Source organism: Massilia norwichensis, assembly GCF_024753245.1.
GTDB lineage: Bacteria > Pseudomonadota > Gammaproteobacteria > Burkholderiales > Burkholderiaceae_D > Telluria > Telluria norwichensis.
Map to the genome: position 1 here is coordinate 57,672 of NZ_JANUGX010000023.1, position 55,281 is coordinate 112,952.

Below are 55,281 nucleotides of genomic sequence, written 5' to 3' on the forward strand. Positions count from 1 at the left end.
ACGAGGCGGTGGCGATGTACGCCGAGCAGAAGCCCGACGTGGCGGTGCTGGACATCCGCTTCGGCACCGAACTGACCGGCATGGACGCCGCCCAGAACATCCTGAAAGCCGATCCGCAGGCGAAGATCGTGTTCCTCAGCCAGTTCGACCAGGACAGCCTGATCAAGGAAACCTACCGCCTCGGTGCGCATGCCTTCGTGACCAAGGATTGCGACCCGGCCGACCTGGCCGAAGCCGTGCGCCAGGCGCATGCGGGCAAGCTGTACTTCCTGCCGCAGATCGCCGAACGCCTGGCCAGCCTGGCGGTGCGCGGCGACGTCTCGCCGCAGTCGATGCTGGACGAGCGCAGCCTGGAGATCTTCAAGCTGATGGCCGAGGGCCTGACCAACAACGAGATCGCCGAGCGCCTGAACCTGTCGACCAAGACGATCAGCAACATCAGCCAGTCGGTGAAGGAAAAGCTGGGCGTGCACCGGCAGGCCTACATCACCAAGCTGGCGGTGAAGCATGGTCTGATCGAGCCTTGATGGACATAGGGCGGAACTTGGATTCCCGCCTCCGCGGGAATGACGTGCGAAATATGCGCGGGAATGACGTGCGAAATATGCGCGGGAATGACGTGCGAAACATGCGCGGGAATGACGTGCAAACGCCGTCGTCCCCGCGAAGGCGGGGACCCAAGTTGACTCTCCTGATCAGTATTCTGGCGGCCCTGGTTCTGCCCGCCCAGGCCGCCCGGCCCGCCAAGGACCCCATCCAGGGCTTCCGCTTCCAGATCGTCACCGCCGCCAGCGACGACAGCGCCGTTACCCGGCGCATCGCCGAAGACCTGTACAAACGCCTGGTCCCGATCTTTTCCGCCTTCCGCACCGAGCTGGCCCAGCGCCGCCGCATGGTCTACGTGGTGGTCGGCCCGGCTGCCCTGCGTGAAGTGACAAGCAAGCGCTGCGACTGCGTCGTGATCTCCGCCTTCACCTCGAGCCAGGTCTACCGCGCCCTCATGGACAAGGCCGCGCATGGCGGCACGCAGCCGGCGGCCAGCACCGCCGTCTATGCCGAGCCGGCGCCCGGCGACCAGCTGCGCCTGGCCGCGCTGCTGTACCGGCGTCCGGTGCGGGTGGCCGCCATCCTCGGCGTCGACACCGCTTTCCTGCGGCCGGCGCTCGAAGCGGACAAGGTGGCGGTGCTGGATGCCGGCGGCGAGGACATCAACCGCCTGCTGAACCAGGTCGCCCAGACCGACGTGCTGCTGGCCCTGCCCGACAGCACCGTCTACAGCACCGAGAGCATCCGCAACATCCTGCTCTCGACCTACCGCCACAAGCAGGGCGTGATCGGCTTCTCCGGCGACATGGTGAAGGCCGGCGCGCTGGCCACCACCTATTCGGAGATCGAGGACATCGACGCCCAGGTCGCCGAGATCGCCGCTGCCTACGTGGCCGGCGGCGAGCTGGCGCCGCCGCAGTTCCCGCGCTATTTCCGCACCATCGTCAACGAGGGCGTGGCGCGCTCGCTCGACCTGACGGTGAGCGACGCGGTGCGCGGCTTCTCGCGCCTGCCGGCGGCGGCGCGCGGGCCATGAAACCGACGCTGTCCTTCTGGCGCGGCTGGAGCATCGGCCTGCGCATGGCCTTCATCACCATGCTGCCGGTGGTGCTGCTGTTCTCGTCCTTCGTCTGGTATTCCTGGTATTCGCACCGCGCCCAGGTCGACGAGGAGCTGGCCGAGCGCGGACGCATCCTGGCGCGCGCGCTGGCCGAAACCAGCGAGTACAACGTCATCTCCGGCAACCTGTCCGACCTGCGCCTGACCATCAATGGCCTGGTGCAGTCGGACCGCAGCGTGTACCGCATCGATGTGATCGACACCAGCGGCAGGAACAAGGTCAGCGCGGTTTCCGCGCACCCGATCTCGGCCCCGGCCGACGGGCGCTACTACGAGGCGCCGATCCGCAAGCAGGTGATATGGATTAACCTGTTCTCGGACAATGGCACGCCACACGTCTCCGCTTCCAGCGACACGCGTCCGCCCACGTTCGCGCCCGAGGTGGTGGGCAAGGTGCGGGTGACGATGTCGCCGACCAGCATGATGGCCAAGCAGCTGCGGCGCTTCCGCGTCGAGCTGGCGCTGGCGGCGCTGGCCCTGGCCGCGAGCGGTGTCCTGGGCTGGTTCCTGGCGCGCAGCCTGACGGTGCCGCTGCAGGAGGCGATTGGTGTTCTGCGCGAGATCCGCGGCGGCAATTACCGCGTCGCGCTGCCGGTCACCACCGGCGGCGAGGTCGGCGAGCTGCAGGCCTCGATCGGCGAGATGTCGGTGGCGCTCGACCGCTCCAAGCAGGACCTCGAAAACAAGGTGGCCGAGCGCACCCGCGACCTGCTGGCCTCGCGCAACGAGGCGCTGCGCGCCGACGCCGACAAGCGCAAGCTGATCCAGAAGGTCAACAACATCATCGAGGATGAGCGCAAGAGCATCGCGGTCGAGATCCACGACGAGCTGAACGCGTCCCTGATCGCGGTGCGGCTGGAATCGCAGACCATCCAGCAGCTGGCCGCCAAGGCGCCGCCGAGTCCGGAAACCGGGCAGATCGCGGCCAAGGCGCAGGCGATCACCAAGCTCGCGCTCGACCTGTACGCGAACGGCCGGCGCCTGGTGCGCCGCCTGCGCCCGGAGGTGCTGGACATGCTGGGCCTGCACGGCGCGGTCGAGGAGATGGTCAGCCATTACCGCTCCAGTTCCGGCATCGCTTTCGAATTCCAGACCGAGGGCGATTTTTCGCGCCTGAACAACGAGCTGGCGATTTCCGCCTACCGCATCGTGCAGGAAGCGCTGTCGAACATCATGAAGCACGCGCACGCCGGCGCCGCCCACGTCAGCCTGATTCTCTCGGACGAGGATGACGCCCTGCACATCGAGGTCGGCGACGATGGCGAAGGCTTCGATCCGGCCCTGGCCTCCGAAGGCATCGGCATCATCGGCATGCGCGAGCGCGTGTTCGCCGTCGGCGGCACGATCCAGGTGCGTTCCCAGCCGGGGCGCGGCACGACGGTGGCGATCAAGCTGCCACTCAAGGGCGAACCTGCGGTATCGTAGCGGTCTTCGCCTCACCATCACCATCCATAGACGGCTACCATGTCCAATGAATTGATCACGCCTTTCGAAAAGGGCAACCAGAACCAGACCACCACCTGGGCCGATTGCATCGCCTGGTACGAGGAACTCGCCAAGCGCTACCCGCGCGTGCTGCGCTTCAGCCAGATCGGCACCTCGGATGCGGGCGTGCCCATCCACGCCGGCGTGATCAGCGCGGACGGCGTGTTCGACCGCTTCGAGATCAAGCGCGAGAACCGTCCGGTGTTCTTCAACAATAACGGCATCCACCCGGGCGAGCCGGAAGGCGTGGACGCCTGCATGGCGCTGGTACGCGACTTCTGCCAGCAGCCGGAGCGCCTGGCGGCACTGGGCCGCACCGTGTTCATCTTCATCCCGCTGTACAACGTCGACGGCGCCTTCAACCGCCAGAACACCTCGCGCGTGAACCAGGACGGCCCGGAATCCTTCGGCTTCCGCGGCAACAGCCGCCACCTGGACCTGAACCGCGACTTCGTCAAGTGCGACACCTTCACCGCGCGCGTGTTCAACGAATTCTTCAGCGCCTGGCAGCCGGACGTGATGGTCGACACCCACACCTCGAACGGCGCCGACTACAGCTACACGATGACCCTGATCCAGACCCAGGCCGACAAGCTGGGCGGCGAGCTGGGCACCTTCCTGCGCGAGACCATGCTGCCGGCCATGTACGCCGAGATGGAAAAGCGCGGCTGGCCGACCTGCCCCTATGTGAACCCGGTCAAGGACACGCCGGATGACGGCATCGCCGACTTCCTCGAAACGCCGCGCTTCTCGACCGGCTACGCGGCGCTGCACCACACAATCGGCTTCATGCCCGAGACCCACATGCTGAAACCCTTCGCCGACCGCTACCACTCGATGCGCGCGCTGGTCGAGACGGCGCTGGACTTCACGGTCGCCCATGGCGAGAAAATCGTCCAGCTGCGCCGCGCCGCCAAGGAGCAGGGCCGCAGCCGCCGCGAATGGCCGATCCACTGGGCGATGGATGCGTCGAATCACTCGACCTTCCGCTTCAAGGGCTACGAGGCCAGATACAAGCCGAGCGTGCTGGGCGACTACCAGCGCCTGTGGTACGACCGCAGCGCGCCCTTCGAAAAAGACATCCCCTACTATGACCGCTTCCCGGCCGACGTGGTGGTGTGGGCGCCGAAGGCCTATGTGGTGCCGCAGCAGTGGCGCGAAGTGATCGAGCGCCTGCAGTGGAACGGCGTGCGCATGGAGCGCGTGACGGCGGACCGCGAGCAGGAACTGGCCTGCTACCACATCAAGTCCGTGGGTTCGCGCCCGCATGCCTACGAAGGCCACATGTTCCACGACGAGGTGCAGCTGGAGCGCCGCTGCGCCAGCGTGACGCTGCGTGCCGGCGACTACATCGTGCCGCTGGACCAGGACAATGCGCGCTACGCGGTCGAGATGCTGGAGCCGCTGGGCCACGACAGCTTCTTCCGCTGGGGCTTCTTCAACAGCGTGCTGGAAAAGAAGGAAGCGTATTCGGACTACGTGTTCGAAGACGAAGCCGAGAAGCTGCTGCGCGACGAGCCCGCGCTGGCCGCCAAGTTCGCGGACTGGAAGCAGGCGAACCCGGATCTGCTGAAGGACCAGGGCGCGGTGCTCGACTTCATCTTCGCCAACTGCACGCGCTACGTCGAGCCGGAATGGCGCCGCTATCCGGTCTTCATGATCGACTGAAGCGCAGCGGTTCCACGCAGTTCCAATCACAAGGAGAACGATATGCATCGCACCATCCTGGCGGCTCAAGTCGCCGCGCTGGCTTTGATCGGCACCGGGCCGGCGCAGGCCGCGCCTTCGGCCGGCCAGACCTACTTCGAGCGCAACTGCGCCAGCTGCCACACGGTCGACGCCAGGCTGGGTTCGCGCGCCGGCCCGGGCCTGTACAACGTGGTGGGCCGCAAGGCCGCGGCGGTGGCCGGCTACAACTACACGGATGCGCTGAGCAAAGCCGGCGCCGCCGGCAAGACCTGGACCCGCGAAGAGCTGGACGTCTTCCTGCGCGACCCGAGCAAGGACGTGCCGGGCACCACGATGCCGATCGGGATCGCCGACGGCAAGGCGCGTGCCGCCGTGATCGATTACCTGGCGGCGCAGAGCGGCAAGGCGGCACCGGCCGCATCGGCCACGGCAGCGGCAGCCAAGCCAGCCGGCAGCGACAAGGGTGGCGCCTGGACCGAGGATAAACCGGGCGACCTGCACCACCTCACCGTCGACAAACTCGTCGCGCCGTATGCCAGCGAGAGCGCCGGCAATGGTCCGAAGGTGGCCGCGAGGCCAAGCGGCGCCCTGCCGGCCGTGCCGAAAGGCTTCAAGGTCACGACCTTCGCCGGCGACACCGGCAAGGCGCGCCTGGCGCTGCGCGCGCCGAACGGCGACATCATCGTCTCCGAAGCCAGCAAGGGCCAGGTCAGCATCCTGCGCCCGGGCGCCGGCGGCGACAAGGCGGAGAACGTGAGCGTGTTCGCCAGCGGCCTGTCGCGCCCCTACGGCCTGGCACTGTGGCCGTCCGGCGCGAACCCGAAATACCTGTACGTCGCCAACGTCAATTCGGTGGTGCGCTACCCGTATGCGAACGGCGACCTGAAGGCCAAGGGCGAACCGGAAACCATCGTCGAGAAGCTGAGCGACACGACCGGCGGCCACACCACGCGCATGCTGGCGTTCTCGAAGGACGACAAGACCCTGTTCGTCTCCATCGGCTCCGCCACCAACGTCGCCAGCGACATCGGCAAGGCGCCGCCGCAGCCCCTGGCGCAGTGGGAAAAGGAACACGGCCTGGGCGGCGCCTGGGCCGAGGAAACCGACCGCGCCACGGTGCTGGCCTTCGACCCCGACGGCAAGAACCGCCGCAACTTCGCCAACGGCCTGCGCAACTGCGTCGGCATGCTGGTGCACCCGCAGACCGGCGACCTGTTCTGCAGCGTGAACGAGCGCGACGAGCTGGGCGACAACCTGCCGCCGGACTATGTGACGCGCGTGAAGCAGGGCGGCTTTTATGGCTGGCCGTGGTACTACCTGGGCGACCACGAAGACCCACGCCTGAAAGGCATCCGCCCCGACCTGAAGGGCAGGGCGATCGTGCCGGACACCCTGATCCAGGCCCATTCGGCGCCGCTCGGCATGACGGTCTACCAGGCCCCGGCCGGCGCCAAGCACGCCTTCCCGAAGGAGTACGAGGGCGACATCTTCGTGGCGCTGCACGGCTCATGGAACCGCGGCATCCGCACCGGCTACAAGGTGATCCGCGTGATGATGAAGAACGGCGTGCCGACCGGCCAGTACCAGGACTTCATGACCGGCATGGTGCTGTCCGACCGCGACGTCTGGGGCCGCCCGGCAGCGGTGACGGTGGCGCAGGATGGGGCGCTGCTGGTGGTGGACGATGCCGGTGGGGTGGTGTGGCGCGTGGCGCCGGAAAAATGAACCTCGTTCCCGGCCTCGGCGGCCCCCTTGGCGGGAACCCATGCTGAGTAACCGTGGCCGGTACGTCGATAACACCGACATGTTTCCGACGTAGCGGTTTCTGTTGCTCAGTATGGATCCCCGCCTGCGCGGGGATGACGCCGGGCGTTACTTAGACTCGGCAATCCACCGATCCACCTTCTTCTCAAGCAGCGCCAGCGGCAGCGTGCCTTCGTCCAGCACGATCTCGTGGAACTTCGGCAGGCTGAACTTCGCGCCCAATGCCGACTCCGCACGGCGGCGCAGTTCCTGGATCTTCAACGAACCGATCTTGTAGCCCAGCGCCTGGCCCGGCCACACCATGTAGCGTTCGATCTGGGCGCGCGAATCGGCTTCGCTGTAGCCCAGCGTATCGCTGAAGTACTTGATCGCCTGTTCGCGCGACCAGCCCTTCTCGTGCATGCCGGTGTCGACCACCAGGCGCGCCGCGCGCAGCATCTCGTCGTTCAGGTGGCCGAAATAATCTTCCGGCTTGTCGAACAGACCCATCTCCTTGCCCAGGGTTTCGGCGTACAGCGCCCAGCCCTCGGTGAAGGCATTGTTGCCGCCGAACTTGCGGAAGTTCGGCAGATTCAGCTCCTGCATCAGGGCGATGTGGAAGTGGTGGCCCGGCTGGCCCTCATGCAGGAACAGCGTGACCATGCCGGTGCTGCCGTACTGCTTCGGATCGTTCACCACGGCCCAGAACACGCCCGGACGCGAACCGTCCACCGCCGGCGGCGTGTAGTGGTCGGAGGCGGTGGCGCGCGACAGCTCGGGCTCGAGGCGGATGTCGAGCGGGGTCTTGGGACGCAGCGAGAACAGCGCCGGCAGCGTGGTCTTCAGCTGGGCGTCCAGCTTGCGGTAGACGGCCAGCACTTCCTGCTCGGTCGTGAACGGCTTGTACTTGGCCTGCTGCGCGACCCAGGCCGGCAGGCCGGCGGCGGGGCCGTTATAGCCCATCTGCGGGCCGATGCGGCCGTATTCGCCCTGGATGCGCGCCACTTCCTTCAGGCCGATCTGGTGGATCTGCTCCGGCTGCAAATCGGTCGTGGTCTGGCTGGCCACGCGTGCCTTGTACCACTCGGCGCCTTGCGGCAGCGCGTTCCAGCCGGTGCTGTCGCGGCAGGCCGGAATGTATTCCTTCTCCAGGAAATCCACCAGGCGCTGCAGCGCCGGATTCAGCTTGCGCTCGATGACCGCACGGTAGGCGCTGGCCAGCTTCTTGCCGTCCGGCTGGGCGAACGAGGCCGGCATCTTCTTCACCGGGGTGAAATAGATGCTGTCGTCCGGCTTGGCCGCGACCAGCTGTTTGAACTGGGGCAGGCTGGAGCGCATGATGGACTTCGGCTGCACCACGCCGCGCTTGATCCCTTCGCGCATGTTGGCGATGGCCTGGTCGATCCAGGGGCCGAGCTGGTCCAGGCGGCTCAGGTAGGCCTGGTAATCCTTCACCGTCGACAGCGGCTGGGCGCCTTCGCCGCCGGCGTAGTTCGCCAGCATCACCGGCAGGCTGTCCATCTGGCTGAGCGGCAGCAGGTGCTCGGGGAAGGCCTCGAAGCGCAGCGCGGTGCGCAGTTCGTAGTCGAGGATGTCGTAGCTGGTCTGGTCGCGCGCGGGCAGGGCGTCGCGACGGATCGCGTGCAGGCGCTTCAAATAATCCTTGTAGCGCGCGAACTGGGCGGCGCGGTTCTTCGGCGCGATCGACATGCCGATCTGGTCGTTGAAACGGCTGTCGCCGCTCTCGCTGGCCGAGACCGGGTCGAAGCGCGCCATCGCATCGTAGTACGCGTCGGCCAGCTTGTTCAGGCGCTGCGATTCGGCGCTGTCGGCTGCTTTGGTCGCGGCCGGCTTGGCGGCTTGGTTGGCGGCTTGGTTATCGGCTTGGTTATCGGCGGCGCCGGCGGGTGCGCAGGCAAGCATCGCGGCGCAGGCGAGCGCGCCGAGCTTCAGGGTGTGTTTCATGTTCGGTAGAGTCTTTACGGCTGTCGTTTAATAGCTGGCCAGAGGCGCCAGCGCGCCACCCTTGAAGGTGTAGACCGTCACCGCGGTCTTTTTCAGGTTGCCGTTCGCGTCATAGCCGTAGGTGCCGGCCACGCCCTGGTAGCTCATGGCGTGGAGATGCTTGCTGACGGCTGCCGCATCGACCGCGTTCGCGCTCTTGATGGCCTGGGCGATGAACATGGTCTGGTCATAGAAGGCCGGTGCGTACACGTCCGGCTCGCGCTGGAAGCGCTGCTTATAGCGCGCCTTGAAGGCCGGGCCGCCGGGCTGCTTGTCGAGCATGGCGCCGGCCTGGGCGCACAGCACGTTGGCGCCGACGGCATCGCCGCCCAGCTTGGCCATCTCCGGGCTGCACAGGGTGTCGCCGCCGAGCAGGCGCACGTTCGCCATGCCGAGCTGCTTCATCTGGCGCGCCATCGGTGCACCCTGCGGCGCATAGCCGCCGAAGAAGATCGCATCGACCTTCCTGGCGCGGAAGGCGGTCAGGATGGCGGAAAAGTCGCTGGCCTTGTCGTTGGTGAATTCGCGGCCGGCCACGTTCAGGCCGGAGGCGCGCGCCTGCTTGGCGAACTCCTCGGCGATGCCCTGGCCGAAGGCGGTGCGGTCGTCGATCACGCCGACGGTCTTGATCTTCATTTCCTTCGCCGCGTAGGCCGCCATCGAGCCGCCGACCTGGTTGTCGCTGGCGACGATGCGGAACACGTGCGGGTAGCGCGACTGCGTGATCTTCGGGTTGGTGCCGACCGTCGACATCAGGATGCCGGCATCGTTGTACACGCGCGAGGCGGGAATCGCGACGCCCGAGTTGTACGGGCCGAGCACGAACTTGACGCCGGCGTCGGCGAATTTCTGGGCCACGTTCACGCCGGCCTTGGGGTCGCCCTGGTCGTCTTCGGACATGAGTTCGAAACGCAGGGTCTTGCCGCCGGCCTTGAGCTTTTGCGCGTTGAGTTCTTCGACCGCCAGGCGCACGCCGTTTTCGTTGTCCTTGCCGGCAAAGGCGTTCGCGCCCGACAGCGGGCCGCTCACGCCGATGCGCACGACCTGTTCCTGGGCCTGGGCGGCTGCGCCGGACATGAGCAAAGCGGCGGCCAGCGCCAGCGGCGCAATCTTGAATTTCGATGGCATTCTTGTGTGTCTCCGTGATGTTCCAACGGGCGCCATCATCGCATGATTTATTTCAGGCAGCGAGTCCGTGCGAAATCAGTTCCAGCGGCAGCGCGGTGGTGCACTTGATCTGCTCCATCGAGAAGGCCGAGGAAACGCCGGCCAGCTGGGCCGTCTTGATCAGCTTCTTGTAGAAGCGGTCGTAGCCTTCGATGTCGGTGGTGACCACTTTCAGCAGGTAGTCGATGTCGCCGCTCATGCGGTGGAATTCGAGCACTTCGGGCAGGGAGACCACGGCCGAGGCGAAGCGCTCCAGCCATTTTTCATCGTGCTCCTTGGCGCGCACGCTGACGAAGACCGTGACCGGCAGGCCCACCTTGTTGCGGTTGACGATGCTGACCCGGCTTTCGATATAGCCCTCTTCCTCCAGGCGCTTGACGCGTTTCCAGCATGGCGTGCTGGACAAGCCGACTTTTTCGCTCAGCCCGGAAATCGACAGGGTGGCGTCCGCCTGCAGGGCGGCAAGAATCGCACAATCGTATTTGTCGAGTGAGTTCATTTTTCTTATGCAGTAAGAATGAGAATGCCAGTTCTGCTTTGAGACGAAAACAAAGGAATTTTAGTACATCTTATTCTGCGTCAGTCCGTAACATATTACTCAAGTATGGAACCTTGTGCGCATATTATTTTTTGTTTTTAGCAATTTTTTCGGTTGTTATTCATGAGTCACGACATCTACCTCGACGCCAACGCCACCTCACCCGTGCTGCCCGCCGCCGCCAGCGCCGCGCTGGAAACGATGCAGGCCTGCTTCGGTAACCCGAGCAGCAGCCATGCGACCGGCCTGCGCGCCAAAGCGACCCTCGACAGCGTGCGCGCGCGTGCCCGGCGCGTGCTGGGCGCACCGGGTGGCCGGGTGCTGTTCACCAGCGGCGCCACCGAAGGCATCCAGACCGCGGTGCTGTCGGCACTGTGCGCAGTGCGCGAGCGCCGCGCCGCAGGCGAGAAGGTGGGTGAGCTGCTGGTCTACGGCGCCACCGAGCACAAGGCGGTGTCGGAAAGCCTGGCGCACTGGAACCGCCTGCTCGGCACCGGCCTCACGCTGTGCGCGCTGCCGGTCGACGGCGCCGGGCGTCATCGCCTGGATCTGCTGCGCGAGCTGGCGCCGCGCGCGGCAATGGTCTGCACCATGGCCGCCAACAACGAGACCGGCGTGATCTCGGACCTCGAGGGCATCGCCGCCGTGCTGGCGGCGTGCGCGCCGCAGGCCTGCTGGATGGTCGATTGCGTGCAGGCGCTCGGCAAGCTGCCCCTGAACCTGGCCTCTACCCGCATCGACTACGCGCCCTTCTCGGGCCACAAGCTGTATGCGCCGAAGGGCATCGGCATGCTGTATGTGCGCGAGGGCGCGCCCTACACCCCCTTGATGATCGGCGGCGGCCAGGAAGCGGGCCAGCGCTCCGGCACCGAGAACATGGTCGGCATCGCGGCGCTCGGCGCGGTGCTGGCCGCGCTGGAAGAGGGCGGCACCTTCCGCAGCCACGCCGAGATGGCGGCGATGCGCGAGCGCATGGCGGCGGCGCTGCGCGAGGCCTTTCCCGGCATCGTGTTCAACGCGCCTTTCGACATGGCGCTGCCGACCACGCTGAATTTCGCGGTGCCGGACATGGCCAGCAAGGAACTGCTCGACCTGTTCGATGCCGCAGGCGTACGCGTCAGCGCGGGCTCGGCCTGCTCGGCAGCCAAGGCCGCGCCCAGCTACGTGCTCGAAGCGATGGGGCTGCCGGCATGGCGCACCGCTGGCGCCGTCCGTCTCTCGTTCGGGCCGCTGGCGACCGACGATTTCATCGACGAGGCGTGCGCGCGCATCCGCCGTTGCGGCCAGGTGGCGCGCCATCCGGCGCTGGCACCGTCCACGCTCAGCGGAGAGCAGCGCGGCCTGCTGCAACTGAGCGGCGAGGGCCGCCACGGCTGGATCCTGTTCGACATGGATGCCGGCAGCTGCGTGGCGATCGATCCGCCGGCCGGCATGGCGGCGCGGCTGGCGGCCCAGATTCAAAACAGCGGCCTGCGCATGCTGGCCGTGCTGGGCACCCATGCCGAGCCGGCCGCTGCCGATGCCTGCGCCGGATTGCGTACCGCCCTCGACTTGAAGCCGGCCGATGCGGAAACGCTCGGCTGGCCCGGGGACCGGCGCGATGCGGGCATGGTGACGCTGGCCGACGGCAGCACGGCGCCGGCGCTGACAATCGGCGACGAAGTCCTGGTGCGGCTGACGCATGAAGACGGCGCCATCTACCTGCTGGGACGCGCACAGGAAGGCCGGTTGGATGCCGCGGCGGTGCGCCTGGCTTTCATTGGCGGGATCGCGATGGCGGATGGCGGCGGGCAGATGCTTGCGCGCCTGATCGATGGCGCGACGGTGCTGTGCCATGGTGTCGACGTCGACGGTGCGCCGTGCAGCACGGCGGAAGGCATGCGCAGGGTGGCGCAGAAGATGGCGCAAGTGACGGAGCAAGTGCGGCAACTGCAGCCGGCGCGCCTGGACGACTTCCTGCGCACGCACGCGGATGCGCTGCTGGTCGACGTGCGCGAAGCCGGCGAACTGGCGGCGGGCGTGGCGCGGCTGCACGGACGCGAAGCGCAGGCGTTGCCGCTGTCGCGCCTGGCCGAGCATCTCGGCCAGCTGCTGGCGGCGCCCCAGCGCCCACTGGTGTTCGTTTGCCGCAGCGGCAACCGCAGCGCGCGCGCCGCCCTGTGCCTGCAGCGGCTGGGCCATCCCCAGGCCTGGAGCCTGGTTGGCGGCCTGGCGCTTTGCTGATAGCGAAATCACCGTCTGGCGCAGCAGACGTCGGCGGGTCTTTGGCGTGGGCGCCACAAGACTCACCGGCTGTGGCGGCTTCCCGCTACACTAGCGCTATCCCAGCATGAACAATCACCTTCCGATAGAGAACCTCATGAGTGAACGTACGAACGCCGCGGCCCTGGCCGCGCTCGGGTTCCTGGTCTTTGCCGCCAGTGCCGCACCCGCCGGCGCCGCCGACTGGAGCGACACGGCCATCAGCTGGCGCTACGGGCAGCGCTTCCGCGAGCCCTACAACCCGGCCGACATCAAGAAGCACATCTTCGCGCTGACCCATGCCAGCGGCTACAAGTACGGCTCGAACTATTTCAATGTCGACCTGCTGCAGTCGGACAGCAACGACCCGGGTTCGCTGAACCAGAGCGAGGGCGCCCAGGAAGCCTATATCGTCTACCGCCACACGCTCGATATCGGCGCATTGCGCGGCGCCCCCATCGCCTACGGCCCCGTCAAGGGCCTGGGCCTGGTGCTGGGCTTCGACTGGAATACCAAGAACGACATCGGCTACAACTCGCGCAAGCGCATGCTGGTGGTGGGCCCGACCCTGATGTGGAATGTGCCGGGCTTCCTCAGCACCGGCGTCATGCTGCTCCGCGAGAGCAATGCGCCGAGCGGCGCCTTCCCGCCGATCTCCGAGGTGCGCAGCCGCTACACCTACGAGACCCACCCGATGTTCTCGGCCACCTGGGGCATTCCGGTGCCGGACAGCTGGCTCGGTGGCTGGGGAGCGGGCTGGTCCTTCGAAGGCTACCTGAACTACATCGCCGCCAAGGGCCGCGACGAGGTCGGTAACCCGACCGGCGCCGAGACCAACCTCGACATGCAGCTGATGGTCGACATCGGCAGCCGCTTCGGCCAGCCGAAGAACCGCTTCCGCCTCGGCGTCGAGTACCAGTTCTGGAACAACAAATTCGGCAACACGGCGGCCACGACCGGCAACCGCGGGCAGCGCGCCAGCACGCCGATGGTACGCGCCGAATACCATTTCTGATACCGCTTCATTTTTATCAAATAATTAATAACAATTTCATATTGTTATGATCCAGGGGTCAAGATGAGGGAATGATGCAATTGCAAAAATTGCATCATGAAAACCTCATCCACACTCCCGCCCCTGGTCTGGCCCTGCTGCGTCGCCGTCGCAGCCGCCAGTTTCTTCCACTTCAGCGTTGCCGCAGCGGCTGCAGTCACCGCGCTACCAGCTGCACCGGCGCAGCACGAGCATCAGGAATTCGAGGCCACCCTGAGCGCGCCCTACCATGGCGAGCAGCGCGGCCTCGATGCGCGTACCTTCACCCTGTCCTTCGATTACCCGGGCCTGCGGGCGCGTCGCGGCGTGCACTGGCGCCTCGAGCTGGTGGCGCCGAACGGCCGGCTGGTCGCGCGCTGGCAGGGCCGGGCGACCCTGAACGGCCGGCCGCTCGACGTCCCGGTGCGCTGGCAGGGCAAGCTGGGGAGCCGGCCGCCGGTGCCCGGCGTGTACAAGGTGCGCCTGCGCGCGGCAAGCGGCAGCGAAGAAGTCGAGCAGTCTTGGGACATCGCGGTCGGCAATCCGGCGGCGCCCGCATTGCCGGCTTTTGCGCCGCTGCCCGGCCGGCGCGGCGTGCTGCAGGCGGCGCCGGCACCGGGTGCGCTGCCCTACACGGTCTATTACGGCAACCTGCACAGCCAGACCAGCCACAGCGACGGTGGCGCCGCGCTCGATGCCTGCAAAGGCGCCCAGGATCCGCAGACCGCGCCCTTCGGCCCGGATGCCGCCTTTCCCTACGCCCGTGAACACGGCCTCGACATGCTGATGGTCTCTGAGCACAACCACATGTTCGACGGCTCGGACGGCACCAACGCCGGCGCCGATCCCGACGCCGCCAAAGCGCTGTACCGCTCCGGCCTGGAGACGGCGCGCGCCTTCAGCGAGCAGCACCGCGATTTCCTGGCGCTGTACGGCATGGAGTGGGGCGTGATCAGCAACGGCGGCCACCTGAACATCTTCAACAGCGACGAGCTGCTGGGCTGGGAAAAGAACGGCAAGGGCGAGCTGCTGGCCGATACGCTGAGTCCGCGCAACGACTACGGCGCGCTGTACACGCTGATGCGAAAGCAGGGCTGGATCGGCCAGTTCAACCATCCTTCGGCCAAGGACCAGTTCAAGGTGAACGGCGTGCCGCTGGCGTACACCGCGGACGGCGACGAGGCGATGGCCTTGTGCGAAGTGATGAACACCTCGGCCTTCTCGACCAACGACAGGGAAGGCGAGACCCGGCGCAGCAACTTCGAGGCAGCCTGCAACAAGCTGCTGGAAGCCGGCTACCACGTCGCCTTCAGCAGCAACCAGGACAACCACTGCGCCAACTGGGGCGCGTCCTACACCAACCGCACCGCGGTGCTGATCCCGAACGGCGAGCCGCTGAACCGCGACAGCTTCGTCGCCGCACTCAAGGCACGCCGCGTGTTCGCGACCATGGACAAGGATGCGCAGATCGTGTTGTCGGCGAACGGCCACCTGATGGGCGAGCGCTTCGAGAACCGTGGGCCGCTCCAGCTCAGCGTGCAGTTCGCGAACGGCGCCGGCCGGCAGGCGGCCACGGTGGCGATCATGGAAGGGGTGCCGGGGCGGAACGGCACGGTGACCCAGCTGACCGATGCGGCGACGGCAACCATCGTGCCGAAGCCGGGACCGCACTTCTATTACGCGAAGCTGACCCAGGACGACGGCAGGGTACTGTGGTCGGCGCCGGTGTGGGTCGAGCAGGCGGCGGATGAAAGCTAGGGCGGGCACCCCGTGCCCGCGCGGCGATCGGAAACCCGGCGCCTCAAAAGCCCAGGTTTTGGCCGGCCCCGAGCAGCGTCGCCACGCCCAGCACCAGGAAGATCAGCGCCGCCAGCCCGTGCACCAGCTTCAGCGGCACGCGGCCGGCGATGCGGTCGCCGAAGTACACGGCCGGCACGTTCGCCAGCATCATGCCCAGCGTGGTGCCGGCCACCACCGCCACCGCGCTGGTATAGCGCGCGGCCAGCGCCACCGTCGCCACCTGGGTCTTGTCGCCCATCTCGGCCAGGAAGAAGGCGATCACGGTGGTCATGAAGACGCCGAAGCGTGCGCCGGTCGATTCGTTGCCGTCGATATCGTCCGGGACCATGATCCAGGCCGCCATGCCGATGAAGGCCAGGCCCAGCACCCAGCGCATCACCTCGGGCCCCAGCAGCTTGCTGACCAGCGCGCCGACCGCGGCGGCAAACGCGTGGTTGGCGATGGTGGCGACGAAGATGCCGAAAACGATGGGCAGCGGACGGCGGAAACGGGCGGCCAGCAGGAAGGCCAGCAACTGGGTCTTGTCGCCGATTTCTGCGAGCGCGACGATGCCGGTGGAAACGAGGAAGGCGTCCATGTGAAGCGACAGGAGGGAGGAGCAAAGGCGCGATCATAGCAGAGGCGGCTCGCCGGCACCGTATTGCATCTTTCGGCCACAGGACCGAAGTGCTATCCTGCTCGCGCCTGTTTATCCAGCCAGTCTCCAGCCAAGGACCTCACCCGTGCACTCCATGAACCGCATCGCAGCAGCCCTCCTGATCGCCTTCTCCGGCGCCGCCCTGGCGCAAACCCCGGCGGCCGCACCGGCCGTCAACGCCGTCAGCGCCGTCAGCCCGGCCGCCAGCCAGCTTGCCTGGCTGTCCACCGACGTCGAGCGCGTCATGAAGCAGTTCGACGTACCGGGCATCGCCATCGCCATCGTCAAGGATGGCCAGGTGCTGGCCGCGCAGGGCTTCGGCGTGCGCAAGCTCGGCGCGCCCGACAAGGTCGACGCCAAGACCCTGTTCGAAGTCGCCTCGAACTCGAAAGCCTTTACCGCCGCCGCGCTGGCGATGCTGGTCGACGAGGGCAAGCTGGCCTGGGACGATCCGGTCACCAAGCACCTGCCGGACTTCCAGATGTACGATGCCTACGTCACCCACGAGATGACGGTGCGCGACCTGCTGACCCACCGCAGCGGCCTGGGCCTGGGCGCCGGCGACCTGCTGTGGTGGCCGACCACCAGCTTCAGCACCGACGAGATCATCCACAAGCTGCGCTACATTCCGCCGGCGACCAGCTTCCGCAGCAGCTACGCCTACGACAACCTGCTGTACATCGTGGCCGGCAAGATCATCGCCGCGAAGTCCGGCAAGACCTGGGGCGAGGCCATCCGCGAGCGCATCCTGACCCCGGTCGGCATGACCACGACGACCACCAGCCTGGCCGAGAATGCGGGCAATCCGAACGTCGCCAACGCCCACAGCAAGATCAACGACAGGATCGCCGCCGTGAAGGCGATGCCGGTGCCGAACGCGGTCGGCGCGGTCGGCATCAACACCAACGCCGAGGACATCGCGCGCTGGATGAACGTGCTGCTGGCGCAGGGCAAACTGCCGGCCGCTGCCAACGCGGCGGCGGACGGCAAGGAAGCACGCCTGTTCAGCGCCAAGCAGGCGCGCGAACTGTGGACCGCGCAGACGCCGATGCGCACCGGCGAACCGAACGCGAAGCTGGCCGGCACCCGTGCCAACTTCGCCGCCTACGGCCTGGGCTTCCAGCTGCGCGACTACCACGGCAGGCTGCTGGCGCTGCACAGCGGCGCGCTGCAGGGCTTCTATTCGAAAGTGGTGCTGGTGCCGGAAGAGAAGCTGGGCATCGCCATCCTCACCAACGCCGAGAGCGGCGGCTCCTTGAACGCGCTGCAGTGGCAGTTGCTGGGCCGCCTGGTGGATAAGGACGACAAGACCGACTGGATCGGCGCCGTCGCCGCGGTCGAGGACGAGATGCACGCCAAGGAAAAGGCGCGCCTGGCCAAGACCTCCGCTGCCCGCGCCGCCAAATCCCAGCCGTCGCTGGCGCGCAGCGCCTACGACGGCGACTACCAGGATCCGTGGTACGGCATCGCCTCGATCAAGCATGTGGGCGGCAAGCAGATCCTGTCGCTGTCGCGCACCCCGGACCTGACCGGAGAGCTGGAGCACTACCAGCACGACACCTTCATCGTGCGCTGGAAGGAGCGCAACTTCAACGCCGACGCCTACGTCACCTTCGCACTGAACCCGGACGGCAGCATCGAGCGCATGAAGATGCAGCCGATCTCCACCGAGACCGACTTCAGCTACGACTTCCAGGATCTGAACTTCACGCCGGTGAAGAAGTAACAGCTTGGGCCCCCGCCTTCGCGGGGGCGACGGTGTGGCTTAGATGGGGGGCACCGGGTTGAAACCCGATATGGCCCGGTACTTGCCGCCGCTGTAGCGCAGCACCTGGCGTTGGTCGATCGCGCTCGGCGCCAGGGCATGCGCATCGGCGCGGCTGATCGCGCCCTGGTAGCGGATCGTGAAGTCGCCCGGCAGATCGCGTGCCGGTTCGATCGTCCAGTTGCTCTCGACCGCGTAGCAGTCGTGGCTCTCGGGCGCGGTCCTGTCGTCGTCCACGCGCGGCTCCTGCGGATGCGGCTTGATCAGCGGCTGCAGGCGGCGTACGCAGTCGCCGTTACTGTCGACGTTGATGCCGGACAGCGCCATCTCGAGCGCCGGCTGCTGGCGCGCCACGCCCTTGTCCAGTTCATACAAAGCAAGCCAGGTCCCGCAATAGCCCTGCCAGCAGCTGCCGTATTCCACCGCCACCGCCTGGCGCTGGCTCGACAGCGCCACTGCGCGCAGACTCGCTTCGCCGAAGAAGCCGCGCAGCGCAAACACGCCCTGGCGCCCCGCCAGTTTCCATGCGCCGTTGCGTTGCTCGAACTGGTAGGCGGCCAGCGCCATCGGCGTCGTATGGTCGACCGCGCGCTGGCTGCCTTCGTCCGCCGGTACCAGGCCGGCAATCAGGGTCAGGTGGGTGGCGTCGACGCGTATCACCAGTTTCGGCTCGGCCACCACCCGCCTGGCGCCTTCGCTCCAGGCGCTGCGGGGCTTGCGCGAGATGCCGGGCAGGCGCGGCAGGGTGACGGTCTGGACCCGGCCGGCCGCGCTGTCGCTCCAGCCGGGAAAGGCCAGCGCCGCCAGCTGCGCCGGACTGACGCCGGCAGGGTGCTCCGCGCTCTGCTGCGGGGCCGCCAACGCCCCGCCGGCGGCCGGTACCATGGCCAGCCAGACCAGCGACTGGGATAAGAATCGGCGCTTGTTCGGGCCGGCGCCAACGATACGGATGAGTTTCATGCGGCGACTATACACCGCCGGCTTGTGTCAAAAATTCACAAATACTCACTGCGGCTTCACATTCGCCGCAGCGAGCATCGAAGGTATTTACGGTTTTGCGAACTTGAGCGTCATGCGGTCGCTCTCGCCGATGGCCTGGTATTTTGCGCGGTCTTCGTCCTTGTTGGTCAGGGTCGGCGGCAGCGCCCACACGCCGTTCTTGTGGTCGGCCTTGTCCTTCGGGTTGGCGTTGATCTCGGCCTTCGCGGCCAGCTTGAAGCCGGCGCTTTCCGCCATCTTGATCACATAGGACTCATGCACATAGCCGCTGGAGGCCTCGGCGTCCTGCGGCATGGACTCGGGCAGGCGGTGTTCGGTCACGCCCAGCACGCCGCCAGGTTTCAGGCTGGTGTACAGCGCCTTGAACATGTCCTTCACCTTGTCGTCGCCCAGAGCGACGAAGTTGTGCACGTTGCGGAAGGTGAGCACCATGTCGACGCTGTTTGGCGGGGCGAAGTTGTAGACGGCCTTTGGCGGACTGAAGGCGCCTCGCACGACCTTGTCATACACCGCCGGGTTGGACTCCAGCAGCGTCTTGGCGATGGAGCCGGCGGCGATCAGCTTGCCGTTATCGCGCAGGTAGGGCGCCAGGATCTCGGTGTACCAGCCGCCGCCCGGCGACAGCTCGACCACGGTCATGGTCGGCTGGATGCCGAAGAAGCGCAGGGTTTCGTAGGGATGGCGCCAGCTATCGCGCGCCACGTTGGCGCTGCTGCGGTGGCTGCCCGCGATCGCCGCGCGCAGCTGGCTGTCGTCCGCTTGATTGTCGGCGGCCTGCGCGGTGCCGGCCAGGCCGCCCGCCAGCAGGGCAGCGGCCAGGATGAATCGTTTCATTGTGTCGTCTCCAGGGTCGGTGGCAGCGGCGCCATGCCGTGCCGCCCGGCGATCATCAAGCAGGCACTGCTTGTCGTCAAGTTAATAAATATATGTATCCACGGTGTCCGCGCGGACACTGCCCGGACACCGAGCGGACACATCTTGGGCGGACACGCAAGGGCTTAGGCGCATGGCATAAAGATTGCCTATTCAAAATCTTTGCTTGCTGATATCGTTCAGCGGCTAGAGAAGAAGTGTAAGCGCAGTAAAACAAGAGCGGTCCGTCCGCCGGGCCCACTGTCCACCTCAGGAGACGTCATGGAACGCCGTACCTTCCTCAACATCAGCAGCCTGGCTTTTGGCTCGATGCTGGTGCCTGTCTTCGGCCGCGCAATCGCTGCCGAAGAGCTGCTCAACCCGATGCCGATCGCGGCCAAGAAAATGCTGGCCGATACCGCGCTGGGCGCCGCCACCAAGGCCGGCGCCAGCTATTGCGACGTGCGCATCGGCCGCTACCTCAACCAGTACGTGATCACGCGCGACCTGAACGTCGAGAACGTGGTCAACACCGAGTCGGCCGGCATCGGCGTGCGCGTGGTCTGCAACGGCGCCTACGGCTTTGCCGCCACCAACGACATGACCCCGGACGGCGTCGCCGGCGCCGCGCGCCAGGCGGTGGCGATCGCCAAGGCCAATGCCAAGCTGCAGTCCGAACCGGTGCAGCTTGCACCAGTCAAGGGCGTGGGCGAGGTGTCGTGGGCCACGCCGGTGAAGAAGGACTGGCGCACCGTGCCGGTCAAGGAAAAGGCCGAGCTGCTGATCGCCGCCAACAAGGCCGGCCTGGAAGGCGGCGCAGCCTTCATGAATTCGATGCTGTTCCAGGTGAACCAGCAGAAGTACTTCGCCTCGACCGACGGCTCCTACATCGACCAGGACATCCAGCGCCTGTGGGCGCCGGTCAGCGCCACCGCGGTCGACAAGGCCACCGGCAAGTTCCGTTCGCGCCAGGGCCTGTCGGCGCCGGTCGGCATGGGCTACGAATACCTGGACGGCCGCAAGGAAGACAAGATCAAGGCCGCCGGCGGTGTCGCCACGCTGTACACCAACTCCTACGACATCGTCGAGGACGCGCGCGCCGCCGGCCGCGATGCCAAGCGCAAGCTGACCGCCAAGACCGTCGTGCCGGGCAAGTACGACCTGATGCTCTCGCCGGAGCATTTGTACCTGACGATCCACGAATCGGTCGGCCACCCGACGGAACTGGACCGCGTGCTGGGCTACGAGGCCAACTACGCCGGCACCAGTTTCGCGACCCTGGATAAATGGCAGTCGAAGAACTTCAACTACGGATCGAAGCTGGTGAACATCGTGGCCGACAAGGTCACCCCGGGCTCGCTCGGCAACGTCGGCTACGACGACGAAGGCGTCAAGACCAAACGCTGGGACATCATCAAGGACGGCGTGCTGGTCAACTACCAGGCCACCCGCGACCAGGCCCACATCATCGGCGAAAAAGAATCGCACGGCTGCTCGTACGCGGACAGCTGGAGCAACGTGCAGTTCCAGCGCATGCCGAACGTCTCGCTCCAGGCGGGCAAGAAAAAGATGACCCCGGACGAGATGGTCAAGGACATCAAGAAGGGCATCTACATCGTCGGCGACGGTTCGTTCTCGATCGACCAGCAGCGCTACAACTTCCAGTTCGGCGGCCAGCTGTTCTACGAGATCAACAACGGCAAGATCGGCCAGATGCTGGAAGACGTGGCCTACCAGTCGAACACCCAGGAATTCTGGAATGCCTGCACGGCGATCTGCGATGAGCGCGACTGGCGCATGGGCGGCTCCTTCTTCGACGGCAAGGGCCAGCCTCCGCAGATCTCCATCGTGTCGCACGGTTCGAGTACCGCGCGCTTCAACGGCATCAATGTCATCAACACCGCCCGCAAGATCGGCTAAGGCAGGAGCACAACGACCATGACCATCCTGACCCAGGAACAAACCAAACGTATCTGCGACCGCGTGCTGTCGCTGTCCAAGGCCGACGAATGCAGCGTCAACGTGAACGGCAGCCGCCAGGGCAATATCCGCTTCGCGCGCAATGCCGTCTCCACCGCCGGCCTGGCTGAAGACACCAGCATCGCCGTGCAGGTCGCCTTCGGCAAACGCCAGGGCATCGCCACCATCAACGAGTACGACGACAAGTCGCTGGAAAAGGCCGTGCGCCGCGCCGAGGACCTGGCCAAGCTGGCGCCGGAAAATCCGGAGTTCATGCCGGCCGTCGCCAAGCAGCCTTACCGTGCCTCCGAGACCTTCAGCAAGAAGACCGCCGCCATCGATCCGGAATTCCGCGCCCAGGCCGCCGCTTACGCGATCGAAGCCTGCCGCAAGAACAAGCTGGTGGCTGCCGGCTTCTTCACCGACAACACCTCGTTCAGCAGCGTCGCCAATTCCAACGGCGTGTTCGGCCACCAGGACCAGACCGGCCTCGATTTCACCTGCACCGTGCGCACCGAAGACGGGCGCGGCTCCGGCTGGGTCAAGCGCTCGGCCACCGACGCCGCGCGCTTCGACCCGCGCGAAGCGGCCGACGTGGCGATCGAGAAGGCACTGCGCTCGGTCGATGCGAAAGCGCTGGAACCGGGCCGCTACACCGTGATCCTGGAGCCGGCCGCGACCTCCGAACTGCTCGGCTTCATGCTGTCCGGCTTCGACGCGCGCCAGACCGACGAAGGCCGCAGCTTCCTGTCGAAGAAGGGCGGCGCTTCGCGCCTGGGCGACAAGCTGTTCGACAGCCAGGTCAACATCTGGGCCGACCCCTGGAATCCGGACGTGCCGGTGCTGCCATGGGACAGCCAGAACCTGATCGCGCGCGAGCGCATGGACATCATCAAGGACGGCAAGGTCAACGCCCTGAACTACTCGCAGTTCTGGGCCAAGAAGAAGGGCGTTCGCCCGACCGCGACCCCGGGCAACATCATCATGGCCGGCACCGACAAATCGACCGCCGACCTGATCGCCAGCACCAAGAAAGGCATCCTGGTCACCCGCACCTGGTACATCCGCATGGTCGACCCGCAATCGGTGCTGCTGACCGGCCTGACCCGCGACGGCACCTTCTATATCGAGAACGGCAAGATCAAGTACCCGATCAAGAACTTCCGCTTCAACGAGAGCCCGGTGACCATGCTGAACAACATCGAGGAAATCGGCAGGCCGGTGATCATTGGTGGGGATGAGGTGCCGTTCCAGATGTCGATTCCGCCGATGAAGGTCAGGGATTTCAACTTCACGTCCTTGTCCGACGCTGTGTGATGCAAACCGTGGGCACGGGGTGCCCACCCTACGAACCGTGGCAAACGTAGGGTGGACTCCCTGAGTCCACGCTCATGGAGATTCAATGGAACGCCGTACTTTCCTCACTCTCGCCGCCGGCACCGCCGGCGCCATGCTGGTCCCGGTCTTCGGCAACGCCATCGCCGCCGAAGAGCTGCAATCGACCATGCCGCTCAGCCTCAAGAAGGCGCTGGCCGATGCCGCCCTGAACGCGGCGACCAAGGCCGGCGCCAGCTATTGCGACGTGCGCATCGGGCGCTACCTGAACCAGTTCATCAACACGCGCGACCTTACGGTGCAGAGCGTGACGAACACCGAGTCCAGTGGCGTTGGCGTGCGCGTGATCGCCGATGGCGCCTACGGCTTTGCCGCCACCAATGCGATGAACCCGGACGCGGTCGCCAATGCCGCGCGCCAGGCGGTGGCGATCGCGCGCGCCAACGCCAAACTGCAGACGGAACCGGTGCGCCTGGCGCCGACCAAGGGTGTGGGAGAAGTGGCCTGGGCCACGCCGATCAAGAAGGATTGGCGTAGCGTCCCGGTCAAGGACAAGGCCGAGATGCTGATCGCCGCCAACAAGGCCGGCCTGGATGCCGGCGCCAGCTTCATGACGGCCAATTTGTTCCAGGTGAACCAGCAGAAGTACTTCGCCTCGATCGACGGCTCCTGGATCGACCAGGACATCCACCGCCTGTGGGCGCCGCTGACCGCCACCGCGGTCGACAAGGCGACCGGCAAGTTCCGCTCGCGTGCCGGCCTGGCGCCGCCGGTCGGCATGGGTTACGAATACTTCGATGCGCGCCCGGAGCACAAGCTGCGCGCCGCGGGCGGCGTCACCACGCTCTACAACGGCGGCTACGACATCGTCGAAGAGGCGCGCAATGCCGGCCGCCAGGCGCGCGAGAAGCTGAGCGCGAAGAGCGTCGAGCCGGGCAAGTACGACCTGGTGATCGCGCCGGAAAACCTGTTCCTGACGATCCACGAGTCCGTTGGACACCCGACGGAACTGGACCGCGTGCTGGGCTACGAGGCCAACTACGCCGGCACCAGCTTCTGCACGCTGGACAAGTGGGAGACCAGGAAATTCCAGTTCGGCTCGAACAAGGTGAACTTCTTCGCCGACAAAAGCACGCCCGGTTCGCTGGGCGCGGTCGGCTACGACGACGAAGGCGTCCAGCCGAAGCGCTGGGACATCATCAAGGACGGCATCCTGGTCAATTACCAGGCCACGCGCGACCAGGCCCACATCATCGGCGAGAAGGAATCGCACGGCTGCTCGTATGCGGACAGCTGGAGCCGCGTGCAGTTCCAGCGCATGCCGAACGTCTCGCTGGCCGCCGGCTCGAAGCGATTGACGCCCGATCAGATGGTGGAGGACGTCAAGAAGGGCATCTACATCCTGGGCCGCGGCTCCTACTCGATCGACCAGCAGCGCTACAACTTCCAGTTCGGCGGCCAGCTCTATTTCGAGATCAAGGACGGCAAGATCGGCCCCATGCTCGAAGACGTCGCCTACCAGTCGAACACCCAGGAATTCTGGAACGCCTGCAGCGCCATCTGCGACGAGCGCGACTGGCGCATGAGCGGTTCCTTCTTCGACGGCAAGGGCCAGCCCAGCCAGGTCAGCGCGGTCTCGCATGGTGCGGCGACCACGCGCTTCAACGGCGTCAAAGTGATCAATACCGGCCGCAAGATCGGCTAACGAGGACTTCATGAAACAGTTGAACCAGGAAGAAGCGAAACGGATCAGCGACCGCGTCCTGTCCTTCTCGAAGGCGGACGAGTGCAGCGTCGCCATCAACGGCAGCCGCAGCGGCAATATCCGCTTTGCGCGCAACAGCGTCTCCACGGCCGGCCTGAACGAAGACCGGCGCCTGACCGTGACCGTCGCTTTCGGCCGCCGCCAGGGCACGGCGAGCGTCAACGAATTCGACGACAAGTCGCTCGAGCAGGCGGTGCGCCGCGCCGAGGCCACCGCCCGTCTGGCGCCCGAAAACCCCGAATACGTGACGCTGCCGGGCAAGCAGGAATTCAAGCCGACCGGCGAATACTTCGCCTCCACCGCCGCGATCGATCCGGACTTCCGTGCCGACGTCGCGGCGCACGCGATCCTGGCCGGTCGTCGAAACAAGCTGGTCACCGCCGGCTTCTTCCTTGATACCACCGGCTTCGAAACGATCGCCAATTCGAAAGGCCTGTTCGGCCACCGCGAATTCACCGGCCTCGATTTCACCTGCACCGCGCGCACCGAAGACGGCCGCGGGTCGGGCTGGGTGACCCGCTCGGCCGTTGACGCGAAACGCTTCGATGCACGCGAAGCGTCCGAGGTGGCGATGGAAAAAGCGCTACGCTCGGTCGATGCGAAGGCGCTGGAGCCGGGCCGCTACACGGTGATCCTGGAGCCGGCCGCGACCTCGGAACTGCTGGGCCGCATGTTCGGCGGCTTCGGCGCGCGCCAGGCCGACGAGGGCCGCAGCTTCCTGGCGAAGAAGGGCGGCGGCAACCGCCTGGGCGAAAAGCTGTTCGACGAGCAGATCAACGTCTGGTCCGATCCCTGGGACAAGGACGTGCCGGTCAGCCCCTGGGACAGCGGCTCGATGCTGGCGCGCCAGCGCCGCGACCTGATCAAGGACGGCAAGGTCGCCAACCTCGAATACTCGCGCTTCTGGGCGCAAAAGAACGGCGTGGCGCCGACCGCGCGCGCCGGCAACATGATCATGGCCGGCGGATCCAAGTCGCTCGAAGAGCTGATCGCCGGTACCAAGAAGGGCGTGGTCGTGACCCGCACCTGGTACATCCGCATGGTCGACCCGCAGTCGGTGCTGCTGACCGGCCTGACGCGCGATGGCACCTTCTATGTCGAGAACGGCAAGATCAAGTACCCGATCAAGAATTTCCGTTTCAACGAAAGCCCGATCACGATGCTCAACAACGTCGAGGAGCTCGGCAAGCCGGTCGTGATCGGACCGGACGAGGTGGCCTACCAGATGGTGATTCCGCCGATGCGCATCCGCGACTTCAACTTCACTTCGCTGTCGGACGCCGTCTAAACAGAAACTGAGCAGGAACCGAGTGGTCTACGACTTCTACTTCACGCGCCTGATGTACGAATCGGGCGACTGGGATGTGGACATCCGCATGCCCAGCAATGTCCTGAATTCGCTGGTCGAGTACACGACCCTGCGCGTGGACCCGGCCGAGCGCGTGATCGCCCTGTCCGACCCGAAGATGCTGCAGGCGCCGTTCTGCTACCTGGCCGGGCACAAGCTGGTGCAGTTCACGCCGGCCGAGCGCAAGAACTTCGAGCGCTACGTGAAGGGCGGCGGTTTCGTGTTCGTGGACGACTGCAACCACGATATCGACGGCCTGTTCGCCAAATCCTTCGAGGCCGAACTGGCCAAGATGTTCGGCCCGAAGGCCCTGGTCAAGATCCCGAATACGCACCGCCTGTATTCGAGCTTCTTCAAGTTCGACGGTCCGCCGAACACCACGGTGGAGCTGAACGGCTGGGGCGACGACCTGGTGCACGAGTACCTGCGCGCCATCGAGGTGAACGGCCGTATCGGCGTGCTGTACTCGAACAAGGACTACGGCTGCGAGTGGGACTACGACTTCCGCAACAAGCGCTGGCTGGCGGTCGACAACACCCGCTTTGCGGTCAACATCATTCAATATGCGTTAGGAGCGTAGCACCGTGGCAGAAGCATGGACAGAGAATGAAATCGCCGATCTGGTGGCGAAGGTGGAGATGCTCAAGCAGAGCATGGGCAAGGTCATCATCGGCCAGAAGGACGTGATCGACCTGCTCGTGACCTGCCTGCTGGCCGGCGGCCACGCGCTGGTCGAGGGCGTACCCGGCCTCGGTAAAACCCTGCTGGTCAAATCGCTGGCCCAGGCCACCGACATGCAGTTCCGCCGCGTGCAGTTCACGCCCGACCTGATGCCTTCGGATATCGTCGGCACCGAGATCCTCGAAGAAGACCAGGCCACGCGCCAGCGCGTGTTCCGCTTCCAGCAAGGCCCCGTGTTCACCCAGGTGCTGCTGGCCGACGAGATCAACCGCGCGCCGCCGAAGACCCAGTCGGCGCTGCTGGAGGCGATGCAGGAACGCTCGGTCACCTTTGCCGGCCAGACGCACAAGCTCCCCAAACCCTTCTTCGTGCTGGCGACCCAGAACCCGATCGAGCAGGCCGGCACCTATCCGCTGCCCGAGGCCCAGCTCGACCGCTTCCTGCTGCGCATCGACGTCGGCTACCCGACCGAGGAGGAAGAGATCGCGATGGTCGGCGCCACCACCCACGCCGGCTTGAACGATGCCGAACCGGCGATGACGCTGGCGACCCTGCTGCGTCTGCAGCAGCTGGTGCGCGACATCGAGATCGGCGACGCCATGCTGCGTTACGCGACCCGGCTGGTGCGCGCGACCCGGCCGTCGGACTCACCGGTCGAGGCGATCCGCAAGCACATCGGCTGGGGCGCGGGCCCGCGTGCCGGCCAGGCGCTGGTGCTGGCATCGAAGGCACGCGCGCTGATGCATGGCCGCCTGGCGGTCACGCGCGAGGACATCGGCGCGATGCTGCTGCCGGTGCTGGCGCACCGCGTGCTGCGCAATTTCGAAGCCGAGGCGGACGGCATCGCCATCGCCGACATCCTCGCCGCTTTGCGTGCTGAAGTCCGGATCGATTAAGTGAGCGTATTGGCAAGCGCCGCGCTGGCGGCGCATACGGGCAAACTCGACCTCGCCATCCGCCACGTGCTGGCGGGGCTCGGCCACGGCATCCACGCCGGGCGCGAGCGCGGCGCCGGCGTCGAATTCTCCGAATACCGGGCCTATGCGCCCGGCGACGAATGGCGCCGCGTCGACTGGAAGCTGATGGCGCGCGCCGACCGTTACTATGTGCGCGAAGCCGAGCGCGACAGCCACGTCGCGGTCTGGCTGGTGCTGGACGCCACCGCGTCGATGCTGGAGCCGAGCCGCAGCGTCGAGGGCCTCGATAAACTGGGCATGGCACGCCTGCTGCTGGGCTGTGCCGGCGCGATCGCCCAGCGCCAGGGCGATGCCTTCGGCTTGCTGGTCTGCCAGGGCGAACGCGCCCACTTCACCCCGGCCGCGCGTGGTCCGCGCCAGCTGCAGCGCGTGCTGGCCCAGTTGGAGCGCGTCGACGCTGCCGGCACGCTGCCGGCGCCCGAGGTGCTGCGCGCGAGCCTGCATTTCGCGCGCGCGCCCAGCGTGGTCTGCGTGGCCAGCGATTTTCTCGACTGGCCGTCGCCGCTGTCGGAAGCGATGCTGCGCCTGCGCGGCATGCGCCACGACGTGCGTGCGCTGTGCCTGCAGACCGAGGCCGAGATCGCGGCCGACTTCGACGCGTCGATCGCCTGGCGCGACCCGGAAGGGGACAAGCGGCTGTTCCGCTTCGGCCGCGACGTGCGTGCCGGCTATGCGCGCCAGCGCGAAGAACATTTCGAGATGGTGGCCCGGCAGTGCCGCGCGCATGACATTCCTTATGTGGCGGCGCCGATCGAACGCGCGCCGGCCGACACGCTGCGGGCCTGGCTCCGCAAGCCAGGAAGGCGCCCATGAACAGTTGGTGGTGGTGGGCGCTGCCGGTCCTGATCCTGCCGATTCTGTGGCACCGGCAGAAGCGCGAACAGATGAAGGCGGTGCCGCTGGCGACGGCGCGCTTCCTGCCGTCCTCGCGGCCGGTGCAGTTGCGCACATGGCGTTTGCAGGACTTGCTCCTGCTGCTCCTGCGCTGCCTGCTGCTGGCCACGCTGATCGCCTGGCTGGCCGATCCGGTCCTGCCCTGGCGCGGCGACAGCGTGCTGGTGGTGCCGGGCACGCCCCCCGCCTTCGTCGACAGGCAGCTGCGCGAGGCCGGCCTGACGGACGCACGCCGCATCGACCTGCCGCACCGCGATGCCTACCGCTGGCTGCACGAGCACGAGCGCGAATTCGACCCGCAGGCGCGCCTGCTGCTGGTCGGCGACGTGGCGATGCCGGCCGCGCTGCCGCGTTTGCGGCATGCGTTGACGGTGCGGCCGCAGGCGGTACCGGCGCCGGCAAGCGAACGTCACGTGGCCGTGTTCAGCCAACGCGTCGATGCATGGCGCAAGCTGTTCGCCGCCCTCGAGGGACCGCAAGCTGACGTGCTGGACGCCCAGGCCGGTGCGAAGACCGAACTGCTGATCTGGGATCTGCCGCACGCGCCGCCGCCCGGTTTGCGCGCGCCGCTGTGGTGGGTGGCGGACAGCCGCGCCTTCCCCGCGCTGGAGAAGGCGCCGCAAGTCGACGGCCTGCGTTACCTGGACACCCCGCAAGGACGCCTGTGGAGCGCTCCCTGGCTGCCGCCGCAGGATGCCGCCGCCGCCCGCACCCTGTTCGAAACCTGGCAGCGCCTGCACCTGGGCGTCCAGCCGCACACCGCGCCACCGCAGGCGCCGGTGGTCGATGCGCGCGCGCCGGCGGGGCCGAACGGCGGCGCCCTGCGCGACGCTTTGTCTGCCGCACTGCTGGTGCTGTTTGCTCTGGAAAGGATAGCGACCCATGTCCGCCGGCGCTGACATTTTGATGAAACTGTGGCGCGCCGCGCTGCTGCGCCGGGCCGGCCTGTGGGCGATCGGGGCCGTGCCCTGGCTGCTGCTGCGCTCCGGCCCCGGTCTGCTGGCCTGGTCGGCATTCTGCGCCTGGGACGGCCTGCGCCTGAAGCAGCGTCTCGAGCGGGAATGGACGGGCTGGCTGGACGGCGCGGTACCGGAAATGGAAGACAGCAGCGCGCTGCTGCTGCTGCATGCCGAAACGCCGGTGGCGCAACTGCAGCAGCAACGCCTGCTGGAACGCGTCAACGCCAGTCTCACGGCGGCGCGGGTGCGCGCGATCGTGCGCGCGCGCGTGCGCCTGGGTCTGACCTGGCTGGCGGGGAATCTGGCGCTGGCGGCACTGGCCTGGGGCGCGACCCTGCTGCCGCATGCCGCGCCATCGCCGGCCGCCGCGCAGCCGGGCGCACAGCCCATGAAGACGGCCGCCGCCGCTGCCGAGCTGACAGTCAAGCTCACGCCGCCGCGCTACACGGGTGTGGAGGCATCGGCCTCGGCGCCGCGCGACCTGCAGGTGCCGGAGCAGACCGTGGTCGAGTGGTGCCTGAAGAATCTATCGGCCGCCGCCGAAATCATCGAACTGAGCGACGGCCAGCAATTGCAGGCCGGCGCCGGTTGCGCCCGTTGGACCGCCACCGAATCCATCTTCTGGCGCTGGCGCGGCGCGCGCTACACGCTGAAGGTGCTGCCGGACACCGCGCCGGAGATCGTGGTGAGCCAGCCGAACGAGATCATTAAGGAACTGGCGCGCGATGCCACCCAGGCGGCGATGGCGATCTCGGTGCGCGACGACTATCAAGTGAAGCAGGCCACCCTGCACCTGACGCTGGCACGCGGCAGCGGCGAGAACATCCGCTTCAGCGACCGCGAGATGCCGATCCCGTCCGGCCGCGATCCGCGCCGCCGCGACTGGACCAGGAACTGGACTGTGACGGAACTCGGCATGGAGCCGGGCGACGAACTTTACTTCTTCGTGCGCGCCGTCGACAACGCGGCAAAACCGCACACGGTGCAGTCGCCGACCTACACGCTGCGCCTGCCGGCCCCGCCCGCGGATGAGGAGCAGGACGTCTCGGCGCTGCCGGTGATGGTCAAGCCGGAGAGCCTGCGCAGCCAGCGCCAGATCATCATCGATACCGAGCAGCTGATCGCTGACATGCGTGCCAAAAAAATGGATACCGCCACCGTGCGCGAGCGCAGCGAATCGATCGCCGCCGACCAGGGCGCGCTGCGCCGCCGCTACGGCCAGTTCCTGGGCGAGGAGTCGACGCTGTTCGGCAAGGAAGACCACGAGGAGGATCACGGCGGCGGCAACGGCAAGCCGCAGGACGTGCTGCACGAGTTCGGCCACGCCCACGACCAGGTGGAAAACGCGACCCTGTTCGACGACGCCACCAAGAAGGTGCTGCGGCGCGCGCTGTCGGCGATGTGGGATGCCGAGAAGGCGCTGCGCGCTGTTCAACCGAAGACGGCGCTGGCGCCGGAGCACAAGGCACTGGAGGCGATCAAGGAGTTGCAGCAGTCCGAACGCATCTATTTGCACAAGACGGCCTTCGCGCCGCCGCCGATCAAGGAGGACAAGCGCATGACGGGCGACATGACAGGTGCCGCCGGCGGGCGCCGCGAACAGTCGGCCGCGCCGGATGGCGTGCCTGCCCCATTGCGCGCGCTGGTGCAGGCGCTGGCCGGCGACGGTCCGCTGCCCAGCCTGTGGACCCGTACCGCCCACGACTGGGTGCGCGAGCGCATTACCGTGGACGAGCAGCGCCTGGCTGCCCAGCGTGCGATCCAGGACGTGGCCGACGGCTGCCTGGCCTGCCGCCCGGTGCTGCGCGCCTGGCTGCGCGGCGGCGTGCAGGAGGCGCCGGTCCTGCTGCAAGCCACCACCAAAGTCGAGACGCGTTTCGAGCGCGCCGTGCGGGGAGGCCTGCAATGAACTGGATGTCTATCGCAGCACTCTCGATCTGCCTGGCCAGCGCGCTGGCCTACGGTCTGCGGCGGCGCTGGATCGATGCCTTGCTGGCGGCCGTGGCCGGCATCGCGCTGGCGGGTGGCGTCGGCAGCTTTACCTTGCCCGGCGAGGCGGGCAGCACGCTGGCCTTGGACGCGAAAGCGCCACCGGCCGCGCTGGACGGTATCCGCAGCATCAAGCTCGATAGCGATGGCCTGCGCGCGGCGCAATGGGAAGACCTGCCGGCGCGGCCGCTGGCCTGGACCGTCCCAGGCACGCCGACGATCCGCGTCGACTTCCCGCGCACGCTGGCGCTGGGCCGCATGTTCACCCTGACGCTGCAGCGCTCCTGGAAGGAAGCGGGCCGCCTGCAACTGCTGGCCGAGAACGGCGAAGTGCTGGCCGAAGCCAGGGGCGATGGTCCGCTTACTGTGCAGTGGCTGCCGCCGCTGGTCGAACGTCTGGTGTTAAAGGCGCGCCTGCTGGATGCGAAGGGCAAGCTGGTCGACCAGGGGCCGGTGCCGCTGACTGTCACCGAGCCGGCGCCGCTGCAGGTGCGCGGGCGCTTCGGCGCGCCATCCTTCGACTTGCGCACGCTGGACGACCTGCTCGCCGCCAGCAATGCCGTGATCGACTGGCAGGTCGAGCTGGGCAAGAACCTGCGCCGCAGCGAGAGTGCGCGCGTCGAGATGAAAGCGCCGGACCTGGAGATCGTCGACGCCGCCTGGTTCGAACGCGCCGGCGATGCCACGCGTGCGGCGCTGCTGGCGCGCGTGGCCGCGGGCGCGCCGCTGCTGGTGCTGGGCGCGAATGCCGGCGACCCCGGTCTCTGGTCGCGCAGCCTGGGTTTGAAGCTGGCGCCCCAGCCGGCCGACAAGAGCATCGGGACGCATTTGCCGATGGCATCCGGCGGCCTGAATCCGCCGGAAGCGCACGCCGGCGCCTGGCAGGGCGAGGACGGTCTGTGGACGCGCGATTGGCACAAGGGCCGCATCGCCTGGCTGGGCGTGGGCGGCTGGCACCGTCATGCAATCGAGCAGCCGCGCGCGCTGGCGCTGTGGTGGCAGGACGTGCTCGACCGCCTGCGCGTCAGCCGCGACGCCGCGCTGGCCTGGCTCGATCCCCAAGAACTGCCGCTGCCGCAGCAGCGTCTGACTATGTGCGCACGCGGCGAGGCGCTGCAGAAATCCAGCGCACTGGCTTTCCCGGCGCTGGGCGTGACGCTGCCCTGGCAGCGCCGCCCGGAATACATCGATGCCGCCTGCGCGGCCGTGTGGCCGAAGCAGCCGGGCTGGCTGCAGATGCAGGCGCAGGGGCAGGGCGCGCAAGCCATCGACGGTGCCGTATATGTGTATGCCGACGGCGACTGGACCCTGTGGCAGCGCGCCCAGCGCCGCGAGGCTACTGCGCGCTATGCGGCGCGCACCCCGGCGCCGGTCACGGGAACGGCGGCGCGCAGGCTGCCGGCCTGGCCCTTCGGCCTGGTGTTCGCCCTGGCCATGCTGGGGCTGTGGTGGCGTGAACGGCGCTGATCAGAAGTTGTAGTCGGCCTTCGCATACAGCGAGCGTCCGTTGATCCCGAACGGGCAGGTCTCCCAGCAATAAGTGAAGCCCATCTGCGGGAAGGGCGCGGCCTTCACCGGGTCCCAGCGGCTCGGGTAGGTGTCGAACACGTTGTTCACGCCCAGGCTCACGCCGAAGGCCTTGCTGAAGGCGAAGCGGCCGGTCAGGTCGAGCAGCCATTTCGCGTCCCAGGTCTGCACGTAGGGGGCGGTAAAGCCCTGGCCGGCCACCTCGCCGTAATAGTTGGCCCGCGCATTCAGGTTCCAGGGTCCGCTGCTGAAGTCGGCCGCCACCACGTGGTGCTTGCGCGGCTGGCCGCGTTCGATCAGCGTGACCTGGGCGTCGTCGAACAACTGGGCGCCGCTCAGCACCTTCGACGAAGAATGGCGTTCGTCGACTTCCGTACGGTTGAAGCCGAGCTGGCCGGACAGCACCAGGGTGCCGGCGCTGCCCTTCAGCGTGCGCTCGGCGATCAGGTCGAGGCCGCGCGTGGTGGTGCCGATCGCATTCGTGAAGAACTGCGCCTGGCCCACGCGCAGCGGGTCGAGCACGGCCTTGATCGGGCAGGCGGCGAGGGTGGGGCAGGGACCGCTCTCGGGCGCGATGGTGCTCGAAAAGACGATGCGGTCGGCGATGCGGGTGCGCCAGGCGTCGGCGGTGAACGAGAAGCCCGGGACCGGGCGCAGCACCAGGCCCAGGCTGGCGCTGCGCGAGGTCTCTTCCTTCAGCGGCGCGATGCCCAAGGCTTTTGTGACCGGGCTGCCTTCGCGTGCAGTCAGGGTTTCGGTGAGCACGCCGGCGCCGTTCAGGTTGGTCGAGACCGAGCTGTAGAACTTCTGCTGCACGCTGGGCGCGCGAAAGCCGGTCGAGGCGCTGGCGCGCAGGCCGAGTTCGCGGCTCGGGTCGTAGCGCAGCGCCAGCTTGCCGGTCGTGGTGCCGCCGAAATCCGAATAGCGTTCGTGGCGCACGGCCGCCGCCAGCGTCAGCGGCAGCGCGAATTTATGCTCGGCGTCGAGGTAGACGGCGCTGTTGTGGCGCGCGGCGTTCACTTCTGTCGCCGGGGTATAGCCGGGGAAGCCCTGGATGCCGGCCGCCGCGATATGCCCGGTCTGGTCGAGGATGCGGATCGCCGGGTTGTTGGTGCGGCCGTACTGGTAGGAGACCGGATCGCCGGCCACGATCTGGTAGGCGTCGCGCCGGTATTCGAGGCCGGCGGCCAGCTGCAGCACCAGGCCCGACACCGACAGCGGCCCGCGCAGGTCGAGGTTGACCGTGGTCTGGGTGAAGCGCAGCTTGCCGGTATCGGCGCCGGTCGGGGATTCGTGCCAGTTGGCGCAGCTGCACTTCGGCTCGTACCAGTAGCTGACGTTGATCGAATTGCGCTCGAAGAAGGCCAGTTCGCTGCGGCCGTGGTTGACGCTGGCGTCGAGCTTCCACTCGGCGCCCAGGCCATGGCGAAAGCCCACCGCCAGCGAAGCGTCGCGCATCGTGGTCAGGATGTTGGGCAGGAAGCCGTCCGGGTAGACGGCAGGGACGTTGCGCCCATCTTCCTTCGGCCGGAAGAAGCCTGCGGCGTCGCCGGTGCGACGCGAGATGCCGCCGAAGGCATACAGTTCGCCGTCGTCGTTGTTGTCGTCGCCAGCGCCGGCGCCGAGCGGCAGCATGGCGTTCGTCCACAGGTAGGCATCCTTGGCCAGCGAATCGCCGATGCGCTGGGTTACGCGCGGCGGATTCACGCGCAGGGTGTCCGGGCCGGCGCGGTTGGTCTCGCCGCGGCGCCGGCCTTCCACGGCCAGGTTCAGGTAGCCGCCGGACGAGCCCAGCGCGAAGCCATGGCTTTCGCTGACGCTGATGGTGTCGCCGTCGCCTTCCGCCGTGGTGCCGCCGGCCACGCTCATCTGGCTGCCCGGCCCCTGCTTGAGCACGATGTTGATCACGCCGGCGATCGCGTCCGATCCGTACTGGGCGGCGGCGCCGTCGCGCAGCACCTCGATGCGCTGGATCGCCGACAGCGGGATCGCATTGATGTCGGTGCCGGCCGAGCCGCGGCCGATGGTCTGCTGGACGTTGACCAGCGCCTGCTGGTGGCGCCGCTTGCCGTTGACCAGCACCAGCAGCTGGTCCGGACCGAGGCCGCGCAGGGTGGCCGGGCGGATGATGTCGGTGCCGTCGCTGATGAAGGTGGTGGTGAAGTTGAACGAAGGGTCGAGCTCCTGCAGGACCTTGCCGAGTTCCGGCGTGCCGGCCGACTGCAGGTCCTTCTGGTCGATCAGGCCGACCGGCACCACGGTGTCGAGCGCGCTGCGGGCCGTGGTGCGCGAGCCGATCACGACCACGGTGGCGGTGCTGTCGGCGGGCGTGCCTTCCTGGGCCAGGGCCGGTGCTGCCGCAGGGGACAGCGCGGCCAGGACGGCGGACGCGATCAGGGTGCGTTGGAAATGACTGGTCATGATCTTCCTTCATGGTTGGGCCTGTCGGCAGCCAAACCATCTTGCGCGACCCTATACGACCGGAAATTGACCACTGACAATCCAAGACCTGTCATGGCACAGATATGTGTTCATAAAGCAACACATTGACTATTGCAAATGAGTAAACACAGGTAGGATGCGTTGTGTTTCTTATAAACAATAAACGGGGGCTTACATGCAGCTGGTATATAAAAACGAAAAACGCCTGTTCGGCCTGATGCTGGTGTTGTCCGTCCTGGTCTGGGCCGCGCTGCTGCTCGGCACCAAGGGGCTGGTGCTGGTGTATGCGCTGTTCGGCTTCCTGCTGTACTGCTTCGCGCAATCGGCCCTCATTTCCTATATCAAGAGCACGGGGGTACGCATCACCGAAGAGCAGTTCCCCGACCTCAAGCAGCAGATCGCGGCCTGCTGCCGCAAGCTCGACGTCGACAAGGAGCCCGAGGCCTATCTGTTGCAGATGGGCGGCGCGCTGAACGCTTTCGCGACCCGCTTCTTCGGCCGCGATTTCCTGGTGCTGTATTCGGAAGTCGTCGATGGTCTGGCGCACAACCCCGATGCGCTGAATTTCTACATCGGCCATGAACTCGGCCATATCCGGCGCAAGCACCTGCGCTGGTCGACCGTGCTGATGCCGGCCTCGGTCCTGCCGCTGGTCGGCGCAGCCTATTCGCGTGCCCGCGAATACACCTGCGATCGCCATGGCCTGGCCGCTTGCGACAATCCGCTCAACGCGGAACATGGCCTGGCCGTGCTCGTCGCCGGCGGCAAGCGCGCACGCACGATGAACCTCGATGCGTATGCGGGCCAGGCCGGCCAGACCGAAGGCTTCTGGATGTCCTTCCATGAACTGGTGGGCGACTACCCGTGGCTGGTCAAGCGCATGGTCGCGGTGCGTGCGCTGGCTGCCGGACAGGAACCGGGCCAGCCCTCGCGCAGCGTGCTGGCGGGCCTGCTCGCGCTGTTCGTGCCGCGCCTGGGGGCCGGCGCTGGCGGCGGTGCGATCGTGGCGGTGGCGATGATCGGCATCCTGGCCGCGCTCGCGATCCCGGCCTACCAGGGCTACACGCAAAAAGCCAAGACCATGGCCGCCTTCCAGGTCGGCCAGGACGCCACCGCCAAGGTCGGCGCCTACTATGCGGCCAAGGAAGCGGTGCCGTCCACGCTCGAGGAAGCCGGTGTGCGCCTGGCGAACGACAATGCCGTGAACGAGGTGCAGTTCGATCCCGATAGCGCCGAGCTGCGCGTGGTGACCTCGATCGTCAGCAGCCAGGGCGCGGGCATGCTGGTGTTCACGCCCTCGCTGGATGCGAGCAAGCGCGTGGTATGGCGCTGCCGCGGCGAGAACCTGGTGGCGACCGCGCTGCCGGCGGACTGCCGCTGATGCAGACGAGCGCGCTCAGCCCTGCTGGTCGCGCATCCACTCCTTCAGGCCATTGACCCAGTTCTTGGCCGGCAGGTTGTAGCGCCGCTTGATGTCGCCGGCCCGCTCGTACAGCAGCGCGAAGTCGATCTGCGGCGCCTCCTTGAAGGCGATGACCACGATGTTGGCGTCGTGGACCTCGGGCAGCCAGACCACGGCGTCGAAGGCCTGCTCCATCGCCTGCAGGTTCTTGTCGTAGTTGATGAAGTCGCCGAACACATTGGCGGTCATCACGCCGTTCGGACCCAGGCAGTCGGCGCAGGCCTGGTAGAACTCGGGCGTATCGAGCACCGGGCCGCGCGCTTCCTCGTCGTACAGGTCGACCTGCAGCACGTCGACCGTACCGTGGTTGGCCGGATCCATCACGAAGTCGAGCGCATCCATCTCGCGCACATCCAGGCGCGCATCGTTCGGCGGCAAGCCGAAACAGGCGTGGCAGATCGCGATCACGTTCGGATTCAGCTCCGCCGCGGCGACGCGCGCCTCCGGGAATTTCTGGTAGCAGAACTTGGTGAGCGCCGCGCTGCCCAGGCCCAGCTGCACGATGCGGCGCGGCTGCTGCACGAACAGCATCCACATCATCATCATCTGCACGTATTCGAGCTCGATCGCGTCCGGCCGGTTCAGACGCATCGCACCCTGCACCCAGGAGGTGCCGAGGTGAAGCGAGCGAACGCCTTCGAATTCGGTGATGGTGGCGGGCGGGTGGCCGGGCTGGGAGAAGCGTGGGTCGGTAGGTAGCGGCATGGCGTGATTTTACCGCGCCGCCGCCGGCTAGAGCGACCAGACGTATTGCACCGGCTGCCAGGCCGTGACCGGCTTCCCGTCGAGCATGGCGGGCTTGAACTGGCACCGGCTGAGGGCATTCCTGGCCGCGTCGTCGAGAACGGCATGGCCGCTCGACTTGACGAGCCTTGCGTCCTTGACCAGGCCGTCGGGCCCGATCAGGAAGGCGATGGTGGTGGTGCCGGTCCATTCGTTCCTGAGTGCTTCGACAGGGTAGGCCGGCCTGGCGCAGGTGTTTTGTTGGGGGCCCGACGGTGGCGTCATCGGCGCGTCGGTTTGCGCGCCGGCGTTCAGGGAGAAGGCGAAGAGTGCGGCAGCAAACAGCATGGCATAACGAGGCATCGGGCGTCCCTTGTGTTGTTTGAACGATAGGTGCGGTTGCCAGTATGGCATGGTTTTGCGGCCGGCCCTAGCCCGGCCCCACCGGCAAAATCATCGTGACGGCCAGGCCGCCGTCTTCGCGGTTGGCGAGCAGGATGCGGCCGCCGTGGGCTTCGGCGATCTCGCGCGCCAGCGCCAGGCCCAGGCCGGTGCCGCTGCGCTTGGTGGAATAGAAGGGCACCAGGGCGTTGGTCAGCACGGCGTCGTTCATGCCGCTGCCGCGATCGAGCACGTCGATGCGCACCACGTCCCTCATCGCCTCAACCCGGCGGCGAATCTGCAGCTCGACGTGGTCGGGCCAGGAACCGGATTCGTGGGCATTCTTGAGCAGGTTGAGCAGCGCCTGTTCCATCTGCGCGGTATCGACCTGGGCCGGTTCCGCCGGCAGCTCGCCGACCAGGCGGAAGCTCACCTGGGCCCTAAGGCGCGCGACCAGCGCATCCCAGGGCACGGCGGCGATGCGCGGCGCCGGCAGCTTGGCGAAGCGGGCGTAGCCGAGGATGAAGCTCTCCAGGTGGCGCGTGCGTTCGCCGATGGTCTCGAGGATCTGCGGCAGGCGCTCGGTCTGGCCGCGCCGCACCAGCTCCGCGCCCGAATGCGCGAGCGAGGCCAGCGGGGCCAGGGAATTGTTCAGTTCATGGCTGATGACGCGGATGACCTTCTTCCAGGTCTGCACTTCCTGGCGCCGCAGCTCGGTGGTCAGCTGGCGCAGCAGCAGCAGTTCGTGGCGGCGTCCGTTCAGGCTGAAGTTGCTGCGCGCCAGGTGATACACCTCTTCCTCTTCGCCTTCGCCGGCGGTGAACAGGCCGTCGCCGCCGCGCGCCAGCGCTTCGTTCAGGGCCGGCGCCGCCTGTTGCAGCACCGCGTCCAGCGCATGGCCTTCCAGCTTGCGGCCCTCGGACAGCAGCCGGCGCGCGGCCAGGTTGGCGTAGGCGATGGTGCGCGGCGCATTCGCCAGGTCCGCCACCAGCAGCATCGCCACCGGCGTGTTCTGCACCATGGTGTCGAGCAGCAGTTCGCGCTGTACGAGGTCGAGGCGCTGTTCGCGCAGCACCTGGCCGAGGGCATTGTGGGCGTCGATCAGGTCGGACAGCTCGTCGTTCTGGCCCCAGTGCAGGCTGAAGGAAAAGTCGCCGTCGCGGTAGCTCGCCACCGTGCCTTCGAGGGCGCGGAACAGCGACAGGATCGGTTGGATCTGCGAGCGGATGGTGATCAGGGCGATCGGCACCACGCACAGCAGGCAGATCGCGAGCACGGCCAGCGGCTGGCCCGGCAGCAGGTGGTCGAGCGCCAGCGCGATCAGGATCCCGACCGCCAGCAGCGTGCCGACCATGGCCGACCAGCGCGTGGCGAGCGAGAGCCTGAAACGCTTCCGGGAACGCATGACGGGCTTACCGCGGGCTCATGCTGGATTCATGCCGCGCGCGCGATGCCCAGCCGCTCCATGCGGCGGTACAGGGCCTGGCGCGACAGCCCGAGGTCCGCCGCGGCCTGGGCGATGACGCCGTGCGCGCGGGCCAGCGCCTGCACGATGGCTTCGCGGTCCGGCTCCGCTTCCTGGCTGCTGCCGGCGGGGGCGGGGAGGCCCAGCTCGGCCGGCTTGATGACGTCGCCGCTGGTCAGCAGGCTGGCGCGCGCCATCACGTTCTTCAGTTCGCGCACGTTGCCGGGCCAGGTGTGGGCCAGCAGCGCCGCTTCCGCGCTCGGGTGCAGGCTTTTATCCGGCGGCAGAAAACCCTGGGCCAGCGGCAGGATGTCGCCAGGGCGGGCGCTGAGGGGCGGCAGCTTCAGCTCGATCACGTTCAGACGGTAGAACAGGTCTTCGCGGAAGGTCCCGGCGCGGATCATCGCCTGCAGATCGGCGTTGGTGGCGCTGATCACGCGCACCCGGACCTGGCGCTCGCGGTTCGAACCGAGCCGCTCGAAGCGTCCGGTCTCGAGCACGCGCAGCAGCTTCATCTGGCCGGCCAGAGGCAGGTTGCCGATCTCGTCGAGGAACAGGGTGCCGCCGTCGGCCGCCTCGAACTTGCCTTCGCGCGCCTTCGAGGCGCCGGTATAGGCGCCGGCTTCGGCGCCGAACAGTTCGGCCTCGATCAGCTCGGAGGGCAGGGCGCCGCAATTCAGCACCACGAAGGGGCCGTTGGCGACCTGCGAATTGGCCTGGATGATCTCGGCGATGCGTTCCTTGCCGGTGCCGTTCGGGCCGGTGATCAGGACCGGCACGTCGGCGCGCGCCACCTGGCAGGCCAGGGTCAGCACGCGTTCGGTGGCCGGGTCGGCCCAGGTCAGGCCGCGCAGGTCGTAGTTCTGTTCCAGCTCGCGGCGCGCACGGCGCTCGCGCTGCAGGCGCTGGTTCAGCGCCCGGTTGGCCTGGCCCAGCTCGACCAGGTTGGTGACCGTCGCCAGCAGGCGGTCGTCGTTCCAGGGCTTGGACAGGTAGTCCGCGGCGCCGGCCTTGATCAGGTCGACCGCGGCGTCCAGGTGGGTCCAGGCCGTCAGCAGGATCACCGGCAGGTCCGGGTGGCGCTTGCGGATCTCGCGGAACAGCGCCACCCCTTCCTCGCCCGAGGTGGTGTCGGCCGTGAAGTTCATGTCCTGGATCACCAGGTCGACCGGCTGGCGCGCCAGCACGGCCAGGCCTTCCTCGGGTGAGGCCGCATGCAGCGCCGCGATGTCGTGCAGCGAGAACAGCACGTCCAGGGCGACGCCGACGGCGGCGTTGTCGTCAATGATCAGTACAGTAGGCATGGTCGAGAGCATACACCGGCTTCAGACGCTGCGGGTGGCGGTGGCCGGCGAAATACTCGCCGCGCGCCAGGCCGGTCCGTAGGCCGCGATGACGCCCAGCAGCCAGAACACCAGCGCGCCGCCGACCAGGTAGCCGGCCGGCAGGCGCGCCATCTCCAGCTTGCTGACCAGGAGCTGGTTCAGCGCCAGGCCCAGTGCCACGCCGCCGAACACGCCGGCGCTGGTGATCATGAAGTTTTCAAGGATGAAGTAGCGCACGATGTCCATGCGGCGCGCACCGAGGGCACGGCGCACCCCGATCTGCTTGCGGCGCTGGGTGACCCACAGGCTGGCCATGCCGACGATGCCCGAGCAGGTCACCACCAGCAGCAGCAGGCTCACGCTGATCAGCATCCATTGCACGGTCACGCTGTTGCGGTATTTGTTGCTGCGGTCTTCATCGGTCGAGGTGAACTCCAGGATCAGGGGCAGCGGCGAGGCCTTGCGCAGCGCGGCTTCCGCTTCCTTCATCACGCGGTCGCGCTGGCCCGGCTCGGTACGCACCGCATACAAGGTTCCACGGCCGCCGCCGTAGGCACGCTGCGGGATCAGAACCGAAAACATGGCGCGCTCGTTGAACTCGGCGTGCGCGCTGATCAGGTTCTCGACCACGCCGACGATGCGGGTCGGCTGGGCCTCGGCACCGATGCCGAAGTACATGGTCTTGCCGACTGCGCTGGCGCCCGGCCACAGCTTTTCCGCCAGCGGCCTGGTGATGATCACGCCCGGCGGGGACACGTTCTCGGTGGCTTCGTTGACGTCGACCAGTTCCGGCGCCAGGAAGTCGCGTCCTTCGACGATCTTGAGGCCGAGGGTCTTGACCAGCGAGTCGCCCGACACGTAGATCGAGCCGACCGCGCTTTCCTTGGTCTGGCGCGGATCCAGCGCCAGCGAGGTATTGCTGCCGTTGGTCGACATCGGCATCTGGTTGACCTGGGCCACCGCGGCGACGCCGGCGACCGCGCGCAGCACTTCGGTCTGGCGGCGGATGTCGGCAAGCTGCTGTTCCGGGGTCTCGTTACCGAGCGTGCGCACTTCGATGCGGAAGACCGCATGCTCGTCGGCCATGCCCGAAGGACGGGCGGCGAGGCCGCGGCGCTCGTTCACGATGTGCAGCGCATTGGCCAGGATGGCCAGGCTCAGGGCGACCTGCAGCGCCACCAGGATGGGGCCGGTCTTGTTGCGCATCAGCGCGGAAAAGATGGGACGGATTTCCATGAACATTCTCCTCGGTGCGGCGCAATTATTGCGATTTGAGCTGGATGGCGGGCGTGACCTGGCAGGCGCGCCAGGTCGGCAGCAGGCCGGCCAGGATCGCGGCGCTCACCGAGATCACGAAGGTCAGGGCCAGCATTTCCCAGTCCATGCGGGCGAGGTTGGCCATCGACCTGCCGGACAGGGCGATCAGCTGCAGCGCGCCGAACGCGAGCAGCAGGCCGAGCACGCCGCCGACCAGGCCGACCACCACGGTCTCGATCAGGAATTGACGGAAGATCTCGCTGCGCGAGGCGCCCAGGGCACGCCGTACGCCGATCTCGGAAGCGCGCACCGAAAACTTGGCCAGCAGCAGGCCGACGGTGTTCACCAGGCACAGCATCAGGAAGCCGAAGGCCAGCCAGGCCTGCAGCTTGCTGTCCTTGCCGACCACGCCCGTGTATTCCATCCAGCCGGTAACGTCGAACAGCCGGTTCGGCGCATTGCGCTTCAGGCGGCCCAGCTTGCGCTGGTCGTTGGCGTAGTTGTCGAGCCAGGACTGCAGCTCGCTGCGATCGCTGCTCGATGCCGTTTCGACCCAGGCGGTGACCCAGGTGCAGTCCGAGGCCAGGCGCGCGGCGAAGCCGGGGCCGAGGTTCTGCGAGCAGCTCATGCCGCCGTTGTGCTGGGCTTCGTGGCGTACCGCGGTGGCCAGCGGGATGAAGAACTCCTCGCCGGTCGAGTAGGGCGAACCGCCCTGCAGCAGATACACGCGCGGCAGCATCCTCCATTTTTCGGTGACGCCGACCACGGTGTACGGGAAGCCCATCAGGTTCAGGCGCTTGCCGACCGGGTTGACGTCGCCGAACAGTTTTTCGGCCATTGGACGGCTCAGTACCACCACGTCGGCACCGCGCGCCTCGTCCGCTTCGGTCCAGGCCTGGCCGTAGGCGAAGGGCACGTCGAACATCGCGAAGAAGTCGCGGGTGGGGGCCAGGCCGCCCATGCTGAAAGGCGGAATTTCACGGCGCGGCGGCTCGACCGAACCGGCCACCCCGTACAGCGCGGTGCGGCGCACGCCCGGGGCGCCCTTGAGAATGTTGATCGCGTCCTGGTAGGTGATCTGGATGTCATCCTGCCTCTGGCCTGGCGTATAACCCTCCAGGGGATCGGGGTCGATCAGCGGCACGAACAGGCGCGCACTCTTTTGCGGGATCGGGTCGTTCGACATCATGTGCAGGATGGTCAGCGTCGAGACGCTGGCCGCCACGCCGACCGCCAGCGTGATGATCATCAGCGCGGTCAGCACCGGATTGCGGCGCAGGCTGCGCACGCCGAGCTTGAAGTAATAGGCGAACATGGCGCGTTCCTCAGGCGGTGGCGGCAGCGCTGTCCACCAGCGTCGGCCCCTTGCGCACCAGGTCCGACACCTGGCCGTCGATGATGTGCACGTTGCGGGTAGTGCGCACGGCCAGCTCCGGGTCGTGGGTCACCATCAGGATCGTGGTGCCGGCCGCGTTGATCTCTTCCAGCAGCTCCATCACGCCGCGCGCCATCGCCGTATCGAGGTTGCCGGTCGGTTCGTCGGCCAGCAGCAGCTTGGGCGAGCCGGCCAGGGCGCGCGCGATCGCCACGCGCTGCTGCTGGCCGCCCGACAGCTCGGCCGGGTAGTGCTTCATGCGCGAGGCCAGGCCGACCTTCGACAGCGCGTCCTCGATGCGGCGCTTGCGCTCGGACGCATTGAAGCCGCGGTAGCGCAGCGGGACGTCGACGTTGTCGAACAGGTTCAGGTCGGGGATCAGGTTGAAGCCCTGGAAGATGAAGCCGAGCTTCTCGTTGCGCAGGCGCGAGCGCTGGTTGTCGTCCAGGCCCTTCACGTTGACGCCGTCGAGGATGTACTCGCCCGAGCTGAATTCCTCGAGCAGGCCGGCGATGTTCAGGAAGCTGGTCTTGCCCGAGCCGGACGGCCCGGTCACGGTGACGAATTCGCCTTCCCTGACGTCGATCTCGAAGCCGCGCAGGGCGTGCGTCTCGATCATGTGGGTACGGTACACCTTGCTCAGATTGGTCATGCGCAGCATGGTCATGTCCTTTGGTTGGATTATTGATTGATCGAGACGCGGTTCGCGTTGTTGAAGGCATCGGTGCCCGCCACCACCACTTTGTCGCCCTGCTTCAGGCCGGAGACGATTTCGACTGCCGAGATGCTGGTCGCGCCCATCGTGATCGGCGTGCGCACGGCGATGCCGTCGCGGACCACGTAGGCGAAGCGTCCGCCTTCGCTTTCGACGAAGGGGCCGCGCGCCACCATCAGCACGTTCGGCTTTTCCTCGATCAGCAGGCGCGCGGTCACGCGCTGGCTCTGGCGCAGGCCTTTCGGTTGCTCGCCGTCGAAGCGCACGCGCGCCAGCACCATGTTCTTCACCACTTCCGGCGACAGCGCCGACAGCTTGCCGGTGGCGGTCCCGGAAGGCAGCGCGATCTCTGCGTTCATGCCCAGACCCATGTCGGCCACGTAGGTTTCCGGCACCTCGACCTCGACTTCGAGCTTGGACAGGTCGACCAGCGTCATCAGCGGCGCGTTGGCGGCCACCACCATCCGGTTCTGCACGTTCAGGGTGCCGATGAAGCCGTCGACCGGGGCGCGCACGGTCAGTTCGTCGACGCGGCGCTGCGCTTCTTCCATCGACAGCTTCGCGCGTTCCAGCTCGTTCATCTTGGTCTTCAGGGCCAGCTGGACGTCGTCGCCTTCGAGGGCGGCGGCCTGTCCGGCGTGGCGGGCGCGGATCTCGGCCGACTGCAATGCGTCCTTGGCTTTCTGGTAGTCGATCTTGGCGATCACGCCGACCTGGGCCACGCTTTCGTAGCGTTCCAGCGTGCGCTGGGCCGACAGGCGCTCGATCTCGGCGGTGTCGGCTTCCTTCTGCGCCAGCAGCTTCTGTTTGCGCGCCAGGATCTGCTGGCGCGCGACTTCCGCCTTCAGGCCTTCATAGGCCGAGGTCTCGCGTTTGAGCACGTCGGCCAGGTCGGGCGACTCCAGCACGGCCAGCACTTGCCCCTTCTTGACGGTGTCGCCGGCGGCGACCTTCAGGTTGACGGTGGACGAAGCCTTGGCATACAGGGTCGGGCTGACCGCGGCCACCACGCGGCCGTTGACGGAGGCGTCGCGCACCAGGGTGCCGCGGGTGACTTCGGCCACGCGCAGGCGCGCGGCGCTGACCGAGGCGTCGCTGCTGCGCCAGGTCGAGACCAGGCCGAAGCACAGGGCGGCAAGGCCGACGGCGCCGGCGATCCAGAGCGCACGGCGCTTGAGGGCAAAGCCGCTCGGCGGGGCGATGACGGCGTCTTGTTGTGAGGTATCGCGAATCATGGTCGTGGACATTCGGGTTTGGACGGTGCTGTATTTGCACGATCCGTGCCAGTTCTTAAGTGCTTGATTTGTATGGGAAGGTCTGTCCCGGCTGGGTTGTCCGCCGTGTCCGGACGAACTGTGCTACGGACACTCGGACAGGGCTTGAAGTTTTGCTAACGGTCACTATTTGGTGGGGATGAGCATGATGAACTTCCGCGCGCTCGCCGCCTGGCTGATGCCGGCCGAGCTGGAGCCGCCTGCGTATCCCTTCGCCCCGACCGACGTCGCCCAGCTGTACCGCCTCACCGCGCCCGGCGACGGCACGGGTCTCGACGACCCGACCTGGCGCGACCTGCTGCTCGAGCGCTATGCGGACAGCCTGTCCGCGGACGTCAGCATCTTCGGACGCCAGGTGCTGCATCGGCGCCTGCGCGCCGGCGCGCCCGACGCCGAATGCGCGTCGCGACGCGAGCGCATCGGCCGGCTGTTGGAAGAGACGCCGGCGCGGCTGGATGACTTGCACCGCAAGCTGCGGGCGTTACGGCGCGCGGACGTCGAGGTGGCCGAGGTGCTGTTCGATCCAGCCTGGCAGGCGCCGCCGCATCCGGCCTGGCTGCGCTATGCGGCGCTGCTGCCGCTGGGCCTGGCGGCTTCGCTGGTGGCGGTGCTGTGGACGCCCTGGGCCTGGATCGCCTTCGCTGTCGTGATGTACTGGCTGATGACGCTGCAGATGCGGTATACCGACCGGATCGGGCCCTGGCGCGCCACCACCCGCGCGCTGCAGATGCTGCTGCGCGCGGTGTCGCTGCTGGATGGCAGCGGGCAGCCCCTGACGGAAGCGTTCACCGGCCTTGGCGCCCGTGCCGGAGCGCTGAGCCGCAGCCTGTCGCGCGGTCCGGTGGCGGACGCCGTGCCCGATGCGGCGGCCTATGGGGACTGGTTCATGCTGGCCAACGTCAGGCACTACTTCAAGACCCTGCACATCGTGGCCGCGCAGCGCGAGTTTTTGCGCGAGTGCTACTGGCTGTGCGCCGAGCTGGAGGCCGACCTCGCGCTGGCGCGCCATCTGCGTGGCGCCGCTTCGTGGTGCTGGGCCGCGCGCGGCGGCCCACGCGCGCTGGAACTGGAAGAGGGCGTGCACCCGCTGCTGGCCGGCGCCAGCGGGCTGTCGCTGGACCTGGCGGACAAGGGCGCGTTCGTCTCGGGCCAGAACGGCGTCGGCAAGAGCACGTTCCTGCGCATGCTGGGCCTGAACCTGGTGACGGCGCGCGCCTTCGGCTTCTGCTATGCGCGCCGGGCGGTGCTGCCGGCGCTGCCGGTCGTGGCCAGCATGCAGAACGAGGACTCGCTGCTGGATGGGCACAGCCTGTACGTGGCCGAGCTGGCGCGTGCGCGCGAACTGCTGGCGGCTGCCGGCGCCGGGCCGGTCGTCTGCCTGGTCGACGAGATCTTCCGCGGTACCAATCACGAGGAGTCGGTGGCGGCGGCCAGCGCGGTGCTGGACGAGCTGGCGGCGCATGCGCTGGTGGTGGTCTCTTCGCATAACCTGGTGCTGGGTCCTTTGCTGGCGCACCGGCTGGCACCCTGGCGGATCGTGCGCGAGGAGGCCGGCGGCCTGCGCCTGGAGCCGGGCGTGCTGGGACAGACCAATGGCGTGGCGCTGCTGGCGCAGCGCGGCTTCGGCGCGGCGATTCAGCGCAAGGCGCAGCGGGTGGCGGCGTGGCTGGCGCGCCAGCGGCACGGGGAGGTCGATCCCGTGCTGCTGGATTTGTGACTGGCAATCACAAATCACCATTCATCTGCGTGCTATCAAACCGGGGTCAGACTCCGATTTTTAGCAATTTCCCGACGGCTAGTTGCGACGCGAACGATCCGTCAGCTCTGCACCCAACGGGCGATTGCCGTTGCCGGCTTGTCTGACCTGATCCAGGTCCTCATCCGATAATGCGTCGTTGAAGAGAGCCTGGTACGCGCTCTGGCGTGTCATGGAGTCGCCGCCCAAGCACGTGTAGAGGGAATGTGGCGTCAACAGACTGTTCTGCTGACCGAAAGCGTTGGCCAAGTGACTCGACCAGGGGTAGTCGGATGGGACGTGCGCCATCCGGGCGCGCACCGGGTTGAGCTCGATATAGCGGTGACAAATCATCAGGTAGCGCTCGTCCTGCACAAGGCTGGAGCGGAAGCGACCCTCCCAGAGGGTCCCCGTACGTGCATGGCGGCGGTTGAAATAGGGGACGTAGCGTCGGCCCAGTCGTTGCATCATCGTGCTGACGCTATCGGCATCATCCGGTGATAGCAGAAGATGCACATGGTTGGTCATCAGCACATAGGCATGCACCGCACAACCGCAGTCGAATGCACATTCGCGCAGTATGTCGAGGTAAACCAGGTAATCGTTTCGGCAGGCAAAACAGGGAATGCGGTTATTCCCGCGCTGAATGATATGCAGCGGTACCGAAGGCAGGACGACGCGAGGCGGACGTGGCATGACGGAGCAAGCGATGGCGGAAACAGTGAGCTTAAGAGGCGGCCTCTGCTTTCGGCTCAACCGGAGTCAATTGTGCGTAATCTTGCTAAGGAAATTGCCAAAAACCGGAGTCTGACCCCGGTTTGAGGCAGCGCATCAGTTGCGCGGCAGCGGCTTGCCCTTGTCGATCACCTCATGGCACGCGCCCTTGATGGTGGCGTTGTCGTAGTCGGTCCAGCCGTAGCTGTCGACGTAGCGTTTGTGCTGCTTGAAGCCGGGGTTCACGAAGCTCCATTCGAGGCGTTCGCCCGGGTAGCGCACGTCGGCCAGGTCGAGCAGGGTGTGGAAGATGTTTTCGGTGGCCAGCCTGGCTTTCCGGTGGCGCAGCAGCTGGCTGACCTTGTCCGGGTGGCGCTCGCGGTAGGCGTCCGAATACCAGGCGAAGGCCGAGACGTGGAATTCGTATTGCGTGTTGTGGCCGTGGAAGGCGAGACGGCAGCTGTTGTCGTACAGGGTCTGGCCGTGGTCGGCCACGTACAGCATCGAGGCCGGCTGCGCCGTCTCCTTCAGCGCACCGACGACCTGGGCCAGGAACCAGTCGGTGTACAGGATCGAGCTGTCGTAGCTGTTGTTCAGCTGCTCCTTGATGCGGATGTCGGTGTAGACCGGTTTGTCGACGCCGAATAGCGAGGGCTGCCATTTGTCGAACTGCTTCGGATAGCGGTGGCTGTAGTTCCAGTGGCTGCCCAGCGTGTGCAGCACCACCAGTTTCTTCGGCGCCGGGTCGGCCAGCGCATGCCGCAAGGGGCCGAACAGCACCTCGTCGTAGTTCGAGTTGTCCGTGAAGCCGCCCAGGTTCAGGAAGTCGACCACGTCGGCCTCCTTGGCGAACACGGACACCGGCGTGTCGAATTTGCCGAACGAGATCTGGTTCGACAGCCAGAAGGTCTTGAAGCCGGCTTCCTTGAAGGCGGTCAGGAAGGATTTTTCCGAGAAGCCGTCTTTCAGGCTGTCGGTGGCCGGCTTGCGCGAGACGATCACCGGCACCGACAGGCGGGTCGCCGACACCGAGGTGATCACGTCCTGCAGCGGCACCACGTTCGCTTCCTGCGACAGCAGCGGATTGGTCTCGCGCGCATAGCCGTTCAGGCTCCAGCGGTCGTAGCGCGAGGACTCGCCGATCACCATCACGACCACCTGCGGCGCGTCGGCCGCCTGGACGGCGTGGGCGCCGAAGCGGAAGTGGGCGCTGCGCCGGTTCAGGTCGGCCAGGTAGACCCGCTCTTTATAGAAGTCGACGCCGCGCGCCATCAGGCCGAAGGGCCAGGAGCGGGCGAAGCCGTCCAGGTCGAGCGGCAGCCGTGCCCAGTGCGCCAGCCGCGGCAGCCGCTGCGCCTGCGGCACGCTGCCGGGGCGCGGTGGGGCGGTGACCTCGGGCACGCTGTTCTTCACCGAGGCCACCGGCGCCACGGCAGGCAAGGGCGGCGGCGCGATACCGAACACATGGCCGTAGGCGAACACCGCGATGCCGACGCCCAGCACGCCGATCACGACCCGGCGCGATACATCGTCCCAGTCGAGGTCGCGGGTGCGGCAGGCGGCGATCCAGCTGGTCGCGAACCAGGCCAGCACGGCGACGAAGACGGCGACCAGCAGCCAGGCTTTGCTGCCCAGGAACTCCATCGCCTCGGCCGGACTGGTCTCGGCGACGATGCCGAGGTGGTGGGTCGAGATGCCCTGGCCGTAGAACGTATATAAATAGAGTTCCATCGGCAGCGCCAGGAAGGCCGGCAGCAGCAGCCAGTGGAACCAGGCGGGGCGCTTGAAGAAGGCCCAGGCGCCGATCCAGCAGACCAGTTCGATGCCGGCGAGTTGGCCCGGGTGCGCGACCGGCTGGCCGAACAGCCAGGGCACGAAGGGCATGCACGACAGCACGCAGTAACTCAGCAGCACATACAGGTTGCGTGGACGCAGCAGGGATCGCATCGAAGCCGGGGCAGGAGAAAAAACCAGCCATTATCCCGTCTTTGCCCCCTGGAAACCAGAGTACAATGCCTGTGTCGCAAGTGCGACATTCTCCTGGCCTTTTCGCCATCTTCACTGATTGCCGGGCCGCCCCGGAAGCAAGCTGGTTGACCTTGCACAGCTTCGGGTCTATACTCGCGAGTTCTCGAATTAATCTGCACATCGTATACGCATTGAAGCCGCTCCCACTGGTGAGTGGCTTTCGTCGCCTGTACAGCGAGCAATCCGGGACTAGGTTTCAGTCCCCGGGCAGCAAGAAGTCCGGGTCATCAACGTAGTAGCAAATTTTGTTGGATTAAGAACGATGCCAACCATCAATCAACTGATTCGCAAGCCGCGTGAAGCCGCGGTTGTGAAGAGCAAGTCCCCGGCACTGGAAAACTGCCCGCAGAAGCGCGGCGTTTGCACCCGTGTCTACACCACGACCCCGAAGAAGCCGAACTCGGCACTGCGTAAGGTCGCCAAGGTGCGTCTGACCAACGGTTTCGAAGTCATTTCGTACATCGGCGGTGAAGGCCACAACCTGCAAGAGCACAGCGTCGTCCTGATCCGCGGCGGCCGTGTGAAAGACTTGCCGGGTGTGCGTTACCACATGGTTCGCGGCGCACTGGATACCCAGGGCGTGAAAGACCGTAAGCAAGCTCGCTCGAAGTACGGTGCGAAGCGTGCCAAGGCCGGCGCCAAGAAGTAATTACTGAAGAGTAAATGCGCGGTCTCGTCATATCGAGGTCACATTTAAAAGTTAAGTTGAGCCAGCCGGAAGGCTGAGTAAGTGAAGGGTCATGAGGGCCTTTCGCGAGTGCGGAATAAGCACTCAACTGAAGACAGGAAGGAATTGAAATGCCACGTCGTCGTGAAGTACCCAAGCGCGAGATTCTGCCGGATCCGAAATTCGGCAATACCGATGTCGCCAAGTTCGTCAACGTTCTGATGCTGTCCGGCAAGAAGTCGGTCGCAGAAAACATCATCTACGGTGCGTTCGAATACATCCAGACCAAATCGGGCAAGGACCCGCTGGAAGTGTTCGTGGCCGCGATCAACAACGCCAAGCCGATGGTCGAGGTGAAGTCCCGCCGCGTCGGCGGTGCCAACTACCAGGTGCCAGTGGAAGTTCGTCCGGTTCGTCGTATGGCTCTGTCTATGCGTTGGTTGCGCGAAGCCGCAAACAAGCGTAGCGAGAAATCCATGCCGCAACGTCTGGGTGGTGAACTGATGGAAGCCGCGGAAGGCCGTGGCGGCGCAATGAAGCGTCGTGACGAAGTCCACCGCATGGCTGAAGCGAACAAGGCGTTCTCGCACTTCCGCTTCTAAGCAAAAAGCAGTATCCGTTGTTCAGGCCGGGCGCGTTTTGATTTCAAAATGTTGCCCGGTTTTGTCCATTCAAAGATTTAGGAAAAATTATGGCACGCACTACCCCCATTGAGCGCTACCGCAATATCGGTATCTCCGCTCACATCGACGCCGGTAAGACCACCACCACCGAGCGCATCCTGTTCTACACGGGCGTGAACCACAAGATCGGTGAAGTGCACGACGGCGCCGCGACCATGGACTGGATGGAGCAGGAGCAGGAACGCGGCATTACCATTACCTCGGCAGCGACGACCTGCTTCTGGAAGGGTATGGCCAACAACTTCGAGCCGCACCGCTTCAACATCATCGATACCCCGGGCCACGTCGACTTCACCATCGAAGTGGAACGTTCGATGCGCGTCCTGGACGGCGCCTGCATGGTTTACTGTGCAGTCGGCGGCGTGCAGCCGCAGTCGGAAACCGTGTGGCGTCAGGCTAACAAGTACAAAGTCCCGCGTCTGGCCTTCGTCAACAAGATGGACCGTACCGGTGCGAACTTCTTCAAGGTGTACGAGCAGATGCGCGCCCGCCTGAAGGCCAACCCGATCCCGCTGCAGATCCCGATCGGCGCCGAAGACAACTTCAAGGGCGTGGTCGACCTGGTCAAGATGAAAGCCATCTTCTGGGATGACGCATCGCAGGGCATGAAGTTCGACTACCGCGACGTGCCGGCCGAGCTGGTCGATCAAGCCAACGAATGGCGCGAGAAGCTGGTCGAGACCGCTGCTGAAGCGAACGAAGACCTGATGAACAAGTACCTGGAAGAGGGTGAGCTGTCGGAAGCGGACATCAAGACCGCACTGCGCGCACGCACCATCGCCGGCGAAATCGTTCCGATGATGTGCGGCACCGCCTTCAAGAACAAGGGCGTGCAGGCCATGCTGGACGCGGTCATCGAATACCTGCCGTCGCCGGTCGACATCCCGCCGGTCGGTGGTACCGACGAAGACGACCAGCCGGTCACCCGTAAGGCCGACGACAACGAGAAATTCGCTGCGCTGGCATTCAAGATCATGACCGACCCGTTCGTCGGCCAGCTGATCTTCTTCCGCGTGTACTCGGGCGTCATCAATTCGGGCGACACCGTCTACAACCCGATCAAGGGCAAGAAGGAACGCGTCGGCCGTATTCTGCAGATGCACGCGAACCAGCGCGAAGAAATCAAGGAAGTCCGCGCAGGCGACATCGCTGCTGCAGTCGGCCTGAAAGAAGCAACCACCGGCGAAACCCTGTGCGACCCGTCGGCACCGATCATCCTCGAAAAGATGGTGTTCCCGGAGCCGGTGATTCAGCAGGCCGTCGAGCCGAAGACCAAGGCTGACCAGGAAAAGATGGGCCTGGCACTGAACCGTCTGGCTCAGGAAGACCCGTCGTTCCGCGTGCGTACCGACGAAGAGTCGGGCCAGACCATCATCGGTGGTATGGGCGAGCTGCACCTGGAAATTATCGTCGACCGTATGAAGCGTGAATTCGGCGTCGAAGCAACCGTCGGCAAGCCGCAGGTTGCTTACCGCGAAACCATCCGCAAGGGTGTCACCGACGTCGAAGGCAAGTTCGTCAAGCAGTCGGGCGGTCGCGGCCAGTACGGTCACGCTGTCCTGTCGATCGAGCCGCAAGAGCCGGGCAAGGGCTTCGAGTTCATCGACGCCATCAAGGGCGGTGTGGTTCCGCGCGAATACATCCCGGCAGTCGAGAAGGGTGTTCGCGAGACCCTGACCACCGGCGTGCTGGCTGGTTACCCGGTCGTCGACGTGAAAGTCACGCTGACCTTCGGTTCGTACCACGACGTTGACTCGAACGAAAACGCGTTCCGTATGGCCGGTTCGATGGCATTCAAAGAAGGCTGCCGTCGCGCCAACCCGGTCATCCTGGAGCCGATGATGTCGGTCGAAGTGGAAACGCCGGAAGACTACGCCGGTACCGTGATGGGCGACCTGTCGTCCCGCCGCGGTATGGTGCAGGGCATGGACGAAATCCCGGGCGGCGGCGGCAAGATCATCAAGGCCGAAGTCCCGCTGTCGGAAATGTTCGGTTACTCGACCGTGCTGCGTTCGGCAACCCAGGGCCGTGCGACCTACACGATGGAATTCAAGCACTATGCTGAAGCTCCGAAGCACGTGATGGACGCGATCGTGACCGCGAAGTCGAAGTAATTCAAAAGCTGTAAGCCGGGAGCGGACACAATCTGCTCCCGGTGAACCAACAAAAAACTAAATATATTGTTCTTTTAAAGGAAGATCAAAATGGCAAAGGAAAAATTCGAACGGACCAAGCCGCACGTGAACGTCGGCACCATCGGTCACGTTGACCACGGCAAAACCACCCTGACGGCTGCAATCGCAACCGTTCTGTCGAAGAAATTCGGCGGTGAAGCCAAGGCCTACGATCAGATCGACGCGGCTCCGGAAGAAAAAGCACGCGGCATCACCATCAACACCGCGCACGTCGAGTACGAGACCGCAAACCGTCACTACGCTCACGTTGACTGCCCAGGCCACGCCGACTACATCAAGAACATGATTACCGGTGCTGCGCAGATGGACGGCGCGATCCTGGTGTGCTCGGCCGCTGACGGCCCGATGCCGCAGACCCGCGAGCACATCCTGCTGGCGCGTCAGGTTGGCGTTCCGTACATCATCGTGTTCCTGAACAAGTGCGACCTGGTCGACGACGAAGAGCTGCTGGAACTGGTCGAAATGGAAGTGCGCGAGCTGCTGTCGAAGTACGAGTTCCCGGGCGACGACCTGCCGATCATCAAGGGTTCGGCTCGTATGGCGCTGGAAGGCCAGGCTGGTCCGCTGGGCGAAGACGCCATCATGCAACTGGCTGACGCACTGGATTCGTACATCCCGACCCCGGAACGTGCCGTTGACGGCGCCTTCCTGATGCCGGTTGAAGACGTGTTCTCGATCTCGGGCCGCGGTACCGTGGTGACCGGTCGTGTCGAGCGCGGCATCATCAAGGTCGGCGAAGAGATCGAAATCGTCGGTATCATCGACACCGTGAAGACCACCTGCACCGGCGTGGAAATGTTCCGCAAGCTGCTGGACCAGGGTCAAGCTGGCGACAACGTCGGCCTGCTGCTGCGCGGTACCAAGCGTGAAGACGTCCAGCGTGGTCAGGTTCTGGCCAAGCCGGGCTCGATCAAGCCGCACACCGACTTCACCGGCGAAGTGTACGTGCTGTCGAAAGACGAAGGTGGTCGTCACACCCCGTTCTTCAACAACTACCGTCCGCAGTTCTACTTCCGTACCACCGACGTGACCGGCTCGATCGTTCTGCCGGCCGACAAAGAAATGGTGATGCCGGGCGATAACGTGTCGATCACCGTCAAGCTGATCGCTCCGATCGCGATGGAAGAAGGTCTGCGCTTCGCAATCCGCGAAGGCGGCCGTACCGTCGGCGCCGGCGTTGTTGCCAAGATCATCGCCTAATTTCGGTTAGCGTGATTCGCCAGCGGTCGCTTTGATAGCGTACCGCCGGCACAACGGATGGGGACAGACTTTTTGGTCTGTCCCCATCTGTTTGAGAGGGTTCGGTGATATACTCCCGCCTCTTGAGCAGTAGCGTAGTACCCGAAGCACCTTTTACACATTGCCGGCTCCAAAGCCGGAACGTTCTTTTAAAGGAATTAGCATGTCCGCTCCGAATCAGAAAATCCGTATCCGCCTGAAAGCGTTCGACTACAAACTGATCGACCAGTCCGCTCTGGAAATCGTCGACACCGCCAAGCGCACCGGCGCAGTGGTCAAGGGCCCGGTCCCGCTGCCGACCCGCATCCAGCGCTTCGACATCCTGCGTTCCCCGCACGTCAACAAGACCTCGCGCGACCAGTTCGAAATCCGTACGCACCAGCGTCTGATGGACATCGTGGACCCGACCGACAAGACCGTTGACGCACTGATGAAGCTGGACCTGCCGGCTGGCGTCGACGTCGAGATCAAGCTGCAATAATCACGTGTCGCCCGGTGGATTCGTCCATCGGTAAAAATGGGGCTGGTACCGCTTGCGGACCAGCCCCA

Annotated in this window: 43 protein-coding genes (1 of these 43 cut by a window edge); 26 read left to right on the plus strand and 17 right to left on the minus strand. The window is 66.2% G+C overall.

Going from position 1 to position 55,281, the window contains the following annotated elements; all coding sequences use genetic code 11:
* The 5 genes from NX782_RS18105 to NX782_RS18125 form a co-directional block, all read left to right on the plus strand.
* Positions 1-527 carry the 3' portion of a response regulator gene (locus NX782_RS18105; protein WP_258846878.1) on the plus strand. 124 nt of this gene lie to the left of the window's left edge, so the window shows 527 of its 651 coding nt (coding positions 125-651); its start codon lies beyond the left edge, outside the window; it ends in the stop codon at positions 525-527.
* 155 nt (positions 528-682) lie between these two features.
* Positions 683-1,582 (plus strand): type 1 periplasmic-binding domain-containing protein, encoded by a 900-nt coding sequence (locus NX782_RS18110; RefSeq protein WP_258846879.1) that lies wholly within the window; start codon positions 683-685, stop codon positions 1,580-1,582.
* Positions 1,579-3,090 (plus strand): sensor histidine kinase, encoded by a 1,512-nt coding sequence (locus tag NX782_RS18115; RefSeq protein WP_258846880.1) that lies wholly within the window; start codon positions 1,579-1,581, stop codon positions 3,088-3,090. The genes NX782_RS18110 and NX782_RS18115 overlap by 4 nt, the downstream gene beginning before the upstream one ends.
* A 39-nt stretch (positions 3,091-3,129) precedes the next feature.
* Complete coding sequence (locus NX782_RS18120) at positions 3,130-4,818, plus strand: M14 family zinc carboxypeptidase (protein WP_258846881.1); 1,689 nt, start codon at positions 3,130-3,132, stop codon at positions 4,816-4,818.
* 42 nt (positions 4,819-4,860) lie between these two features.
* The gene (locus tag NX782_RS18125) at positions 4,861-6,564 is read left to right on the plus strand and encodes a PQQ-dependent sugar dehydrogenase (protein WP_258846882.1); all 1,704 of its coding nucleotides are present in this window, start codon (positions 4,861-4,863) and stop codon (positions 6,562-6,564) included.
* Positions 6,565-6,711: 147 nt separating this feature from the next.
* On the opposite strand, the gene NX782_RS18130 is transcribed toward NX782_RS18125, so the two are convergent.
* Genes NX782_RS18130 through NX782_RS18140 form a run of 3 tightly spaced genes read right to left on the minus strand, consistent with a single transcriptional unit; the run spans position 6,712 to position 10,252 of the window.
* Positions 6,712-8,547 (minus strand): DUF885 domain-containing protein, encoded by a 1,836-nt coding sequence (locus NX782_RS18130; RefSeq protein ID WP_258846883.1) that lies wholly within the window; start codon positions 8,545-8,547, stop codon positions 6,712-6,714.
* A 27-nt stretch (positions 8,548-8,574) separates the two neighbouring features.
* Positions 8,575-9,714 (minus strand): branched-chain amino acid ABC transporter substrate-binding protein, encoded by a 1,140-nt coding sequence (locus NX782_RS18135; RefSeq protein WP_258846884.1) that lies wholly within the window; start codon positions 9,712-9,714, stop codon positions 8,575-8,577.
* 52 nt (positions 9,715-9,766) lie between these two features.
* A complete protein-coding gene (locus NX782_RS18140) occupies positions 9,767-10,252 on the minus strand; it encodes an Lrp/AsnC family transcriptional regulator (protein WP_258846885.1) in 486 nt (161 codons plus the stop codon).
* Between the two features lie 162 nt (positions 10,253-10,414).
* Here NX782_RS18140 and NX782_RS18145 point away from each other — a divergent pair, with 162 nt between their 5' ends.
* From NX782_RS18145 to NX782_RS18155, 3 genes are all read left to right on the plus strand, one after another.
* Complete coding sequence (locus NX782_RS18145) at positions 10,415-12,514, plus strand: aminotransferase class V-fold PLP-dependent enzyme (RefSeq protein ID WP_258846886.1); 2,100 nt, start codon at positions 10,415-10,417, stop codon at positions 12,512-12,514.
* 136 nt (positions 12,515-12,650) lie between these two features.
* Entirely contained in the window at positions 12,651-13,547 is an 897-nt protein-coding gene (locus NX782_RS18150; protein WP_258846887.1) for an outer envelope protein, read from the plus strand.
* 96 nt (positions 13,548-13,643) lie between these two features.
* Positions 13,644-15,323 carry a CehA/McbA family metallohydrolase gene (locus NX782_RS18155; RefSeq protein WP_258846888.1) on the plus strand — a complete coding sequence of 560 codons (1,680 nt, stop codon included), beginning with the start codon at positions 13,644-13,646 and terminating at the stop codon, positions 15,321-15,323.
* 43 nt (positions 15,324-15,366) lie between these two features.
* Here NX782_RS18155 and NX782_RS18160 read toward each other — a convergent pair whose 3' ends face one another.
* The gene (locus tag NX782_RS18160) at positions 15,367-15,942 is read right to left on the minus strand and encodes a TMEM165/GDT1 family protein (protein WP_258846889.1); all 576 of its coding nucleotides are present in this window, start codon (positions 15,940-15,942) and stop codon (positions 15,367-15,369) included.
* A gap of 154 nt (positions 15,943-16,096) precedes the next feature.
* Between NX782_RS18160 and NX782_RS18165 the strand changes: the two genes are divergently transcribed.
* A complete protein-coding gene (locus NX782_RS18165) occupies positions 16,097-17,728 on the plus strand; it encodes a serine hydrolase (RefSeq protein ID WP_258846915.1) in 1,632 nt (543 codons plus the stop codon).
* Between the two features lie 39 nt (positions 17,729-17,767).
* Here the strand turns inward: NX782_RS18165 and NX782_RS18170 are convergent, their stop codons facing one another.
* Together NX782_RS18170 and NX782_RS18175 are read right to left on the minus strand one after the other, a co-directional pair.
* Positions 17,768-18,727, minus strand: a complete 960-nt coding sequence (locus NX782_RS18170; RefSeq protein ID WP_258846890.1) for a hypothetical protein — start codon at positions 18,725-18,727, stop codon at positions 17,768-17,770.
* Between the two features lie 87 nt (positions 18,728-18,814).
* Entirely contained in the window at positions 18,815-19,600 is a 786-nt protein-coding gene (locus tag NX782_RS18175; RefSeq protein WP_258846891.1) for a class I SAM-dependent methyltransferase, read from the minus strand.
* A gap of 300 nt (positions 19,601-19,900) precedes the next feature.
* Here NX782_RS18175 and NX782_RS18180 point away from each other — a divergent pair, with 300 nt between their 5' ends.
* The 10 genes from NX782_RS18180 (at position 19,901) to NX782_RS18225 (ending at position 32,992) form a co-directional block, all read left to right on the plus strand.
* Positions 19,901-21,538 carry a TldD/PmbA family protein gene (locus NX782_RS18180; protein ID WP_258846892.1) on the plus strand — a complete coding sequence of 546 codons (1,638 nt, stop codon included), beginning with the start codon at positions 19,901-19,903 and terminating at the stop codon, positions 21,536-21,538.
* 18 nt (positions 21,539-21,556) lie between these two features.
* Entirely contained in the window at positions 21,557-22,894 is a 1,338-nt protein-coding gene (locus NX782_RS18185; RefSeq protein ID WP_258846893.1) for a TldD/PmbA family protein, read from the plus strand.
* Positions 22,895-22,979: 85 nt separating this feature from the next.
* Positions 22,980-24,617: a TldD/PmbA family protein gene (locus tag NX782_RS18190; RefSeq protein WP_258846894.1), complete on the plus strand. Its 1,638-nt coding sequence runs from the start codon at positions 22,980-22,982 to the stop codon at positions 24,615-24,617.
* Positions 24,618-24,627: 10 nt separating this feature from the next.
* On the plus strand, positions 24,628-25,965 hold the full coding sequence (locus NX782_RS18195) for a TldD/PmbA family protein (protein ID WP_258846895.1): 1,338 nt from the start codon (positions 24,628-24,630) through the stop codon (positions 25,963-25,965).
* A gap of 22 nt (positions 25,966-25,987) precedes the next feature.
* Complete coding sequence (locus NX782_RS18200) at positions 25,988-26,605, plus strand: DUF4159 domain-containing protein (protein WP_258846896.1); 618 nt, start codon at positions 25,988-25,990, stop codon at positions 26,603-26,605.
* Positions 26,606-26,609: 4 nt separating this feature from the next.
* Entirely contained in the window at positions 26,610-27,602 is a 993-nt protein-coding gene (locus NX782_RS18205) for an AAA family ATPase (protein WP_441295306.1), read from the plus strand.
* A complete protein-coding gene (locus tag NX782_RS18210) occupies positions 27,603-28,496 on the plus strand; it encodes a DUF58 domain-containing protein (protein WP_258846897.1) in 894 nt (297 codons plus the stop codon).
* Positions 28,493-29,476 (plus strand): BatA domain-containing protein, encoded by a 984-nt coding sequence (locus tag NX782_RS18215; protein WP_258846898.1) that lies wholly within the window; start codon positions 28,493-28,495, stop codon positions 29,474-29,476. Before NX782_RS18210 ends, NX782_RS18215 begins: the two co-directional genes overlap by 4 nt.
* Before the next feature lie 7 nt (positions 29,477-29,483).
* Positions 29,484-31,445 carry a DUF4175 family protein gene (locus NX782_RS18220; RefSeq protein WP_258846899.1) on the plus strand — a complete coding sequence of 654 codons (1,962 nt, stop codon included), beginning with the start codon at positions 29,484-29,486 and terminating at the stop codon, positions 31,443-31,445.
* On the plus strand, positions 31,442-32,992 hold the full coding sequence (locus tag NX782_RS18225; protein ID WP_258846900.1) for a hypothetical protein: 1,551 nt from the start codon (positions 31,442-31,444) through the stop codon (positions 32,990-32,992). The genes NX782_RS18220 and NX782_RS18225 overlap by 4 nt, the downstream gene beginning before the upstream one ends.
* On the opposite strand, the gene NX782_RS18230 is transcribed toward NX782_RS18225, so the two are convergent.
* Positions 32,993-35,473, minus strand: a complete 2,481-nt coding sequence (locus NX782_RS18230; protein WP_258846901.1) for a TonB-dependent receptor plug domain-containing protein — start codon at positions 35,471-35,473, stop codon at positions 32,993-32,995. It lies immediately after the preceding gene.
* Positions 35,474-35,669: 196 nt separating this feature from the next.
* Here NX782_RS18230 and NX782_RS18235 point away from each other — a divergent pair, with 196 nt between their 5' ends.
* Entirely contained in the window at positions 35,670-36,875 is a 1,206-nt protein-coding gene (locus tag NX782_RS18235) for a M48 family metalloprotease (RefSeq protein WP_258846902.1), read from the plus strand.
* 15 nt (positions 36,876-36,890) lie between these two features.
* Here NX782_RS18235 and NX782_RS18240 read toward each other — a convergent pair whose 3' ends face one another.
* The 8 genes from NX782_RS18240 to NX782_RS18275 all read right to left on the minus strand — a co-directional run bounded on the left by NX782_RS18240 (position 36,891) and on the right by NX782_RS18275 (position 45,444).
* A complete protein-coding gene (locus NX782_RS18240; RefSeq protein WP_258846903.1) occupies positions 36,891-37,661 on the minus strand; it encodes a spermine/spermidine synthase domain-containing protein in 771 nt (256 codons plus the stop codon).
* A gap of 27 nt (positions 37,662-37,688) precedes the next feature.
* Positions 37,689-38,042, minus strand: a complete 354-nt coding sequence (locus NX782_RS18245) for an energy transducer TonB (RefSeq protein WP_258846904.1) — start codon at positions 38,040-38,042, stop codon at positions 37,689-37,691.
* A 67-nt stretch (positions 38,043-38,109) separates the two neighbouring features.
* Entirely contained in the window at positions 38,110-39,465 is a 1,356-nt protein-coding gene (locus tag NX782_RS18250) for a sensor histidine kinase (RefSeq protein ID WP_258846905.1), read from the minus strand.
* 29 nt (positions 39,466-39,494) lie between these two features.
* Positions 39,495-40,829: a sigma-54-dependent transcriptional regulator gene (locus NX782_RS18255; protein ID WP_258846906.1), complete on the minus strand. Its 1,335-nt coding sequence runs from the start codon at positions 40,827-40,829 to the stop codon at positions 39,495-39,497.
* 21 nt (positions 40,830-40,850) lie between these two features.
* The gene (locus NX782_RS18260; RefSeq protein ID WP_258846907.1) at positions 40,851-42,086 is read right to left on the minus strand and encodes an ABC transporter permease; all 1,236 of its coding nucleotides are present in this window, start codon (positions 42,084-42,086) and stop codon (positions 40,851-40,853) included.
* Positions 42,087-42,111: 25 nt separating this feature from the next.
* Entirely contained in the window at positions 42,112-43,422 is a 1,311-nt protein-coding gene (locus NX782_RS18265) for an ABC transporter permease (RefSeq protein WP_258846908.1), read from the minus strand.
* Positions 43,423-43,432: 10 nt separating this feature from the next.
* The gene (locus NX782_RS18270) at positions 43,433-44,143 is read right to left on the minus strand and encodes an ABC transporter ATP-binding protein (RefSeq protein ID WP_258846909.1); all 711 of its coding nucleotides are present in this window, start codon (positions 44,141-44,143) and stop codon (positions 43,433-43,435) included.
* A gap of 20 nt (positions 44,144-44,163) precedes the next feature.
* A complete protein-coding gene (locus NX782_RS18275; RefSeq protein ID WP_258846910.1) occupies positions 44,164-45,444 on the minus strand; it encodes an efflux RND transporter periplasmic adaptor subunit in 1,281 nt (426 codons plus the stop codon).
* Positions 45,445-45,616: 172 nt separating this feature from the next.
* Between NX782_RS18275 and NX782_RS26425 the strand changes: the two genes are divergently transcribed.
* A complete protein-coding gene (locus NX782_RS26425) occupies positions 45,617-47,188 on the plus strand; it encodes a MutS-related protein (RefSeq protein WP_308633017.1) in 1,572 nt (523 codons plus the stop codon).
* Between the two features lie 78 nt (positions 47,189-47,266).
* On the opposite strand, the gene NX782_RS18285 is transcribed toward NX782_RS26425, so the two are convergent.
* Positions 47,267-47,902, minus strand: coding sequence for a transposase (locus tag NX782_RS18285; protein ID WP_258846911.1), 636 nt, complete (start codon positions 47,900-47,902; stop codon positions 47,267-47,269).
* Positions 47,903-48,037: 135 nt separating this feature from the next.
* The gene (locus tag NX782_RS18290) at positions 48,038-49,867 is read right to left on the minus strand and encodes a phosphoethanolamine transferase (RefSeq protein WP_258846912.1); all 1,830 of its coding nucleotides are present in this window, start codon (positions 49,865-49,867) and stop codon (positions 48,038-48,040) included.
* A gap of 343 nt (positions 49,868-50,210) precedes the next feature.
* Between NX782_RS18290 and rpsL the strand changes: the two genes are divergently transcribed.
* The 5 genes from rpsL (at position 50,211) to rpsJ (ending at position 55,213) form a co-directional block, all read left to right on the plus strand.
* Complete coding sequence (gene rpsL / locus NX782_RS18295) at positions 50,211-50,597, plus strand: 30S ribosomal protein S12 (RefSeq protein WP_027867278.1); 387 nt, start codon at positions 50,211-50,213, stop codon at positions 50,595-50,597.
* A 149-nt stretch (positions 50,598-50,746) separates the two neighbouring features.
* Positions 50,747-51,217: a 30S ribosomal protein S7 gene (gene rpsG / locus NX782_RS18300; RefSeq protein WP_047826132.1), complete on the plus strand. Its 471-nt coding sequence runs from the start codon at positions 50,747-50,749 to the stop codon at positions 51,215-51,217.
* A gap of 89 nt (positions 51,218-51,306) precedes the next feature.
* Entirely contained in the window at positions 51,307-53,412 is a 2,106-nt protein-coding gene (gene fusA, locus NX782_RS18305) for an elongation factor G (RefSeq protein WP_258846913.1), read from the plus strand.
* Between the two features lie 90 nt (positions 53,413-53,502).
* Positions 53,503-54,693: an elongation factor Tu gene (gene tuf, locus NX782_RS18310; RefSeq protein WP_258846862.1), complete on the plus strand. Its 1,191-nt coding sequence runs from the start codon at positions 53,503-53,505 to the stop codon at positions 54,691-54,693.
* Between the two features lie 202 nt (positions 54,694-54,895).
* Positions 54,896-55,213, plus strand: coding sequence for a 30S ribosomal protein S10 (rpsJ, locus tag NX782_RS18315; RefSeq protein WP_036209000.1), 318 nt, complete (start codon positions 54,896-54,898; stop codon positions 55,211-55,213).
* Positions 55,214-55,281: the final 68 nt, after the last annotated feature.

What these genes read in the sequence shown, in the direction of transcription:
- NX782_RS18220 (WP_258846899.1), top strand. Translation starts at nt 29,484, where the DNA reads ATGAAACTGTGGCGCGCCGCGCTGCTGCGCCGGGCCGGCCTGTGGGCG.
- NX782_RS18270 (WP_258846909.1), bottom strand. Translation starts at nt 44,143, where the DNA reads ATGCTGCGCATGACCAATCTGAGCAAGGTGTACCGTACCCACATGATC.
- NX782_RS18190 (WP_258846894.1), top strand. Translation starts at nt 22,980, where the DNA reads ATGGAACGCCGTACTTTCCTCACTCTCGCCGCCGGCACCGCCGGCGCC.
- fusA (WP_258846913.1), top strand. Translation starts at nt 51,307, where the DNA reads ATGGCACGCACTACCCCCATTGAGCGCTACCGCAATATCGGTATCTCC.
- NX782_RS18235 (WP_258846902.1), top strand. Translation starts at nt 35,670, where the DNA reads ATGCAGCTGGTATATAAAAACGAAAAACGCCTGTTCGGCCTGATGCTG.
- NX782_RS18150 (WP_258846887.1), top strand. Translation starts at nt 12,651, where the DNA reads ATGAGTGAACGTACGAACGCCGCGGCCCTGGCCGCGCTCGGGTTCCTG.
- NX782_RS18130 (WP_258846883.1), bottom strand. Translation starts at nt 8,547, where the DNA reads ATGAAACACACCCTGAAGCTCGGCGCGCTCGCCTGCGCCGCGATGCTT.
- rpsG (WP_047826132.1), top strand. Translation starts at nt 50,747, where the DNA reads ATGCCACGTCGTCGTGAAGTACCCAAGCGCGAGATTCTGCCGGATCCG.
- rpsL (WP_027867278.1), top strand. Translation starts at nt 50,211, where the DNA reads ATGCCAACCATCAATCAACTGATTCGCAAGCCGCGTGAAGCCGCGGTT.
- NX782_RS18170 (WP_258846890.1), bottom strand. Translation starts at nt 18,727, where the DNA reads ATGAAACTCATCCGTATCGTTGGCGCCGGCCCGAACAAGCGCCGATTC.
- NX782_RS18165 (WP_258846915.1), top strand. Translation starts at nt 16,097, where the DNA reads ATGAACCGCATCGCAGCAGCCCTCCTGATCGCCTTCTCCGGCGCCGCC.
- NX782_RS18230 (WP_258846901.1), bottom strand. Translation starts at nt 35,473, where the DNA reads ATGACCAGTCATTTCCAACGCACCCTGATCGCGTCCGCCGTCCTGGCC.
- NX782_RS18250 (WP_258846905.1), bottom strand. Translation starts at nt 39,465, where the DNA reads ATGCGTTCCCGGAAGCGTTTCAGGCTCTCGCTCGCCACGCGCTGGTCG.
- NX782_RS18175 (WP_258846891.1), bottom strand. Translation starts at nt 19,600, where the DNA reads ATGAAACGATTCATCCTGGCCGCTGCCCTGCTGGCGGGCGGCCTGGCC.
- NX782_RS18275 (WP_258846910.1), bottom strand. Translation starts at nt 45,444, where the DNA reads ATGTCCACGACCATGATTCGCGATACCTCACAACAAGACGCCGTCATC.
- NX782_RS18260 (WP_258846907.1), bottom strand. Translation starts at nt 42,086, where the DNA reads ATGGAAATCCGTCCCATCTTTTCCGCGCTGATGCGCAACAAGACCGGC.
- NX782_RS18225 (WP_258846900.1), top strand. Translation starts at nt 31,442, where the DNA reads ATGAACTGGATGTCTATCGCAGCACTCTCGATCTGCCTGGCCAGCGCG.
- NX782_RS18215 (WP_258846898.1), top strand. Translation starts at nt 28,493, where the DNA reads ATGAACAGTTGGTGGTGGTGGGCGCTGCCGGTCCTGATCCTGCCGATT.
- tuf (WP_258846862.1), top strand. Translation starts at nt 53,503, where the DNA reads ATGGCAAAGGAAAAATTCGAACGGACCAAGCCGCACGTGAACGTCGGC.
- NX782_RS18255 (WP_258846906.1), bottom strand. Translation starts at nt 40,829, where the DNA reads ATGCCTACTGTACTGATCATTGACGACAACGCCGCCGTCGGCGTCGCC.
- NX782_RS18290 (WP_258846912.1), bottom strand. Translation starts at nt 49,867, where the DNA reads ATGCGATCCCTGCTGCGTCCACGCAACCTGTATGTGCTGCTGAGTTAC.
- rpsJ (WP_036209000.1), top strand. Translation starts at nt 54,896, where the DNA reads ATGTCCGCTCCGAATCAGAAAATCCGTATCCGCCTGAAAGCGTTCGAC.
- NX782_RS18185 (WP_258846893.1), top strand. Translation starts at nt 21,557, where the DNA reads ATGACCATCCTGACCCAGGAACAAACCAAACGTATCTGCGACCGCGTG.
- NX782_RS18245 (WP_258846904.1), bottom strand. Translation starts at nt 38,042, where the DNA reads ATGCCTCGTTATGCCATGCTGTTTGCTGCCGCACTCTTCGCCTTCTCC.
- NX782_RS18240 (WP_258846903.1), bottom strand. Translation starts at nt 37,661, where the DNA reads ATGCCGCTACCTACCGACCCACGCTTCTCCCAGCCCGGCCACCCGCCC.
- NX782_RS18125 (WP_258846882.1), top strand. Translation starts at nt 4,861, where the DNA reads ATGCATCGCACCATCCTGGCGGCTCAAGTCGCCGCGCTGGCTTTGATC.
- NX782_RS18155 (WP_258846888.1), top strand. Translation starts at nt 13,644, where the DNA reads ATGAAAACCTCATCCACACTCCCGCCCCTGGTCTGGCCCTGCTGCGTC.
- NX782_RS18195 (WP_258846895.1), top strand. Translation starts at nt 24,628, where the DNA reads ATGAAACAGTTGAACCAGGAAGAAGCGAAACGGATCAGCGACCGCGTC.
- NX782_RS18285 (WP_258846911.1), bottom strand. Translation starts at nt 47,902, where the DNA reads ATGCCACGTCCGCCTCGCGTCGTCCTGCCTTCGGTACCGCTGCATATC.
- NX782_RS18135 (WP_258846884.1), bottom strand. Translation starts at nt 9,714, where the DNA reads ATGCCATCGAAATTCAAGATTGCGCCGCTGGCGCTGGCCGCCGCTTTG.
- NX782_RS18120 (WP_258846881.1), top strand. Translation starts at nt 3,130, where the DNA reads ATGTCCAATGAATTGATCACGCCTTTCGAAAAGGGCAACCAGAACCAG.
- NX782_RS18140 (WP_258846885.1), bottom strand. Translation starts at nt 10,252, where the DNA reads ATGAACTCACTCGACAAATACGATTGTGCGATTCTTGCCGCCCTGCAG.
- NX782_RS18160 (WP_258846889.1), bottom strand. Translation starts at nt 15,942, where the DNA reads ATGGACGCCTTCCTCGTTTCCACCGGCATCGTCGCGCTCGCAGAAATC.
- NX782_RS18265 (WP_258846908.1), bottom strand. Translation starts at nt 43,422, where the DNA reads ATGTTCGCCTATTACTTCAAGCTCGGCGTGCGCAGCCTGCGCCGCAAT.
- NX782_RS26425 (WP_308633017.1), top strand. Translation starts at nt 45,617, where the DNA reads ATGATGAACTTCCGCGCGCTCGCCGCCTGGCTGATGCCGGCCGAGCTG.
- NX782_RS18115 (WP_258846880.1), top strand. Translation starts at nt 1,579, where the DNA reads ATGAAACCGACGCTGTCCTTCTGGCGCGGCTGGAGCATCGGCCTGCGC.
- NX782_RS18180 (WP_258846892.1), top strand. Translation starts at nt 19,901, where the DNA reads ATGGAACGCCGTACCTTCCTCAACATCAGCAGCCTGGCTTTTGGCTCG.
- NX782_RS18145 (WP_258846886.1), top strand. Translation starts at nt 10,415, where the DNA reads ATGAGTCACGACATCTACCTCGACGCCAACGCCACCTCACCCGTGCTG.